Annotated in this window: 50 protein-coding genes (2 of these 50 running past the window's edge); 35 read left to right on the top strand and 15 right to left on the bottom strand. The window is 67.3% G+C overall.

Translation table 11 applies throughout. The features are described from left to right. A protein-coding gene (locus OOZ63_RS15660) for a GH36-type glycosyl hydrolase domain-containing protein (RefSeq protein WP_266006481.1) crosses the window boundary here: on the top strand, positions 1–3533 show its 3' portion. The gene continues 4918 nt to the left of window position 1, outside the view; 3533 of the gene's 8451 nt are visible here — the last part of the coding sequence; the start codon falls outside the window, past its left edge; the stop codon is at positions 3531–3533. Here OOZ63_RS15660 and OOZ63_RS15665 read toward each other — a convergent pair. After that, complete coding sequence (locus OOZ63_RS15665; protein ID WP_266006482.1) at positions 3520–4419, bottom strand: OmpA family protein; 900 nt, start codon at positions 4417–4419, stop codon at positions 3520–3522. The genes OOZ63_RS15660 and OOZ63_RS15665 overlap by 14 nt on opposite strands. Further along, complete coding sequence (locus OOZ63_RS15670; protein ID WP_266006483.1) at positions 4416–4826, bottom strand: DUF4398 domain-containing protein; 411 nt, start codon at positions 4824–4826, stop codon at positions 4416–4418. The genes OOZ63_RS15665 and OOZ63_RS15670 overlap by 4 nt, the downstream gene beginning before the upstream one ends. A 265-nt stretch (positions 4827–5091) precedes the next feature. Here OOZ63_RS15670 and OOZ63_RS15675 point away from each other — a divergent pair, with 265 nt between their 5' ends. Continuing rightward, positions 5092–6027: an aldo/keto reductase gene (locus OOZ63_RS15675; RefSeq protein WP_323055755.1), complete on the top strand. Its 936-nt coding sequence runs from the start codon at positions 5092–5094 to the stop codon at positions 6025–6027. A gap of 2 nt (positions 6028–6029) precedes the next feature. Beyond that, positions 6030–6674 (top strand): DUF6064 family protein, encoded by a 645-nt coding sequence (locus tag OOZ63_RS15680; protein ID WP_266006484.1) that lies wholly within the window; start codon positions 6030–6032, stop codon positions 6672–6674. Here OOZ63_RS15680 and OOZ63_RS15685 read toward each other — a convergent pair. The 6 genes from OOZ63_RS15685 to OOZ63_RS15715 form a co-directional block, all read right to left on the bottom strand. Further along, entirely contained in the window at positions 6671–8119 is a 1449-nt protein-coding gene (locus OOZ63_RS15685) for a PLP-dependent aminotransferase family protein (RefSeq protein ID WP_266006485.1), read from the bottom strand. The genes OOZ63_RS15680 and OOZ63_RS15685 overlap by 4 nt on opposite strands. 10 nt (positions 8120–8129) lie before the next feature. Further along, positions 8130–8720 carry a LysE family translocator gene (locus OOZ63_RS15690; RefSeq protein ID WP_266006486.1) on the bottom strand — a complete coding sequence of 197 codons (591 nt, stop codon included), beginning with the start codon at positions 8718–8720 and terminating at the stop codon, positions 8130–8132. Positions 8721–8865: 145 nt separating this feature from the next. Continuing rightward, positions 8866–11025, bottom strand: coding sequence for an autotransporter-associated beta strand repeat-containing protein (locus OOZ63_RS29105; RefSeq protein ID WP_323055756.1), 2160 nt, complete (start codon positions 11023–11025; stop codon positions 8866–8868). A 182-nt stretch (positions 11026–11207) separates the two neighbouring features. Beyond that, on the bottom strand, positions 11208–11453 hold the full coding sequence (locus OOZ63_RS15705; protein ID WP_266006487.1) for a hypothetical protein: 246 nt from the start codon (positions 11451–11453) through the stop codon (positions 11208–11210). A gap of 5 nt (positions 11454–11458) precedes the next feature. Next, on the bottom strand, positions 11459–11581 hold the full coding sequence (locus tag OOZ63_RS15710; RefSeq protein ID WP_266006488.1) for a hypothetical protein: 123 nt from the start codon (positions 11579–11581) through the stop codon (positions 11459–11461). A gap of 307 nt (positions 11582–11888) precedes the next feature. Then, positions 11889–12599: a TetR/AcrR family transcriptional regulator gene (locus tag OOZ63_RS15715; protein WP_266006489.1), complete on the bottom strand. Its 711-nt coding sequence runs from the start codon at positions 12597–12599 to the stop codon at positions 11889–11891. Between the two features lie 131 nt (positions 12600–12730). Between OOZ63_RS15715 and OOZ63_RS15720 the strand changes: the two genes are divergently transcribed. The 5 genes from OOZ63_RS15720 (at position 12731) to OOZ63_RS15740 (ending at position 19669) form a co-directional block, all read left to right on the top strand. Then, entirely contained in the window at positions 12731–14065 is a 1335-nt protein-coding gene (locus OOZ63_RS15720; RefSeq protein ID WP_266006490.1) for an NAD(P)-dependent oxidoreductase, read from the top strand. Between the two features lie 3 nt (positions 14066–14068). Continuing rightward, positions 14069–15373, top strand: coding sequence for an NAD-dependent dihydropyrimidine dehydrogenase subunit PreA (gene preA / locus OOZ63_RS15725; protein WP_266006491.1), 1305 nt, complete (start codon positions 14069–14071; stop codon positions 15371–15373). 110 nt (positions 15374–15483) lie between these two features. Further along, positions 15484–16932 (top strand): NCS1 family nucleobase:cation symporter-1, encoded by a 1449-nt coding sequence (locus tag OOZ63_RS15730; RefSeq protein ID WP_266006492.1) that lies wholly within the window; start codon positions 15484–15486, stop codon positions 16930–16932. A 10-nt stretch (positions 16933–16942) separates the two neighbouring features. After that, entirely contained in the window at positions 16943–18391 is a 1449-nt protein-coding gene (gene hydA, locus OOZ63_RS15735; RefSeq protein ID WP_266006493.1) for a dihydropyrimidinase, read from the top strand. 18 nt (positions 18392–18409) lie between these two features. Continuing rightward, positions 18410–19669, top strand: a complete 1260-nt coding sequence (locus OOZ63_RS15740; RefSeq protein WP_266006494.1) for a Zn-dependent hydrolase — start codon at positions 18410–18412, stop codon at positions 19667–19669. A gap of 18 nt (positions 19670–19687) precedes the next feature. On the opposite strand, the gene OOZ63_RS15745 is transcribed toward OOZ63_RS15740, so the two are convergent. Further along, on the bottom strand, positions 19688–20131 hold the full coding sequence (locus tag OOZ63_RS15745) for a hypothetical protein (protein ID WP_266006495.1): 444 nt from the start codon (positions 20129–20131) through the stop codon (positions 19688–19690). Positions 20132–20333: 202 nt separating this feature from the next. On the opposite strand from OOZ63_RS15745, the gene acnA reads away from it, so the two are divergent. From acnA to OOZ63_RS15855, 22 genes are all read left to right on the top strand, one after another. Then, entirely contained in the window at positions 20334–23072 is a 2739-nt protein-coding gene (gene acnA / locus OOZ63_RS15750; RefSeq protein ID WP_266006496.1) for an aconitate hydratase AcnA, read from the top strand. Positions 23073–23259: 187 nt separating this feature from the next. Further along, the gene (locus OOZ63_RS15755) at positions 23260–23967 is read left to right on the top strand and encodes a sensor histidine kinase (protein ID WP_266006498.1); all 708 of its coding nucleotides are present in this window, start codon (positions 23260–23262) and stop codon (positions 23965–23967) included. After that, entirely contained in the window at positions 23964–24629 is a 666-nt protein-coding gene (locus OOZ63_RS15760; protein WP_266006499.1) for a response regulator transcription factor, read from the top strand. Before OOZ63_RS15755 ends, OOZ63_RS15760 begins: the two co-directional genes overlap by 4 nt. Before the next feature lie 199 nt (positions 24630–24828). Then, on the top strand, positions 24829–25410 hold the full coding sequence (locus tag OOZ63_RS15765; protein WP_266006500.1) for a DUF4255 domain-containing protein: 582 nt from the start codon (positions 24829–24831) through the stop codon (positions 25408–25410). Continuing rightward, positions 25407–26108 (top strand): hypothetical protein, encoded by a 702-nt coding sequence (locus OOZ63_RS15770; protein ID WP_266006501.1) that lies wholly within the window; start codon positions 25407–25409, stop codon positions 26106–26108. The genes OOZ63_RS15765 and OOZ63_RS15770 overlap by 4 nt, the downstream gene beginning before the upstream one ends. Before the next feature lie 18 nt (positions 26109–26126). Next, positions 26127–27686, top strand: a complete 1560-nt coding sequence (locus OOZ63_RS15775; RefSeq protein WP_266006502.1) for a phage tail sheath family protein — start codon at positions 26127–26129, stop codon at positions 27684–27686. Between the two features lie 32 nt (positions 27687–27718). Continuing rightward, positions 27719–28177, top strand: coding sequence for a phage tail protein (locus OOZ63_RS15780; protein ID WP_137942037.1), 459 nt, complete (start codon positions 27719–27721; stop codon positions 28175–28177). A 5-nt stretch (positions 28178–28182) separates the two neighbouring features. Continuing rightward, on the top strand, positions 28183–28779 hold the full coding sequence (locus OOZ63_RS15785; RefSeq protein WP_266006503.1) for a phage tail protein: 597 nt from the start codon (positions 28183–28185) through the stop codon (positions 28777–28779). A gap of 30 nt (positions 28780–28809) precedes the next feature. Further along, on the top strand, positions 28810–28983 hold the full coding sequence (locus tag OOZ63_RS15790; protein ID WP_266006504.1) for a DUF5908 family protein: 174 nt from the start codon (positions 28810–28812) through the stop codon (positions 28981–28983). Positions 28984–28985: 2 nt separating this feature from the next. Beyond that, on the top strand, positions 28986–29675 hold the full coding sequence (locus OOZ63_RS15795) for a CIS tube protein (RefSeq protein ID WP_266006505.1): 690 nt from the start codon (positions 28986–28988) through the stop codon (positions 29673–29675). A gap of 12 nt (positions 29676–29687) precedes the next feature. Further along, positions 29688–31478 carry a type VI secretion system tip protein VgrG gene (gene vgrG / locus OOZ63_RS15800; protein ID WP_266006506.1) on the top strand — a complete coding sequence of 597 codons (1791 nt, stop codon included), beginning with the start codon at positions 29688–29690 and terminating at the stop codon, positions 31476–31478. Between the two features lie 21 nt (positions 31479–31499). Continuing rightward, a complete protein-coding gene (locus OOZ63_RS15805; protein WP_266006507.1) occupies positions 31500–31799 on the top strand; it encodes a PAAR domain-containing protein in 300 nt (99 codons plus the stop codon). A 2-nt stretch (positions 31800–31801) separates the two neighbouring features. Continuing rightward, positions 31802–32212, top strand: coding sequence for a GPW/gp25 family protein (locus tag OOZ63_RS15810; RefSeq protein ID WP_266006508.1), 411 nt, complete (start codon positions 31802–31804; stop codon positions 32210–32212). A 4-nt stretch (positions 32213–32216) separates the two neighbouring features. Next, entirely contained in the window at positions 32217–36101 is a 3885-nt protein-coding gene (locus OOZ63_RS15815) for a hypothetical protein (protein WP_266006509.1), read from the top strand. Then, positions 36098–36931 carry a hypothetical protein gene (locus OOZ63_RS15820; protein WP_266006510.1) on the top strand — a complete coding sequence of 278 codons (834 nt, stop codon included), beginning with the start codon at positions 36098–36100 and terminating at the stop codon, positions 36929–36931. Before OOZ63_RS15815 ends, OOZ63_RS15820 begins: the two co-directional genes overlap by 4 nt. Next, positions 36928–39372 (top strand): hypothetical protein, encoded by a 2445-nt coding sequence (locus OOZ63_RS15825; RefSeq protein ID WP_266006511.1) that lies wholly within the window; start codon positions 36928–36930, stop codon positions 39370–39372. The genes OOZ63_RS15820 and OOZ63_RS15825 overlap by 4 nt, the downstream gene beginning before the upstream one ends. Continuing rightward, positions 39369–41849 (top strand): contractile injection system tape measure protein, encoded by a 2481-nt coding sequence (locus tag OOZ63_RS15830; protein WP_266006512.1) that lies wholly within the window; start codon positions 39369–39371, stop codon positions 41847–41849. Before OOZ63_RS15825 ends, OOZ63_RS15830 begins: the two co-directional genes overlap by 4 nt. Beyond that, positions 41833–43182 (top strand): ATP-binding protein, encoded by a 1350-nt coding sequence (locus OOZ63_RS15835; protein WP_266006513.1) that lies wholly within the window; start codon positions 41833–41835, stop codon positions 43180–43182. Before OOZ63_RS15830 ends, OOZ63_RS15835 begins: the two co-directional genes overlap by 17 nt. Next, a complete protein-coding gene (locus OOZ63_RS15840; protein ID WP_266006514.1) occupies positions 43179–45560 on the top strand; it encodes a putative Ig domain-containing protein in 2382 nt (793 codons plus the stop codon). Before OOZ63_RS15835 ends, OOZ63_RS15840 begins: the two co-directional genes overlap by 4 nt. After that, on the top strand, positions 45557–45907 hold the full coding sequence (locus OOZ63_RS15845; RefSeq protein WP_266006515.1) for a hypothetical protein: 351 nt from the start codon (positions 45557–45559) through the stop codon (positions 45905–45907). The genes OOZ63_RS15840 and OOZ63_RS15845 overlap by 4 nt, the downstream gene beginning before the upstream one ends. Before the next feature lie 14 nt (positions 45908–45921). After that, a complete protein-coding gene (locus OOZ63_RS15850) occupies positions 45922–47646 on the top strand; it encodes an eCIS core domain-containing protein (RefSeq protein ID WP_266006516.1) in 1725 nt (574 codons plus the stop codon). A 70-nt stretch (positions 47647–47716) separates the two neighbouring features. Beyond that, positions 47717–48949, top strand: a complete 1233-nt coding sequence (locus OOZ63_RS15855) for a hypothetical protein (protein WP_266006517.1) — start codon at positions 47717–47719, stop codon at positions 48947–48949. A gap of 28 nt (positions 48950–48977) precedes the next feature. On the opposite strand, the gene OOZ63_RS15860 is transcribed toward OOZ63_RS15855, so the two are convergent. Both OOZ63_RS15860 and OOZ63_RS15865 read right to left on the bottom strand, forming a co-directional pair. After that, positions 48978–49679, bottom strand: coding sequence for a riboflavin synthase subunit alpha (locus OOZ63_RS15860; protein ID WP_266006518.1), 702 nt, complete (start codon positions 49677–49679; stop codon positions 48978–48980). A gap of 15 nt (positions 49680–49694) precedes the next feature. Further along, the gene (locus tag OOZ63_RS15865) at positions 49695–50042 is read right to left on the bottom strand and encodes an ArsC family reductase (protein ID WP_266006519.1); all 348 of its coding nucleotides are present in this window, start codon (positions 50040–50042) and stop codon (positions 49695–49697) included. 24 nt (positions 50043–50066) lie between these two features. Between OOZ63_RS15865 and aat the strand changes: the two genes are divergently transcribed. Together aat and OOZ63_RS15875 are read left to right on the top strand one after the other, a co-directional pair. Next, positions 50067–50840: a leucyl/phenylalanyl-tRNA--protein transferase gene (aat, locus tag OOZ63_RS15870; RefSeq protein ID WP_266006520.1), complete on the top strand. Its 774-nt coding sequence runs from the start codon at positions 50067–50069 to the stop codon at positions 50838–50840. Beyond that, positions 50837–51580 (top strand): arginyltransferase, encoded by a 744-nt coding sequence (locus tag OOZ63_RS15875; protein ID WP_266006521.1) that lies wholly within the window; start codon positions 50837–50839, stop codon positions 51578–51580. Before aat ends, OOZ63_RS15875 begins: the two co-directional genes overlap by 4 nt. A 175-nt stretch (positions 51581–51755) precedes the next feature. Here the strand turns inward: OOZ63_RS15875 and OOZ63_RS15880 are convergent, their stop codons facing one another. The 3 genes from OOZ63_RS15880 to OOZ63_RS15890 are packed head-to-tail and all read right to left on the bottom strand — an operon-like array spanning position 51756 to position 55300. After that, on the bottom strand, positions 51756–52892 hold the full coding sequence (locus tag OOZ63_RS15880) for an NAD(P)/FAD-dependent oxidoreductase (RefSeq protein WP_266006522.1): 1137 nt from the start codon (positions 52890–52892) through the stop codon (positions 51756–51758). Between the two features lie 4 nt (positions 52893–52896). Then, positions 52897–53646: an NUDIX hydrolase gene (locus OOZ63_RS15885; protein WP_266006523.1), complete on the bottom strand. Its 750-nt coding sequence runs from the start codon at positions 53644–53646 to the stop codon at positions 52897–52899. Continuing rightward, positions 53639–55300 (bottom strand): Na/Pi cotransporter family protein, encoded by a 1662-nt coding sequence (locus tag OOZ63_RS15890; protein WP_266006524.1) that lies wholly within the window; start codon positions 55298–55300, stop codon positions 53639–53641. The genes OOZ63_RS15885 and OOZ63_RS15890 overlap by 8 nt, the downstream gene beginning before the upstream one ends. A gap of 196 nt (positions 55301–55496) precedes the next feature. Between OOZ63_RS15890 and OOZ63_RS15895 the strand changes: the two genes are divergently transcribed. The 3 genes from OOZ63_RS15895 to fur are packed head-to-tail and all read left to right on the top strand — an operon-like array spanning position 55497 to position 57357. Then, the gene (locus tag OOZ63_RS15895) at positions 55497–56420 is read left to right on the top strand and encodes a ZIP family metal transporter (RefSeq protein WP_266006525.1); all 924 of its coding nucleotides are present in this window, start codon (positions 55497–55499) and stop codon (positions 56418–56420) included. Between the two features lie 18 nt (positions 56421–56438). Further along, complete coding sequence (locus OOZ63_RS15900) at positions 56439–56894, top strand: hypothetical protein (RefSeq protein ID WP_266006526.1); 456 nt, start codon at positions 56439–56441, stop codon at positions 56892–56894. A gap of 13 nt (positions 56895–56907) precedes the next feature. Then, on the top strand, positions 56908–57357 hold the full coding sequence (gene fur / locus OOZ63_RS15905; protein ID WP_266006527.1) for a ferric iron uptake transcriptional regulator: 450 nt from the start codon (positions 56908–56910) through the stop codon (positions 57355–57357). A gap of 238 nt (positions 57358–57595) precedes the next feature. Here fur and OOZ63_RS15910 read toward each other — a convergent pair whose 3' ends face one another. Next, positions 57596–57671, bottom strand: the 3' portion of a protein-coding gene (locus tag OOZ63_RS15910) for a type IV toxin-antitoxin system AbiEi family antitoxin domain-containing protein (RefSeq protein WP_266006575.1). Its footprint extends 74 nt past the window's final position; the window shows 76 of its 150 coding nt (coding positions 75–150); its start codon lies off the right edge, out of view; it ends in the stop codon at positions 57596–57598.

The following is a 57671-nucleotide window of genomic DNA, read 5'->3' on the forward strand; positions in this document are numbered from 1 at the left end:
GCGACAAGGTGCTGGAGATCGAGCTGATCTCTGGCTTCGAACCGAGCCTGGCCGAGGCGCGCGCCGACGAGGCGCATCCGGCTTTCGGTAATCTGTTTGTGCGCGCCGAATGGCGGCCGGCGCAGCAAGCGCTGTGCTTTGAGCGCAAACCGCGCCTAGCCACCGAGCGCGGCCTTCATGCCGCGCATTTCTTGACCCATACCGAGCATGCGCTGCTGGGCATCAGTGGACAAACGGACCGAGCGCTGTGGCTGGGCCGCAACCGCGCGGTCAACCGGCCGCTAGCCCAGCTGCGGCCGCTGCCGGCCAGCGGCGATACGCTGGCGTTGGAGACGGGACTGGACCCGGTCTGCGTTTTGGGCGTGAGCCTGCGCATCGCGCCTCATGCCAAGGCGGTGCTGACCTTCGCGACTGCCGCCAGCGACGACGCAGGTGTCCTGCATGCGGTGATCGACAAATACCACCAGCAAAGCCATGTGCAACGCGCCTCGCTGATGTCGGCCACCTTGGCCGGAATACGGCTGCGGGCGCTGCGCATCAGCCCCGAGCATTTCGCTGCGGTGCAAAGCCTGAGCACCGCGCTGCTGCTGAGCCTTACCCGGCCGCTGGCCCTACCCGGTGTGTGTGATCGCCGCCTTTTGTGGCGCTTCGGCATCTCGGGCGACCGGCCGCTGATCCTGGTGACGGCAGGCGTGATGGCCGGCGTGGGCCTGCTGCGCACCCTGGCCCAGGCGCTGCGGCTGTGGGCCTGGGGCGGCCTGGCCTGTGATTTGGTAGTCGTCAATGCCGAGCCGGTGTCCTACCAGATGGCTTTACAGCGTGAAATCGCCGCGCTGCGCGAACGCCATGGCAGCGAGGGCAGCCATGCCCATGTGAGCACCAGCGCCAGCACCGGCTTTCATCAGCTGCGCGCCGAAGAGCTCTCCGCCGACGAGCTCAGCACCCTGCAGCAGCTGGCCCGCGTGCGCCTGCACGCCGATGGGCGGCCGCTGCTTCACCATCTACAGGCCTGGAGCGCCCAGCATGAGCAGGCGCTGGCGGCCCGCCAGGAGACCTCGGGCTCGGCCCTGGAAGTAGCCAGCGGCGGCCCTGCGCAACCAGCGCGAGGCAGCTTCGCCAACGGCGGCGAAGAGTTCCGCTTCGAGGTCGATGCCGCAGTGCGCGCACCGCGGCCCTGGATCAATGTGCTGGCCAACCCCGAGTTCGGTTACCAGCTCTCCGAGGGCGGAGGCGGCCACAGCTGGGCGCGCAACAGCCGCATGAACCAGCTCACCGCCTGGTCCAACGATCCGCTGGCCGACCCACCGTCCGAGTGGTTCTTGTTGCAGGACCTGCGCAGCCTGGAGGTCTGGAGCACAGCACCCGGCGCCTGGGGCGACCAGGGCGTGGCCTACCGCGTCGCCCATGGCCAGGGATACACCCGCATCAGCCACCGGCGCGGCGATCTGGAGGTGCGAGCGGTCTGGTGTGTCGATCCTAAGCTGGCCGTCAAACAGCTGCACCTGAGCATCACCAACCGCGGCGCCCAGCGCCAGCAGCTGCGCCTGATCGGCATCGCCGAATGGATGATGGGCGCACAACGCAGCGACCGAGGCACTGTGCACACCGCACTGCACAGCCAGCGCCTGCCCGACGGCCCGGACGGCGCCTGCAAGCTCAGCGCGCTGCTGGCCACCCAGCCCGAGCGCTCCGGCGGCCTGGGCGAGGGCACGGCCTTTCTGGCCATCGCCGGCCCGGCCGATACACGACTCGATTGGAGCTGCGACCGGCGCGAGTGCTTCGATGCGCGCGGCCGGCTGGTCCTGCCCGATCACTTCGGCCAGCGAAGCGGCGCCGGCCTCGACCCCTGCGCGGCACTGGCCGTCACACTGAACCTTCCGGCCGGCCAGACTGAGGAGCGGACCTGGCTGCTAGGCTGGGCCGAGAATCCGGACGCCGCACGCCAGCTGGCGGCTGTGGCGGCGGCTGTGCCGCCCCAACAGCGCCTGGACACGCAGCGGCGCGACTGGGACGCGCTGCTGAGCGCCAGCAGCGTGAAGACCCCAGATCCGCTGTTCGATGCCCTGGTCAATCGCTGGCTGCTCTACCAGGCCGTCTCTTGCCGGCTGTGGGCCAAAGCGGGCTTCTACCAGGCGGGCGGCGCCACCGGATTTCGCGACCAGTTGCAGGACTCGATGGCGCTGGCCTGGGCCGCACCGCACCTGCTGCGCGAGCAGATACTGGCCTGCGCAGCGCGCCAGTATCCCGAGGGCGATGTGCAGCACTGGTGGCATGCCCCCGGCGGCGCCGGCGTTCGCACGCATTTCTCCGATGACCTGTTGTGGCTGCCACATGCGTGCGTCCACTATCTGCGCACCAGCGGCGATGCCGCCCTGCTGGAGCAGCGCCTGCCCTTCCTGGAGGGGGCGGCCATCCCCGAGGGCGCCGAGGACGCCTACTACACCCCGACCATCAGCAGCCACAAGAGCTCGGTCTACGAGCATGCGGCCCTGACGCTGGATCGTAGCCTGCGGGTAGGCGTGCACGGCCTGCCGCTGATGGGCACGGGTGACTGGAACGACGGCATGAACCGGGTCGGCCATCAGGGGCGCGGCGAATCGGTCTGGCTGGCCTGGTTTGCCTGCCGCATCGTCAGCGACTTCGCGCCGCTGGCGCGCGAGCGCGGCGACAACGAGCGCGCCGAGCGCTGGGAGCGCGCCGCCGCCGGCTGGCGCGCCGCGCTGGCAGGCCCGGCGTGGGACGGCCAGTGGTACAAGCGCGCCTTCTTCGACGACGGCCAGCCGCTCGGCTCGGCAGCCAACAGCGAGGCCCGCATCGATCTGATCGCCCAGGCCTGGGCCGTGCTGTCCGGCGTCGAGGGCGGGCCGGGCCGCGCGCAGCAAGCCATGGCCTCGGCCCACAGCCTGCTGGTCGACGCCCAGGCCGGGCTGATCCGGCTGCTGGACCCGCCGCTAATCCATGCTGAGCCCAGCGCCGGCTATATTCAGGCCTATCCGCCCGGCGTGCGCGAGAACGGCGGCCAGTACTCGCACGCAGGTATTTGGGCGCTGATGGCCCAGGCCCGGCTGAACCGGCCCTCCGACCTGCCCTACCAGTACTTCTGCCACTTGAGCCCGGCCCACCGGGCCGCCCATCCGCTGCAGGGCCCAGTCTACGGCCTGGAGCCCTATGTGATGGCAGGCGACATCTACACACAGCCGCCTTACATCGGGCGCGGTGGCTGGAGCTGGTACACCGGGGCAGCGGCCTGGCTGCACCGCGCGGCGCTGGAAGCTATCTTCGGGCTGAAGCAGGAGGCCGAAAGCCTGAGCTTCGCGCCCTGCCTGCCGGCGCACTGGCCCGAGGCGGAGTTGACGTTGCGCCGCAATGGACAGCAGATGCGCTTCATCCTGATGCGCGCCACGCCGCAGCAGGCGCGGGCTGCAGCGGCCTCGGCAGGTGCCACCCTCATTGAAGAGGGCCAGGTCTTGCGTTGGCAAGACCTGGCCCTCGAAACCTGCTTCGTCCTGCCGCTGACGACTACCGAGGCTTGATCGCGCCCGCCTCGTCCGACAGCAGGATCTCGACGCGGCGGTTCAGCTGGCGGCCGTCGGCGCTGTCATTGCTGGCAACCGGATAAGCCTCTCCATAGCCCTGCGATCGGATGCGCTCGCGGCCAACGCCCTGATCGACCAAGGCCATGCGCACCGCGTCGGCGCGTCGCCCGGATAGGCCCTGGTTGGCGCTGTCGCTGCCGACGCTGTCTGTATAGCCCTCCACCATCGCGGTGCGCTGCGGATACTGCTTCAGGAAGCCGACCAGCTTCTCGACATTGCGCATGCCGCCGGGCTTGAGCTCGGCGCGGTTGGTGTCGAACAGCACGTCGCCTATCGTGATGACCAGGCCGCGCTCGGTCTGCAGCGCGTTCATCTCTTTGAGCTGGGCCTCCAGCTGCGCATTGACGGCGCGGGCATCCCTGGTCTGCTGCTGGGCCATCGCTGCCTGGCGCTGGGCGGCATCGGCCTGCTGCATCGCCGCGTTGGCGTTGCGCTGGGCGCTGTCGGCCTCGCTGGTGCGCGCGGCCAGACGGGAGCGGTCGCGCTCGGCCGTAGCCAGGCCCAAGGCCTGCTCGGCCACCTTCTGACTGGCGGTCTCCTGCGCGATCGCGATACGCTGCTTGGCCAGGTAGGACCAATGATCCACCTCGCTGGGCTTGTCCTTGCGGGTCCATGCGTCGCTTGCCTTGTGCAGTGCGTCGCTGGCCTGGCGCATCTCGACGCCGGCCAGCTCGTTGATCTGCGGGGCCTGCTGCGCCGCACGGTAGTCTCGGCGCGCTTCCTCAAGTCGGGCATTGTCGGCCGGCAGACTGCTGCAGCCCATCAGCACGCTCAGGGCCGCGAGGCTAAGCAGGGACAGGGTGTGATGGCGGGGAGTTTTCATGACGGGGTCCTCGGGGTCGTTGGTGCAGGCAGCACGGCAGGTGTCTTGCGGCCCATTTCTTCGCGCAACACCCGGTTGCTTTCCAGCAGCTCATCAGCGGTCTTGCGGGCCTTGGCGGCGCGACTCTTGGCCTCGGCAAGGCGGGCGTCAAGCTCGGACTGCTGGGCCATCTGAAGCGCCTGCTCGTGATCTTTGGCGGCCAGCGCGGCCTGGGCGCGCTCCAGCTTGGCGCGTGCCATGCGCAACTCCGCCGGGGCCAGCTCGGCAGCCCCGGCACCGTCGGCGCGGGTCAGTGCGGCGCCAGACAGCGCCAGTTCGGCGCTGGGAGCAGGCGTGCTGGCGCAGGCCGCCAGTGCCAATAGCGCCAGCGCGCCGGGTACGGCCCTGAGGCCAAGTGAGCGTTTCATCGCAATTCCTTTCGGTGAAGGCGGCGCGCCGGCAGCGGGGCCGGGCGTCTGTGAACGATCAGGCTGGGCGCTTTCGCAAGCAGGGTCCGTGCGTTGACGCACATAGCGCGCAGTCGCGGTGCTGTCCTACAGCAGCCCGGCCTCCCGGCCTGGTTGGCGACGGCGAAAAGCCGTCAATCGGGGACCCCGGCGTAGCGGCCATGGCTTAGAGTGCAAGCGCGGCACTGCGGTGCCGCCGATCAGTAGCGATCTACCGGAGGCGATCATGACGATGAAGCCCGTCCATCCCGCCCGGCGCCAGCTCTTGCGCCGGCTGGCCCTGTTCGCGCCCTCGCTGGCCCTGCCTTCGCTCCCCCAGGCCAGCACGGCACCGACGCTCAAACCCATCCCATCCACTGGCGAGACCGTCCCGGTGCTGGGCCTGGGCAGCTGGATCACATTCAACGTCGGTGATGATGCGCAGGCACGTGCCGGCTGCACGGCGGTAATGCGCGCCTTTTTCGCGGCCGGCGGGCGGCTGATCGATTCCTCTCCGATGTACGGCTCCTCGCAGCCGGTGATCGGCCAGGGGTTGGTGGCGCTGGGCCCGGCCGCCGCCTCGGTGTTTGCAGCCGACAAGGTCTGGATCGGCGCCGGCGCGCGCGGGCCGGCCCAGATCGAGGCCTCGCGCCGGCATTGGGGCGTGCCCCGCTTCGACCTGCTGCAGGTGCACAACCTGCTGGCCTGGGAAGCCCATTTGCCTCAGTTGCAGACCCTGAAGGCGAGCGGGCTGCTGCGCTATGTGGGCATCAGCACCTCAGAGGGCCGGCGCCATGCCGAGCTGGAGCGCATCATGCGCAGCCAGCCACTGGATTTCATTCAACTCAGCTACAACCCGCTGGACCGCGAGGCCGAGGCGCGGCTGCTGCCACTGGCCCAGGAGCGTGGCATCGCGGTGATCGCCAACCGGCCGTTCCGCCAGGGCGAGCTGCTGCAGGCCCTGGCGGCTGAACGCCTGCCCGCTTGGGCCGGCGCCGAGCTGGGCTGCAGCAGCTGGGCCGCGCTGGTGCTCAAGTTCATCGTCTCGCATCCGGCCATCACCTGCGCGATTCCGGCCACCAGCCAGGTCGAGCACCTGCGCCAGAACATGGCCGCCGCCAACGGACCTATGCCCGATGCGGCTCAGCGCCGGCGCATCGCCGAGTTGATCGCGGCGCTCTGAGCATGGCCGAGTGGTGGGCCGTATGGTCGAGCTATCAGCTGTCGGATTTGCTGATGTTCTCCCCGGCCGCCTATGCCCGTCTGTTCGAGCGCTATAACGCCGACGTTTGGCCCTGGCAGCTGCCGATGCTGGCTGCCGGGCTTGCCTTGATGTGGAACCCGCCCGCCAGGCCGGCACCTTGGCCCTGGCTCGTGTTGGCTGCCGCCTGGGCCTGGGTAGCCTTGGCCTTGCACTGGCAGCGCTATGCCCAGATCAACTGGGCAGCGAGCTGGTTTGCCGCCGCTTTTGCGCTGCAGGCCCTGCTGCTGGTGCTCGCCGCACAGCGGTCCACCGCGCCATCGTCACGGGCCTGGCCGGGCCTGACACTGCTGGCCTGGGCCCTGTTCGGTCACCCGCTGCTGGCGCTGGCCTGCGGACGCAGTTGGCGGGGCATCGAGCTGTTCGGCATCGCTGCAGACCCCACGGTGCTGGCCAGCTTGGGCCTGCTGCTCTTACGCCCCGGCGTCTGGTGGCTGTGGCCGATCCCGCTGCTGTGGTGCGCGATCAGCGGCGCAACGCTATGGACCTTGAAAGCACCCGAGGCTCTGGTGCTGCCGGCTGCGGCGCTACTGAGCCTTGCCTTACGGCTGAGGCTCGGCCGGGTCTAGGCGCCGAGCGTCCCGCTGACCCGCCCAAGCGTCGCCCGCGCGCCGGCCAGCGCCTGAAGCCGCTCGCGCAGATAGTCGGCCAGCCGCACATGCTGGGCCAGCACCACGTTGAAGCGCAGATGCGGGTCGGGCACGGCGTCGGCGCGGAAGGTGGCGCCGCGCGCCAGCAGGATCTTGTTGCGGTAGGCGTCCTGCACCAGCAGATCGACGTCCACGCCCTCCGGCACCCGACCCCACAGGAACAGCCCGCCCTCGCCGGGCTGGGGGTCGAAGGCGATGCCAGCGGCCACGAGTTGGCGCGACGTGCTGTTGCGCGCCGCAATCAACTGGCGCTGCAGGCGCTCCAAATGCTTGCGCCAGCGCCCGGCCGCCAGCAGCTCCAGCAGCACATATTCGTTGAGCGCAGGCGTCGTCAGCACCGTGTAGATCTTCTCGCGCAGCAAGGCCTTCAGCAGCGCCGGTTCGGCCGCCAGATAGCCTAGACGCAGAGCCGGGCTCAGCGCCTTGCAAAAGCTCGAGTAGTAGATCACCCGGTCCAGCCCCGACAGTGCCGCCAGCCGGGTCGGGTTGCCGGGGTGGAAGTGGCCCTGCACATCGTCTTCGGCGATCAACAGGCCGTGGGCTTCGGCCAGCATCAGCACCTTGTGCAGATTGGCCGGGCTGCTGCCCCAGCCGGTCGGGTTGTGCAACACGGCCTGAATGAATAGCATGCGCGGCCGATGCGTGCGGCAGGCGGTCTCCAGCTCGTCCAGATCAAGCCCGTCGGGAAGGCGCGTGATCGGCACGACATGCAGCCCGGCCTCGCGCAACCGGCCAAACATCAGAAAGTAGCCGGGGTTCTCGACCAGCACCGTATCGCCCGGCTGCAGGAAGGCCCGACAGATCAGATCGATGGCCTGGGTACCGCCATAGGTGGTCATCACGCGCCCGGCATCGACCGCCAGCCCCTGGCCGCGCAGCAGCATCGCGATGCGCTCGCGCAGCTCGGGCAGGCCTTGCGGCGGGCAGCGGGTGGCCATGCCGGCGGTACTGCGCGCCAGCGCCCGCTGCACCGTCACCGCCGGCACGGCATCCGCCAGCCAGGAGGCCGGCAGTGCCCCGCTGCTGGCCAGCAACACGCCGGCGCGCTGGTCGCCGGCCTGCTGGGCCAGCCAGACCGGCTCCTGCTCCTCGCCGGCCTCCAGCGCGGCCGGGTCGGGCAGCTGCCCTCGCGGCTCGCAGACGAAAAAGCCAGCCGTGCCGCGCGAGTCGATGCTGGCCGATGCGACCAGCCGGTCATAGGCGCTGATCACGGTCTGCGGGCTGACGGCCAGCTGCTGGGCCAGTTGGCGGATCGACGGCAGGCGCGCACCGGAAGGCAGCTGGCCGGCTGCAATCAGCGCTCGCAGCCGCGCCTCGACCTGGTCGGCCAGGGGCATTGTGGAGTTGCGGTCGATCGAGAACATACCGGCCAGTTTAGGGGCTGCGCAGCAGGGACAGGGCCAGCAGCAAGAGGGTCGCTGCCATCAGCAGATTGAAGGCGCGGCGCTGGCGCGGCTCGGCCAGAAAGCGCCGGATCGCAACGCCGAACAGCGCCCACATCGAGTTACAGGGGAAGCCGATGGCCCAGCCGATCAGCCCCACCAGCAGCGCGCCCTGCACCGCTCCCAGGCCCACCGGCATGAAGACCGAGGCCAGCGTGATGGCCTTGATCCAGCTCTTCGGGTTCAGCGCCTGGAACAGCACCGCCTGAGCGAAGCTCAGCGGTTCGGCCGGCCGACCCTGGGCCGCCGAGACGCCGCTGAGCTGCCAGGCCAGATAGACCAGGTAGAGCACGCCGGTGACGCGCAGTACGGCGTGAGCCTGCGGGTAGGCCATGAACAGACTGCCCAGCCCGAGGCAGCACAGCAAGGTCTGGACGAACACGCCGACATTGATGCCCAGGATGGGTGCCAGGCTGCGGCGATAGCCGAAGTTCGCACCCAGCGCGGTCAGCATTACATTGTTGGGGCCTGGTGTGCTGGACATCACCAGGCAGTAAGTCATCAGGGGCAGCAGATCGGTCATGGCCAAACACTCCAAAGCGGGTGCTTGATCCTAGGAGCGACACCCCGGGCCACCTAGACACAGCCGCACCGTACGACCCTGATGCTGTACCGCTCTGCCGAGCGGTACAGGCGAGGTCAGAGCAGGTGAAGGCGGTGTGAACCGATCAGCTGGCCAGCGTGATGGTCACACTGGCAGCGCCGTAGCTCACCTCGGACTTGGCAAAGCCGTCCACGGCCACAGTGTCGAACTTGTTGTGGACGCCCTTGGCCGTGATCACCACAATCTTGTCGCCGGCCTTGGGCGTGTAGCCCTTGGTGAACGTCACCTTTAGTGCCCCAGCCAGGGCCGCATGGTCGGTGACGACCAGGGTACCGGCAGTGCTGCTGGACAAGGCGAGGGTCAGCGTGCCCGATCTTTGCGTGTAGGTGCCGCCCACGTTGACTTGGGTGCCGTGGGTGGCCAAAGTGCCGCCGTCAACGTAGACCGCGCCCGTGCCCATTGCGGTCGCAGAGTCCGCGCGCAAGGTGCCAGCCGCCACGATGGTGCCACCGCTGTAGGTGTTGGCGCCCGTCAAGGCCAGCGTGCCGCTGCCCCGCTTGGTCAGCTTGCCAGCGCCGCCGATGTCGTTGCGCCAGCGATCGAAGGAACAAAAGCCCGAGACGCAGAAGCCCTCGCTGCTGTCGTTCATCGTGACGGTGACGTCGGCCTCCAGCTTGCCGTAACCGCTGGCCGCATCGAACAGGTTCAGGCGGCCAAAGCCCTCTTCGTCGTCGAGCACGGGATAGCCGGAATCGATGGCCGTGGTCTTGAGCACGGCGCGGCGCTGGTCGGCGCTCAGATAGGGGAACCGGGTTTCCAGCAGCGTTTCCATGCCCTTGGGCACGACCGCAGGCTTGCCGGCCTTGCTGCTGTCCTTGGCAAAGCCGTAGGTCAGACGACGCAGATAGTCCGCCTTGGCGGCCGCAAAGTCCGAGAAGCGGTCATCACTGACACTGGCCGAGTGCGCGGCATCCCACAGCTGCACGCCCGTTGCCACGCCCAGCTTGGTGCGCAGCTGTTGCTGCGCCTGCTGGAACACCGCCAGGCGCTGAGCTTCGGTGTAGGTCAGCGCGCGATCACCCGCGCCCTTCAGGAAGGGCATCCAGACCGACGAGCCAAGCATGCGTCCGCCCATCACGCCCAGTGCCGAGTGCATGCCGGCGCGGATGCGGTTTTCACCGGCCTCCAGCCCACGCGCCAGTGCTTCATGGAAGCGCTGGGGCGCCACATAGGCGATGGCCATCGAGTAGCGCACGAATTCTGCCGAGTGACCGCTGGGGAAGTCGGAGTCCTGCTGCGCGCTGGTCTGTGCGGCTGTAGCCGTGTTGCCGGCTGCGCGGCGCACCAGCAGCTCAGGCAGCACCCTGACTTCAGGCAGGCTGCTGTCTGCAGCTGACCATCGGTAGGGCCGCGCAAACTTGTAAAAGGCCTTGGGGCCATTGTCCGAAGCGATGTTGCCCACCGTGGCGTTGTCGACGAACTGGAGCACCGCGCCGAAGGCGGGGTTCGTCGAGGCGTTCGTGTCGCCCCATCCAGTGGTGGGGTTCTTGGCCAGATCGTCCCAAGCCTGACCCAGCGGGCCTAGAGCGCCGCCCTTGATCATGCGTGTGACCTTGTGGCCGGTGTCATCCAGCCTGATGTCTTGCTTCTGAGCTTCCGTATAGGTGGTTTGCGTCGTCAACTTGGACGAGTACTCCATGTTCTGACGGAACAACGCGCTGTTCTTGACCGTGCCTATCGTGCCTGCGGTGGGGGCCTGTCCAGGCGTACCGTTGGTATTGTTGGCCGTGAGCACATGCCAGACACCGTTCCAGGTGGTCAGGGCAAACGCATCGCAGCCTTCCTTGCCGGCCGTATTCGTATCCGGCGTGGTCGAGCCCGCCGTAAAGATGCCCGCGTAGTCCGAGGCCTTGAAGCCGTTCATCTTCCGCTCAGAAGGCTCCCAGATATCAAGATAGCCCGACAGCAGCCGGATGGTGCTGTTGGTCGTGTGATCGGCATAGCAGGCGTTGTTGCCAGCGGCCGTTGCGTCGTGTCTGCCGGAGTTGTAGGCGGTGGCATCTTCGCGGTACTTGGGCACATCCGTTCGCGACGCTGGCATGCCCGTGGCTGCTCGTGCCGTGACGTCGATGACTTCCGTGCCCAGCCCGGCAGGGGGGGCCGGAATGGCGTAGCTTGTATCGTCGCCACCGCCGCAGCCAGCCAGGGTCAGCAACGCTGCCAGGGAGACCGCTCGCAGGGCGAATGCTGGCTTGTGTGTGCGAAAGTCATCGAGAGTTTGCATGCGCGAGCTGGTTTCAAAGATTGAATAAACGCGAATTATTTGCAAGAGACGATGAAACTATGATGACTGGCTACGCTGGCGAATCAAGGTCCTAAAGCGCTCGGCCAGTGCACGCGCCGAACAGCAAGTCATCAGGGGCAGCAGCTCGTTGAGCATGGGTCGAGGCCACAGGAATGGAGAGCCTAAGCTCGAGGATGCTGGGCCGGCGGGCCCAGGCCTTCGCGGCACCACCCCAGAAAACCCAGCAGATTGGCCTGCGCAATATGGCGCAGCTTGTCCGGCGCCAGCCCGGCGGCGAAATGCTCGAAACGCGCCCTTACCTCGGCCAGACCGTACTCAGACCAGCCGCAGCCTATGCAGATGCGGCGGTCGAAATGCTTGAAAGGGAAGCTCAGATCGGCGTCGACCGAGCTCCCGGGGAAATTCATCAGGGTCAGCGACAGATCGAGCACTGGCTGCGGGTGCGTCGCACCAGCTCGGCATAGCGCCACAGCTCCACATCACCACCATGCACCAGCGCCACCCTGGTGGTGGGCGCCTCGCGCAGCAGCGCCATGAGGGAGGCCAGCCGCCTAGGCCGCCAACTGGCCGCGCCCGGCACCGAGCAGCAGCTAGGCCGCAGGCATGATCGCTCTGCTGCGTCTGCCGTTCGGGGTCGAACTTCTCGGTCCAAGTCTTGGCTCGGTGCCTGGGCACCGGTCGCACAAACGCGCATGCCTACCTTTTTGTCATCGAGCATCCGGACGTGAGCGTGCGCCGGCCATCTATCGCCAGGGTCGAAGGGTAGACAGCGGCCGGACTTCGCGTCAAATCAGGGGCGGCATGCCGACACATCACCGCTTCCGAGGACATTGCCCTGCGTCTCAGGGCTTGACCATCAGCCCGCCGAGTACCAACTGAAGGATCAGCCGCTCGGCCGCGACGTAGTCCCTCTCCTCCAGCACCGGCTTGCCCAAGAGGATCGCAAACTGCGGGCCGAGGTCGGCATAGGCTTGCGTGCTGGACCAGATCGTGAACATCAGGTGGCGGAAGTCCAGCTTGGCAACCAGGCCCTGGCGGGCCCAGCGCTCGAAGGTCTTGACGTCGGCGTTCAGCGCCGGCAACACCTGGGCCTCGATCGCGTCGCGAAAGCGCGGTGCGCCGGCCATCACTTCGCGGGCGAAGACCTGGGAGCCGGCCGGGCGCTCGCGCGAGTAGCGCAGCTTGGCGGCGATGTACTCGCGCATCGCGGCTTCCGGATCGGTGCCCGAAACGATGCCGGCCATGCGCGCCAGCCACTCGGCCAGCACCTCGTCGAGCACCTTGCGGTACAGCTGCTCCTTGCTCGGGTAGTAGTACAGCAGGCTGTGGCGGCTGATGCCGACGGCGGCGGCGATGTTTTCCAGCGACGCCCCCTCGAAACCATATTGCGCGAACTGGCGTTCCGCTTCGGCACAGATGGCCGCCTCCTTGCGCAGCCGCGCTGCACGCGGCTGGGGCGCAAGCTCCTCGCTCGCTGACAAGCTTGGTGCATCAGGGGATTGCTGACTTGTATTGCGCGCCGTGCTGGTGCGCCGCGCCTTGGATTCGGTCATTGCTGGCATGACGGGATTGTCGATGCGACTATCTCAACACATGACGGCGGCGGCGACCCGAGGGAATTTACCGACTGGTGATTTTTTACGGGTTAGTAAATTATTCACACACCCAGCACCCGGAGCCCGAGATGGACACCAACACGCCAGGCATTGCCGCCGGCCGACTCAGCGAGGCCGACTACGCGCGCAACTTCAGCGACTCTCACCCGCCGTTGAACCGCACGCAAGCGCTGATCGAAGCCGAGCGCTGCTACTACTGCTATGACGCGCCCTGTATCACGGCCTGTCCCACCGGCATCGACATCCCCAGCTTCATCCAGCGCATCGCGCAGGAGAATAACCGCGGCGCGGCCCAGGCCATCCTGCAGGCCAATCCGCTGGGCGGCATGTGCGCCCGGGTCTGCCCCACCGAGATGCTGTGCGAGCAGGCATGTGTGCGCAACACGAATGAGAGCAAGCCGGTGGAGATCGGCCTATTGCAACGCTTCGCCACCGACACCTTCTTCGCCAAGCCAGATGCGAAGCCGCTGTTCACGCGGGCGCCCGCCACCGGCAAGAAGGTCGCTGTGGTCGGTGCTGGCCCGGCAGGACTGGCGGCGGCGCATGGGCTGGCGCGACGCGGGCATGAGGTGCTGCTGTTCGAGGCCAGGCCCAAGCTGGGCGGCTTGAACGAGTACGGTCTCGCTACCTACAAGACGACAGATGGCTTCGCGCAACAGGAGGTCGACTGGCTTTTGTCCATCGGTGGCATCACGGTCAAGACCGGCCAGCAAATGGGCCGCGACATCACGCTAAATCAGTTGGCGGCCGAGTTCGATGCGGTCTTCCTGGGCCTGGGGCTGGCCGGCGTCAACGCGTTGGGCATCACCGAGCCACAGTGCGAGGGGGTGCGCCCTGCGGTGGACTTCATCGCCGAGCTGCGCCAATCGAAACCGTCCGAGGTCAAGGTCGGCCAAAAGGTGCTCGTGATCGGCGGCGGCATGACGGCGGTGGATGCCTCGGTGCAGAGCAAGAAGCTTGGCGCGCGCGAGGTGACCATGGTCTATCGCCGCGGGGTCGAGAGCCTGAGCGCATCCGGCTATGAGCAAGAGTGGGCCCAGAAAAACGGCGTCCTGCTGCGGACCTGGGCCGCGCCCAAGCAGATCCTGTCCGAGAACGGCCAAGTGAGCGGCGTGCAGTTCGCGGTGACCGCGCTGCGCGACGGCCAGCTGGTGGAAACCGGCGAGCTGTTCACGATTGCCGCAGACATGGTGCTGAAGGCCATCGGCCAGAGCTTTGTGCCGGCCGGCGTGGAACTGGCACTGAAGAGCGGCCGCATCGCCACGGATGTGGCTGGCAAGACCAGTCACGCCAAAGTCTGGGCCGGCGGCGACTGTCGCTTTGGCGGGCGCGACCTCACGGTCGAGGCCGTCGAACACGGCAAGCAAGCCGCGATCTCCATCGACTCTTTTCTGCGGAGCTGAACCATGGCCGACATCAGCAGCAACTTCCTGGGCATCAAGAGCCCGAATCCCTTCTGGCTGGCCTCGGCACCGCCGACAGACAAGGAGATCAACGTCACCCGCGCCTTCGAGGCCGGCTGGGGTGGCGTGGTCTGGAAGACCCTGGGCGAGGACCCGCCGGTGGTCAATGTGTCCGGCCCGCGCTACAGCACCTTGATGAGCCAGGACCGTCGCGTGATAGGCCTGAACAACATCGAGCTCATCACCGACCGGCCGCTGCGCACCAATCTAGAGGAGATCCGACGCGTCAAACGCGCCTGGCCGGACCGGGCAATGATCGTCTCGCTGATGGTGCCCTGCACCGAAGAGAGCTGGAAGCGCATTCTGCCCATGGTCGAGGACACTGGAGCCGACGGCATCGAGCTGAACTTTGGCTGCCCGCACGGCATGAGCGAGCGCGGCATGGGCTCGGCCGTGGGCCAGGTGCCCGAGTACATCCAGATGGTGACGGCCTGGTGCAAGCAGTACTCAAAACTGCCGGTGATCGTGAAGCTGACGCCGAACATCACCGATGTGCGTCAGCCGGCACGCGCGGCCAAGGCGGGCGGCGCTGATGCGGTAAGCCTGATCAACACCATCAACTCAGTGATGGGCGTGGATCTGGACCGCATGGTGATGCATCCCAGCACCGACGGCTGGGGCTCGCACGGCGGGTACTGCGGCCCGGCGGTCAAGCCAATTGCGCAGAACATGGTGGCCGAGATCGCCCGCGATCCGCTGACCGCTGGGCTACCGATCTCGGGCATCGGCGGCATCACCACCTGGCGCGATGCGGCAGAGTACATCGCGCTGGGCTGCGGTACCGTGCAGGTCTGCACTGCAGCGATGGTCTACGGTTTCAAGATCGTGCAAGAGATGTGCTCCGGCCTCTCGAACTATATGGACGAGAAGGGCTACGCGACGATCGACGCGATGATGGGGCTGGCCGTGCCGACCGTGAAGAACTGGAACCAGCTGAATCTGAATTACGTGGAAAAGGCGGTCATCAATCAGGACAGCTGCATCCAGTGCGGCCGCTGCCATGTTGTCTGCGAGGACACCTCGCACCAGGCCATCTTCGCGAGCAAGGACGGCAAGCGCCACTTCGAGATCAACGAGGCCGAGTGCGTGGGTTGCAATCTCTGCGTGTCGATCTGCCCAGTGCCGGACACGATCACGATGCGCCGTGTGATGCCCGGCGAGATCGATCAGCGCACCGGCCAGCCTGTCAGCGGCGAGTATGCGAACTGGACAACCCATGCGAACAATCCGATGCGTGTGGGCGTGTGATCAGCGGCCGAACCCAGCGGGTTTTCCGCATGGCGTGAGCCGCCTGTTGGCACAAACATAGGCACAAAGATTGCTCCCTTCACAAGACCGAATCCCAGAGGAGAGAACGCATGAGCACCAGTACCAGCGCCATCAAGGGCGCGCCCACCTCGGCCGGCAATTCGCTGGCCAATGACGATCTGCTGCCGACGCCGGCCGCCCACCGCACTTGGGCCTGGAAGGACTATGCGGCGTTGTGGGTGGGCATGGTGGTCTGCGTGCCGACGTACACGATGGCCAGCTCGATGCTGGATCAGGGATTTTCCTGGCAGATGGCGGTGTGGCTGGTCTTTGTCGCCAATCTGATCGTGCTGATCCCGATGGTGTTGATCGGCCGGGTCGGCCCCAAGCATGGCATTCCCTTCCCGGTGTTGGCCCGTGCCTCATTTGGTGTCAAGGGTGCGAACCTGCCGGCCGTGCTGCGCGGCTTGGTGGCCTGTGGCTGGTTCTCGATCAACTGCTACTTCGGCGCGCTGGCCCTGCATGGCTTTCTGAATGTGCTGGGCATGGGCCTGGCCGGCCCGGCCGCCGGCGAGACCATCAGCAACTCGCAGTTCATCTGCTTCCTCGCCTTCTGGGCCTTGCACATCTGGTTCATCTGGAAAGGCCCAGAGTCGATCCGCAAGCTGGAGGTGATTGCCGCGCCGCTGATGATTGCGGCCTCGGTGCTGCTGGTGGTCGTGCTCTTGACGAAGGTGCCGGCCGGCCAGCTATTCGCACTGCCGGCCAAGGTGGTCGAGGGCGGGCCCAAGACCTGGGCCGCGCTGACCGGCCTGGTCGGTTTCTGGGCCACCCTGGCACTGAACATCCCCGACTTCACCCGTTTCGCCAAGAGCCAAAAGGACCAGGTTCTGGGTCAGGCCATTGGCCTGCCCATCCCGATGGCTCTGTTCTCGATGGTGGGCGTGATCGGCTTCTCGGCCTCGGCGATTCTCTATGGCAAGGCACAGCTCTTCCCCGATGGCCTGCTGACACAAATGGGTCCGGTGGCCGCCGGCGTCGGCCTGCTGGTGATCCTTCTGGCCAATCTGACCACCAATGTGGCAGCCAATCTGGTCTCGCCGTCCTATGACTTCAGCCAGGTCGCGCCGAGCAAGATCAGCTTCCGCATGGGCGGCATCATTGCGGCGCTGATTGGCCTGCTCTTCATGCCCTGGAAGCTGCTGGCCACCTCGGGCGGCTACCTCTTCACCTGGCTGGGCGGCTACGGCACCTTGCTGGGCGCCATCGCCGGCATCTTGCTGGTGGACTATTACCTGATCCGCAAGACGGAGCTGAAGATCGGCGATCTCTATGCCCGCGGCGGCGCGTACGAGTACAGCGGCGGCTGGAATACCCAGGCCTTGATCGCATTTGCGCTGGGCGTGCTGCCCTGTCTACCGGGCTATCTGGCGGTGTCCGGCGTGATTGCGAAAGACAGCCTGCCGCCCTTATTGCTGAGCCTGTTCGATTTCGGCTGGTTCTTCAGCCTGGCCGTGGCCGGTGCCTACTACTATCTGACAGCGCCCAAGCAGCGCTAGGAGACAAGACATGAGCAGCCTGTTGATCAGGGGCGGCACGGTGGTCAACGCCGACCGCGAGTTCGCCGCCGATGTGCTCTGCATCGATGGCCAGATAGCCGCTGTCGGCCCGCGAGCGCAGGAGCTGGCACCTGCGGGCTGCGAGCGCCTGGATGCCACAGGCCAGTACATCCTGCCCGGTGGTATCGACCCGCACACCCATATGCAGCTGCCCTTCATGGGCACGGTGACGATGGATGACTTCTTCACTGGCACGGCCGCTGGCTTGGCCGGGGGCACAACATCGATCATCGATTTCGTGATCCCGAATCCGCAGCAGCCGCTGATGGAGGCGTACCAGCAGTGGCGAGGCTGGGCCGAGAAGTCGGCGGCTGACTACGGTTTCCATGTAGCGATCACCTGGTGGAGCGATTCGGTCCATGCCGAGATGGGCCGGCTCGTCAAGGACGAGGGCATCAACAGCTTCAAGCACTTCATGGCCTACAAGAACGCCATCATGTGCGACGACGAGACCTTGGTGAACAGCTTCAAGCGCTCACTCGAACTGGGCGCGATGCCGACGGTGCATGCCGAGAACGGCGAACTGGTCTTCCTGCTGCAGCAGGAGGTGGCCAAGATGGGCATCACCGGCCCCGAGGGCCACCCACTGTCGCGCCCGCCCATGGTCGAAGGCGAAGCCGCGAACCGCGCGATTGCGATTGCCGATGTGCTGGGCGTGCCCATCTATATCGTGCATGTCTCCTGCATCGAGTCGGCCGAGGCCATCGCGCGAGCCCGCGCGCGCGGACAGCGGGTCTATGGCGAAGTGCTGGCCGGCCATCTGCTGATCGACGACAGCGTCTACCGCCACCCCGATTTCGCCACCGCCGCGGCTCATGTGATGAGCCCGCCATTTCGCCCCAAGATCCACCAGGACTTTCTGTGGCGGGGCCTTCAGAGCGGGCAGCTGCACACGACGGCCACCGACCACTGCACCTTCTGCGCTGAGCAGAAGGCTGCCGGCCTGGAGAATTTCGCGAAGATCCCGAACGGCTGCGGCGGCATCGAGGAGCGCATGGCGGTGATCTGGGATGCCGGTGTCAACACCGGCCGGCTGACACCCAGCGAGTTCGTCGCGATCACTTCGGCCAACACCGCCAAGCTCTTCAACCTCTATCCGCAAAAAGGCTCGGTCAGCGAAGGTGCCGATGCCGACCTGCTGCTGTGGGATCCGCAGGGCAGCAAGACCATTTCGGCCAAGACTCAGCTGAGCAAGGGCGACTTCAATATCTTCGAAGGTCGTACGGTGCGCGGCATACCGAGTCACACGATCAGCCAGGGCAAGCTGGTCTACGCGAACGGCGAGTTGCGCGCCACGCCGGGCGCCGGCCGCTATCTGAAGCGACCCGCCTTCGGCCCCAATTTCCAGGCGGTCAAGGCGCGGGCCCAAGACCTGGCCCCGAGCGCCGTCGCGCGTTAGTCAAGGAGTAGTACCGATATGGACATGAAGACCAAACCCGCCATCTCCGCTGTGCGAGTCAACGGCGAACGCCTGTGGGCCTCGCTGATGGAGCTGGCCCAGATCGGCGCCACCGAAAAGGGCGGCGTCTGCCGTCTGGCGCTCACGGAGCTGGACAAACAGGGCCGTGATCTCGTCATCGGCTGGGCCAAGCAGGCCGGCATGACGGTGACGGTCGACAAGATCGGCAACGCATTCATGCGCCGAGCCGGCCGCAACAACGCTTTGGCACCGGTGATGACAGGCAGCCATATCGACACCCAACCGACCGGCGGCAAGTTCGACGGCAACTACGGCGTGCTGGCCGGCATCGAGGTGGTACGAACGCTCAATGACCACGGCATCGAAACCGAGGCGCCGATTGAGGTGGCCTTCTGGACCAATGAGGAAGGTTCGCGCTTCGTGCCGGTGATGATGGGCTCGGGCGTGTTCGCCAAGGCCTTCACCCTGGAGCATGCCTATGCGGCCACCGATACCGAGGGCAAGAGCGTCAAGGAGGAGTTGGCGCGCATCGGCTATATCGGCCCCGAGGAGCCCGGCGACCATGCGATCGGCAGCTATTTCGAGACCCATATCGAGCAAGGTCCTGTGCTGGAAGACCACGACAAGACCATAGGCGTAGTCACCGGCGTGCTGGGCATCAAATGGTACGACTGCACCGTCACCGGCATGGAGGCCCATGCCGGGCCGACGCCGATGGCCTTGCGCAAGGACGCGCTACAGGTTGCGACGGTGCTCATGCAGGAGGTGGTTGCCACCGCGCTGCGCTACGGACCGCATGGGCGAGGCACGGTGGGCATGGTGCAGGTGCACCCTAACAGCCGCAATGTGATTCCCGGCCGCGTCAAGTTCAGCATCGACATGCGCAACAGCACGGATGCGCTGGTCGACGCGATGGATGCCGATATCCGCAAGTTCGCTGCCGACCTGAGCGCCAAGACCGGGCTGCCGATTCAGATCGAGCTGGTATCGCACTACCCGGCCGCGCCCTTCCACGCCGACTGCGTGGCGGCCGTGGCCAAGGCGGCCGAGGCGCTGGGCTATTCGAATATGCCAGCCGTCTCGGGCGCCGGCCATGACGCCGTCTATATGGCGCGGCTGGCGCCGGCCGGGATGATCTTTATTCCCTGCAAGGACGGCATCAGCCACAACGAGATTGAGGACGCCAAGCCCGAACACATCACCGCGGGCTGCAACGTGCTGTTGCATGCGATGCTGGAGCGGGCCATGGCTCCCTGAGGTAGCGTCAAACCCGACTCAGTCGCGGCCGCCCTTGCCATGCCCATGGCCGCGGCCCGGGTGGTCGTCACGACGGCCATCATGGCGGTCGTCGCCGCGACCATGGTCGCGGTCGCGACGGTCGTGGTCCCGGCGGTAGCGCGGGGCGTAGTCGTTCTGGTACCAATCGTCGCGTACGAAGTAGACCGGCCGGCCGCAGGCGTCGTAGCGGCCGCAATGCTTGCGCCAGTTCTTCTGGTGGCCGGGAGGCACCCGCAGATAAACCGGCTCGTACACCATCCGGGGTGCCCGGTGTATCACCACCGGCTCGGCATAGATGACGCGTGGCCGAGGATAGTTGCCTATGTCGATCTGGCCATAAAAGCCGGGCTGTCCCAGGCTGATGGAGACGCCGACATCGGTGGCCTGGGCGCTGCCAATGGTGGCAAACGCCAGACCGGCGGCGAAGATCAGATGTTTCATCGCGGGACTCCTTGTTGTAGGTATGCGCGACTAGTCAACGCCCAGGGCGGTTGGCGGATGACAGCAGAAACCTTCGGAAACATCGCTTACGAAGGCCGCCCCTGTGCCAGTGGGATGCTGCGCAGGCCGTGCCGAAGACAGGACTTGCCGCCACAATGCAGCTTAGCCAAAAATCCACGCCCCAACCGCCAGGAGATTGTTCATGCCCAAAGCCCCCGTCGCCAGCGCCCCACACGCATTTGCCCACACGCTGAGCGAGTTCACGACGCCCTCGGGGCGCAACGGCCGCTACTACTCCCTGCCCAAGCTGGCCAAGAAGTTCCCCAATATCAAGCGCTTGCCGATCTCGCTGCGCATCGTGCTGGAGTCGGTGCTGCGCAATTGTGACGGCAAGAAGGTCGCACCAGAGCACGTAGCCCAGCTGGCCAACTGGCAACCGGTGGCCGAGCGTAGCGACGAGATTCCCTTTGTCGTTGCCCGCGTCGTGCTGCAGGATTTCACCGGCGTGCCTTTGCTGGCCGATCTCGCCGCAATGCGCAATGTCGCTGCTGCTGCCGGCCTGGACCCCAAGCGCATCGAGCCGCTGGTGCCAGTGGACCTGGTTGTCGACCACTCGGTCATGATCGACCATTACGGCACCAAGAAGGCCTTGGACCTGAACATGAAGCTGGAATTCGAGCGCAACCGCGAGCGCTACGAGTTCATGAAGTGGGGCATGCAGGCCTTCGACACCTTTGGCGTCGTGCCTCCAGGCTTCGGTATCGTGCACCAGGTGAATCTGGAATATCTGGCGCGCGGCGTTCACAAGAGTGGCGCCAAGGGTGAAAAGGTCTACTACCCCGACAGCCTGGTCGGCACCGACAGCCACACGACGATGATCAACGGCATCGGCGTGGTTGGCTGGGGCGTCGGCGGCATCGAGGCCGAGGCGGGCATGCTGGGCCAGCCGGTTTACTTCCTGACCCCGGACGTGGTCGGCTTCGAGCTCACGGGCCGGCTGCGCGAAGGCGTCACGGCGACCGATCTGGTGCTGACCGTCACCGAGATCTTGCGCAAGGAAAAAGTGGTCGGCAAGTTCGTCGAGTTCTTCGGCGAGGGCACCGAGAGTCTGGCCGTGCCGGACCGCGCGACGATAGCGAACATGGCGCCTGAGTATGGCGCAACGATGGGCTTCTTCCCGGTCGACGACAAGACTCTGGACTATTTCCGCGGCACCGGCCGAAGCAAGGCCGAGATTGAGGCTTTCGAAGCCTATTTCAAGGCCCAGGACATGTTCGGCGTGGCCCGCGCCGGCGACATCGACTACTCGCAGGTCGTCAGACTGGATCTGGGCGCCGTCGTGCCCTCGTTGGCCGGCCCGAAGCGCCCACAGGACCGCATCGAAATCACCGATCTGGCAGCCAAATTCAGTGAGCTGTACAGCCAGCCCACGGCGGCCAATGGATTCAACCAGCCGGCCGAGAAGCTGGGCCAAGTCTTCAAGACCGCCAGCGGCCTGGATGTGAAGAACGGCGATGTGCTGATCGCTGCGATCACCTCCTGCACCAACACCTCCAACCCCAGCGTGCTACTGGCGGCCGGCCTGCTGGCCAAAAAGGCGGTCGAAGCCGGCTTGAAAGTGCAGCCACATATCAAGACCTCGCTGGCCCCGGGCTCGCGCATCGTTACCGAGTACCTGGAGAAGGCGGGGCTCTTGCCCTATTTGGAAAAACTAGGTTTCAACCTGGCTGCCTACGGCTGTACCACCTGCATCGGCAATGCCGGCGACCTGACCCCCGAGCTCAACGAGGCCATCACCAGCAATGATCTGATCTGCGCGGCCGTGCTGTCAGGCAACCGCAATTTCGAAGCCCGCATCCACCCGAACCTGAAGGCCAACTTCCTGGCCTCGCCGCCGCTCGTCGTCGCCTATGCAATTGCCGGCAATGTGACGGTGGACCTGATGACCCAGCCACTCGGAAAAGGCAAAAAGGGACGGGACGTCTTCCTCGGCGACATCTGGCCAACCAGCGACGAAATCTATGCGCTGATGAAGTACGCGATGAATCCCAAAGCCTTCCGCGAGAACTACGAGCAGGTGGATAAGAAACCCGGCAAGCTGTGGCAGCAGATCGACGGGGTCGCGGGTCAGGTCTACACCTGGCCCAAGAGCGGCTATATCGCCCAGCCGCCCTTCTTCGAGGGTTTCACCCAGACACCGGTGTTCACCGCGGCAGGTGTTTCCGGCGCCCGCATCATGGCCTTGTTCGGCGACTCGATCACGACAGACCACATCTCCCCAGCCGGCGCGATCAAGGACAGCTCACCGGCCGGCCTGTACCTGCAAGGCCTGGGTGTGCACAAGGCCGACTTCAACAGCTACGGCTCGCGCCGCGGCAACCATGAGGTGATGATGCGCGGCACCTTCGCGAACGTGCGCATCAAGAACCTGATGATCCCGGCCAAGGCCGACGGCAGCCGCATTGAAGGCGGTCTCACGCTGCTGCAACCGTCGGGCGAGCAGGCCTATATCTACGACGCCGCGATGCAATACATGGCCGCCGGCACGCCCACCGTGATATTCGGCGGCGAGGAATACGGCACCGGCTCCAGCCGCGACTGGGCCGCCAAGGGCACCCAGCTTTTGGGCATCAAGGCGGTGATCGCACGCAGCTTCGAGCGCATCCACCGCTCCAATCTGGTCGGCATGGGCGTTCTGCCGCTGCAGTTCAAGCCGGGCGTGAGCTGGGAGACGCTGGGCCTGAAAGGCGACGAGCTGATTGACATCCAGATCCCCGGCGAACTGGCGCCTCAGCGCGACGCGACGCTGGTGATCACCCGCGCCGATGGCAGCCGGCAGGAAGTGCTGCTGACGCTACGAATCGACACGCCGATCGAGGTCGACTACTACCGTCATGGCGGCATCCTTCCGTTTGTCTTGCGTCAACTGCTGGCGGCCTGAAACGCAAGAGGCACAAGAGGCCATCAATCACTGCAACGTTTTTTTGGGGCGGGAAACGCCATCGGCGCGCTGACAGCTTTTACAGATTGACGTCGCGGAGCGGCGACTCCTACCATGCCGGATCTGGTTGCGGTCAGTCGTGATCGCCAGCCGAGGTCCGGTCCGGCATGTGAGAGGAGTCCTGCTCATGCCCAGCGCGCTGATGCCCTTAGTCGACACCATGCCTGCGCCCGCCACCGAGGTGGCGGACGTCGTGGTCGATGCGCGCTGGCAGGCACGGCAGCTGGCACAGGCCCTGCACGACGAGCTGGCCCAGCTGCTGAGCTTGGCACTGATGCAGCTCGACGCGGCGCGCGAGCCAGACTTGCCGCGTGCCCTGCTTGCCCAGCAGCGTGCCTACGAGCTGGTCAAGCAGGCCTTGCAGGCCAGCCGTGACGCCGTGACCTTGCTGCAGCCCGAGCCGGTCGATGATCTGCCGGCCGCGCTGCAGACTCTGGTGGAGCAGCTGCGCGCGCGCACCGGTCTGAATATCCAATTCAGCTGTGCGCTGTCTCTGCCCGGGCTGCCCGAGCCTATCAACGCCGGCTTGCTGGCCGCGGGGCGCGAGTTGCTGGCCAATGCCTGCAAGCATGCCGGTGGTGTCGCCATCCATATCGCGCTGGCCCGTCACGCTGACGGCGCAGGCGTGACCCTTGTCGTGCGGGACCAAGGCCTGGGCTTCGATCCCCAGCTGGCCCAGGCCGCCGCGATCGCGGCCGGCCATGGCTATGGACTGCCTCGTCTGCATGCCCGCCTGCGGCTACTGGGCATGGGGCTGCGCCTGCGCAGCGCGCCGGGCCTGGGCGTGCACGCCCAGGTTTCATGGCCACGCCAACCCGAAGAGGACGAGTCATGAGTATCCGCGTCATCGTCGCCGACGACCACCGCATCGTACGCGAGGGTCTGGTGGCCCTGCTGCAGCGCGAGGACGATATTGAGGTGATCGCCGAGGCGCGCGACGGCATGGAATTGGTGCGCCAGGCCCGAGAGCTGCAGCCCGATGTCGTGCTGGTCGATCTGTCGATGCCTCGCATGAACGGGGTCGAGGCGATCCGCCGCATCCGCGCCGAGCCATTGCGCTGCAAGCTGCTGTGTCTGTCGGTGCATGAACAGCCACAGCAAGTGCTGGCTGCGCTGGAGGCCGGCGCCTCAGGCTATGTGCTCAAGGAGAACTCCTTCGACGAGCTGGCGCGCGGCGTGCGCCGGGTGATGGCCGACCAGATCTATCTGAGCGGCGAGCTGGTCGGTATGGTGCTGCAGGGCAGCCGTCGGCCGCACCAGGCCGAGGTCGGCGAGCTGGCCCGACTGACGCCACGTGAGCGGGAAATGGTGCAACTGTTCTCCGAGGGCTATACGGCTCAGCAGATCGCCCAGCAACTGCATCTGAGCGCCAAGACAGTGGCAACGCACCGCGAGCATGTGTTCGCCAAGCTGCAGATCCAGGGCATTGCCGAGTTGACCCGTTTCGCACTGCGCGAGGGCCTGAGCTCGCTGGATGCCCAGCCGCCGCGCGGCTAAACGTCTTCCAGCGCCGGCGATCTCAGCATTTTTCCTAGCGGCAAACCCGCAGCCACTGTGGCCTTTCCCCGGCTACAGCCATGGCCCTCATGGTTTGCCCCATCAGCCCAAGGCTGATACAGATTCAGCCAGCAGACTATGGTGCGGTGCCGGGTCTTGACCTACCTTCTCTCTCAGGGACAGCAAGGACACAACCACCATGATCGACGCCGCCCTGGGCCAATTGGCCGGGCAACTCAACGAGCATCTGCGCCGGCGCTTCCAGGTCAGCGAAGATCTGGCCGTGCTGTCGAATCTGCATGAGCAAAACGGCGCGCTAGTACCCATGGTGGCAAACAAGCTCGTACTGTTTCTAGCCGGCATCGAGCGGGATAGCGTCGCCCACCGCAGCGGCAATGGCCAGAACCTGGGCCTGGCGCCGGGACAGCTACAGATGCCGGCACCGGTCTATCTGAACCTGCTGGTGATGTGCGCGGCCAACTTCAGCGGCGCCAGCTACCCAGAAGCGCTCAAGTTCCTGTCCGGCGCGATCAGCTTCTTCCAGACCCGGCCGGTGCTGGACCAGCACAACACGCCGGGACTGGACAAGCGCCTGGACCGGCTGGTGCTGAATATCGAGAACCTTAGCAGCTCCGAGATGCACAGCCTCTGGGGCATCCACAGCGGCCGCTACCTGCCCTCGGTGCTGTACCGGGTGCGCATGATCAGCGTCGACGGACAACACATCGACACGCGCGAGCCGCTGGTGCGCGAGCTCGATGCACGGGGGCTGCCCTCATGACACCGTCGCGCTATGTGCTGCTGGCCAGCGCGCGGGTGCGTCACGGCTATTTTGCTGACGGCCTGGCGCGGCGGCTGCGCTTCACGCCCGATACCGACACGCAGGAGGCGATGCGCGCCCACCAGTTGCTGATGCGCAGCAATGGCCATGCCCTGGCCCTGCATGCACCGGAATCGGCGCTGGCGCTGTTGTGGGGTGCGCGCGCCCCGCAGTCCCTTCGCTTCACGCTGAGCTGCGAGGACCCTGGCTACGAGCTCTACACCGACCCGGGCACACTGCCACTGCTGGCGCTGCCTCTGTTCACCGACGTTGCCCGCGACGAAACCCTCTGGCGCGCCGGGCTCGGCGGCGAGGTCGAGCTGCAGTTGCAGGCCCGTCGCACGGTCTGGAAATACCTGCTGCTGGGCGACTGGCAGGAGCACAGCCTGCAGCTGGTCGATGCCGCCGCCGAGGTGCAGTTCGATGCTCCCGGCGCCGAAGCCCTGCCCGATGGCCGCGCAGCCATCGTGATCCGCTCGCGCTCGGCGCTGGCGCTGGCCGAGCGTTCGCCCTATCGATTTCAGTTGCGTGACACGGCCAGCCAGCCGCCCAAGCTGCTGATGCCGCGCCTGCCAGTAGCGGCCCCGCGCGGCCTGCAGCGCGAGCTCGGCCCCCAGGGCGGCAGCACCGCCATCACCGAAATTTTTGTCAGTCGCTGACCCAACCAGGAGAACCAGATGGGTGTGATGAAAACTCCAGGCGTTTACATCGTCGAGAAAAACGCCTTTCCGAACTCCGTGGTCGAGGTGGCCACCGCCGTGCCGGCCTTCATCGGACACACGCAGATCGCCGACAACCGCAACAAGCCGCTGGCGATGAAGCCCTGGCGCATCAGCTCCATGGCCGAGTATCACCAGTACTACGGCTTCGGGCCGGTGCCGCGCTTCAACATCGTCGAAAACACGGACCCCTCGGCACTGGACGACTTCAAGGCCGGCGGCAAGGGCTATGTGCTGCAGCAGCCGGCCGGCAAGGATGGCGGCAGCTACTTTCTCTACAGCGCGCTGCGCCACTTCTTCCAAAATGGCGGCGGCCCCTGCTACATCGTCTCGGTCGGCACTTATGAGCAAGACCTGGATCTCGACAAGTTCAAGGCGGGCATCGACGAGCTGCTCAAGGAGCAGGAGCCGACCATGCTGGTGATTCCCGAGGCGGTACGACTCAAGGAGGAATCGGCCTGCATCGACCTGCAGCAAGCCATGCTGGCGCACTGCGGCGACAAGATGCGCAACCGTGTGGCCATCCTCGACATCTGGGGCGGCGACAAGCCGCGCAGCGATCCCGGCGGCGATCCGGTGGCGCGCTTTCGCAATGACCTGGGCATCAACTTCCTGGACTTCGCCGCCGCCTACTACCCCTGGCTCAACACCACGGTGGTCGGCGACAAGGATCTCAGCTACGAGAACATACTCAGCATCGATGTGCTGAAGACCTTACTGCGACAAGACCTGGGCCTGCCCGACGCGCTGCCCGACAACGCGCCGGCCAAGCTCAAGGAGCATGCGCAGGCGGTCGACGACATCAGCAAGGACTGGACGGCCGACCCACGCCAGCTCAGCGATGACGCGATCCTGACCCACAAGACCCTGCTCAACAAGACCCTGGCCGCCACCAGTGCACTGTTCAACACCATCATCGGCGAGGCCCGCAGCAAGCTCAATTTGCTGCCGCCCAGCGCCGCTATGGCCGGCGTCTACACCATGGTGGACAACACCCGCGGCGTCTGGAAGGCGCCCGCCAATGTCAGCCTGGCCGGCGTGATCTCGCCCACCGTCAGCGTCTCGGCGGTCGACCAGGAGGAGCTCAACGTCACAACCCAGGGCAAGAGCATCAACGCGATCCGCGCCTTCATCGGCGAGGGCGTACTGGTCTGGGGTGCCCGCACGCTGGACGGCAACAGCCTGGACTGGCGCTATATCAATGTACGCCGCACGATGATCATGCTCGAGGAGAGCTGCCGGCTGGCCGCCAAGGCCCTGGTATTCGAGCCCAATGTGGCCAATACCTGGGTCACGATCAAATCGATGATCCAGAACTTCCTGACCAGCATCTGGAAGCGCGGTGGCCTGGCCGGTTCCTCGCCCGAAGACGCCTTCAGCGTCCATGTGGGCCTGGGCGAGACGATGACGCCCGACGACATCCTGGAGGGCATTCTGCGCGTGACCGTGCTGGTGGCCATGGTGCGGCCGGCCGAGTTCATCGAGATCACCTTCCAACAGCAGATGCAGAAGTCCTGAGCTGCGCCCCACACTAAATCGCGGAGATCAATATGGCTGATGACGGCTCCAAACAATCGACCAATGTCTGGCCCCTGCCCAAGTTCTACTTCCAGGTGAAGTGGGATGCGAACGTGATGTCCTTCGAGGAGGTCTCGGGACTGGACATCGAAGCCCAACCAATCGAGTACCGCCACGGCGACAGCCCGGTGTTCTCGTCACTGAAGATGCCGGGACTGAAGAAGCACGGCAATGTCACGATGAAGAAGGGCGTATTCAAGGCAGACAACAAGTTCTGGGATTGGTTCAACCAGATCAAGATGAACACCATCAAGCGCGTGCCGGTCACGATCAGCCTGCTCGACGAGGAAGGCAAGCCGACCATGGTCTGGACCCTGTCGAACGCCTGGCCCACCAAGATCACCGGTACCGATCTGAAGGCCGAGGGCAACGAGGTCGCGGTCGAGACCATAGAGATCGCGCATGAAGGCCTGACCATTGCCAACGCCTGAGCGTCGTGAGCGATCCGGTCATCCCCAAACCGCCGCCGCTGCCACCACCGCCGCAGCAGCGGCCCCGGCTGCAGTTGCCGCCGCGGCTGGATCTGGGCCTGTCCGCGACCGGCACCGCAAGGGCCGCGGTCACAACGGTCTGGGACCCACCGGCCAGCAAGGCCAGCTACCCGCCGGTGGCCTTCTATTTCTCGGTGCAGATCGATGGCCGCAGCAGCGACTGCTCGTTCCAGGAGGTCTCGGGAATGGGCCTGGCGATGGAGATCGAGCCGCTGGTGGAAGGCGGCGAAAACCGCTTCATCCACCAGCTGCCCAAGGGCATCAAGCAGGGCTCGCTGCGTCTGCAGCGCGGGCTGGCGATGAAGGATACCGAGCTGGTCGGCTGGTGCCGCCAGGTACTCGAAGGAGATCTGGGCCGCCGCATCGAACTCAAGCCGGTGCAGGTCAGCCTGCTCGACGAGATGGGTCAGCCGCTGTGCGTCTGGTCCTTCGAGAACTGCTATCCGGTCGGCTGGGACATTGAGGCATTCAATGCCGACAAAAACGAAGTCGCCATCGAGCAGATCGAGCTGGCTTACCAGACCTGTGTGCGCATGAAGTGATGAACCCCAGAAAAGCCAAGGAGCGACTCAATGACGATAGAGGTCAGGCAGATGGTGATCAAGTCCAGCGTCGGGCCGGACGAGGCGCACCCGCAGGAACAGGCCTCGCTTGACCCCGAGACCCTGGCGGAGCTGAAGCAGGAAATCCTCAACGAGTGCCGGGCCTGGCTGCAGGAGCAACTGCAGCAGCAACGCGAGCGCTAGCCATGATCCCCGCCTCCGGCCAACGGCAAGCCTTGACCCTGACCCGCTGCACGCTCAGCCAGTCCGGCTCCATCATGGTGGATCGCGGCGTCAACTACGCCTTGCAGATCAATCCGTCCGAGTTCAGCCACCACCGCAATATCCGCTACAACAACAAACGCGTAATCGGCCAGATCGGCTCGCCGATGCGCTTCTCCGGCATCGACCCGGACGACATCAGCTTCACCGCCACCTTCGACGGCACCGGCGTTGTTCCGATAGGTCCGGGTCAGCCCATCGAGGTGGCCGACCAGATCGAGGCGCTGAACCGCGTGATCTACACCTACCGCGGCGAGGCCCATGAGCCCAACCATGTGCAGATCCTCTGGGGCACCATGGTGTTCTACGGCCGGCTCTGCTGCATCGGCCTGCAGTACACGCTGTTCAAGCCCAGCGGCGCGCCGCTGCGCGCCAGTGCCGAGATGGATTTCGTCGGCTTTCTCAGCGCGCCCGAGGCCGAGCGCCGCGCCAACCGCTCCAGCCCGGACCTGAGCCACTCGGTCGAAGTGCGCGAGGGCGACACCTTGCCGCTGCTGTGCCATCGCATCTATGGCGACAGCCGCTACTACCCCGAGGTCGCGCGCTTCAACGGCCTTCGCGAGTTCCGCCGCCTGCAGCCGGGCCTACGCCTGCACTTTCCGCCGCTGGCCTGAGAGACGATCACGATGCCCGCCTCCCCCAGTGCCAGTGCCGAAGGTCCGGTCCGCCTGGTCGTACAAAGCGAGGGCACCGAGGTGCAGGAGCAGCTGCGCATCATCTCGCTGACGGTGCGCCACGCGCTCAACAGTCTGCCCTGGGCGCGCCTGGTGATCGACGACGGCGACATGCCCGGCAACAAGTACCCGGTCAGCGACGGCGCCCTGTTCACGCCCGGCAGCGCCATCGTGCTGCGCGCCGGCTATGGTGACAGCGATGCGCAGATCTTCAGCGGCATCGTCGTGCGCCACAGCCTGAAGATCAGCGGCGACAACCACAGCCGCCTGATCGTCGAATGCCGCGACAAGGCCTGCAAGATGGCGATAGGCCGCGTCAACGCCAAGTACCAGGACCAGACCGACAGCGACATCATCTCCGGTCTGATCGCCGCCGCAGGCCTGCAGGCCGATGTACAGAGCACCGAGGTCCAGCAGGCCGAGCTGCTGCAGTACGACTGCAGCGACTGGGACTTCATGCTGGCGCGTGCCGACGCGATGGGGCTGCTGGTCGCAGTCGAGGACGGCAAGATCACGGTCAAGCCCCCCGATGCCTCGATCGAGCCGGCGCTGTCCGTCACCTGGGGCGTCGACTTGGTCGCGCTGCAGGCCGATATCGATGCGCGCAGCCAGCTCAAAGCCGCCCAGGCCCATGCCTGGGATCCGGCCCAACAGGCCGTGGTCGAGAGCAGCGCGGCCGCGCCGCTGGCGCTGAACGCGCAGGGCAATCTGAGCGGCGCCACCTTGGCCCAGGTCGTCAGCCCGGACAGCTACCGACTGCAAAGCAGCGCCGCCCTGCCCCAGGCAGCGCTGGAGCAATGGGCCAAGGCCGCCCAGATGAAGGCGGCGCTGGCGCGGGTGCGTGGCCGCATGAGCTTCCAGGGCAGCGCGCTGGCCAAGCCGGCAACGCTGATCGCGCTGGCCGGTGTCGGCGCGCGGGTCAACGGGCCGGTGTTCGTCAGCGCGGTCCAGCATGAGATCCACGACGGCGAGTGGCTCAGCGAGGCCGAGTTCGGCCTCGACCCCGACTGGCATATGCAAAGACCCGATGTGATGGCGCCGCCGGCCGGCGGCCTGCTGCCAGGCATCCACGATCTGCAGATCGGCGTCGTGATGAAGCTCGACGCCGACCCCGGCGGCGAGCAGCGCATCCAGGTCAAGCTGCCGGTGCTGCAGACCGCCACTGAAGGCATCTGGGCCCGGCTGCTGCAGCTGCATGCATCCAGCGGCTTCGGCGCCTTCTTCCTGCCCGAGGTCGGCGACGAGGTCATCGTCGGCTTTTTGAGCGGCGACCCCAGCCATCCGGTCGTGCTCGGCAGCCTCTACAGCAGCAGCCGCAATCCGCCCTACGAGCTGGCCGCCGAGAACGACACCAAGGCCCTGGTGACCCGCTGCAAGCACCGGCTGGTGTTCGACGAGAAGGACAAGATCATCACGCTGACGACCCCGGCCAATAACCAGATCGTGCTGGACGACAAGAACAAGAGCATCCTGATCAAGGACCAGAACGGCAACAGCATCAAGCTCAGCAGCGAGGGCATCGCGCTGGACAGCCCCAAAGACATCAAGCTGACGGCCAAGGGCGGCATCACGCTGGACGCCGTCAACGCGATCGAGCTGACGTCCAAGGCCGACATCAAGGCCGCCGGCCTGAACATCAGCTGCGAGGCCCAGGTCGGCATCACCGCCAAAGGTGCGGCCACCGCCGAGCTTTCGGCCTCGGGCCAGACCACGGTCAAGGGCGCGATGGTGATGATCAACTGAAACCACCAGGACAGCCACCCCATGCCACCCGCCGCCCGCCTCACCGATATGCATGCCTGCCCAATGGTCACACCGGGGCTGCCGCCCATCCCCCATGTCGGCGGCCCCATCGTCGGCCCCGGCGTGCCCACTGTGCTGATCGGCAAGATCCCGGCTGCCGTGGTCGGAGACAACGCGATCTGCGTCGGTCCGCCCGATGTGATCGTCAAGGGCTCGGCTACAGTGCTGATCGGCGGCAAACCCGCCGCCCGCATCGGCGACAGCACGGCCCACGGTGGCAGCATCGTCCTGGGTCTACCCACTGTGCTGATCGGGGGCTAACGATGAGCTTTCTGGGCCGGGGCTGGAGTTTCCCACCGCGCTTCTCAGCGCGCAGCCGGGGTGTCGAGATGGTCGAGGGCGAGGCCGATATCGCCGAGAGCCTGCGCATCCTGATGTCCACCCATATCGGCGAGCGATTGATGCAGCCGGCCTACGGCTGCCGGCTGCGCGAGCTGGTCTTCGAGGCCGCCAACGAGCAGACCCTGACCGAGCTGCGCGACATGCTGAGCAAGGCCATCCTGTTCTTTGAGCCACGCATCACGCTGGAGTTCGTCGATGCCCGAATCTCCGATTTCGAACCGGCCTGCCTGGAGCTGAGCCTGCACTACAGCGTGCGCAGCACCAACACGCGCCACAACCTCGTCTACCCGCTGTATCTGCAGCAGGCCACCAGCCCGATGCGGGCCGACTGACGCCATGACCCGCAGCGGTACTCAGGCAGGCACCGAGCAAGGCGAGCGCCAGGCGCCGGCCTTGCGCGCCGGCTATCTGCTACCAGACGAGCTGAGCCTGGCACAGCGCCTGCGCCTGTCGCTGGCACAAGCGCGCGGGCTGCGCTTTGTCGAGCCCTTTGGCTCGCCGGCTGGCAACTGGGGCGAGCTGCTGGGCCAAGACCTGAGCCTGCTGCTGGCCGATATCGCCGCCTACCCGGCCGAGGTTCATGAGGCCCGTGCGCTGGAACATCTGCCCTGGCTTGATCTGGACGCGCGTTGGCAGCGCTGTTGGGCCCTGGTCGGGCAGCTCGATCGCTGGTGCCACGGGCTAGACACCCATCAATTCAGCGCCCCGCTGGCAGCCAGCCTGCAGACCCTGATCGAGCAAGAGCTGGCACCGCTGCTGCGCCAGGGCCTGCAGCGTTTCGAGGTCCAGCGCCTGGCATGGGCGCGCCTGCATCCGGCCTGGACGGGCAGGCCCGAGGGCGAGTCGGAGCCCGACACCTCGCTGCTGCTGCGCCAGCTCTGGGTGGGCCTGTGTCGCGCGGTGCGGCGCCTGCGCAAGCTAGCCCAGGAACAACTGGCCGAGAGCCTGCGCACCCAGACCCATGAGCCGGCCGTCGGCCTGCTGCTGACGCTGCTGCAACTGCTGCAGCAAAGCCGCGTGCCGCTCAACGACTTCCCCGAACGCTTCAAGCACTTCTACCATCGCGAGCTGCTGGGCCTGGGCACCCGGCCGGCCCTGCCCGAGCGGGCCCATCTGCTGCTGGAGCGCGCACCGGGCCACACCACGCTGAGCCACGGCGTGCTGCGCGTGCCGGCCGGCACGCGCTTTGGCGCAGGCAAGAATGCCCAGGGCCAGCTGATCGAGTTCGCGTCCAGCCATGAACTGTGGCTGGGCGATGCCCGTGTCGAGACCCTGCTGAGCCTGCGCCTGGAGCACGACGCGCTGATCTCGCCGGAGCGCGAGTTCGGCTACGCCAGCCGCAGCAAGGCCCAGCGCCTGCCGGTGTTGATGGACGGCCCGGCCAGCTGGCCGATGCTGGGCGTGCAGACCCGGCCGCAAGCGGCCGATATCGACAGCGGCGCCGATGCCGAGCTGGGCCTGGCCATCGCCTCGGGTCTGCTGGCGCTACGCGAGGGCGAGCGCGAGATTCGCGTGCGCCTGCATTCCAGCACCGACGCCCAGGACCCTGCGCCGCCGGACCTCGAGGGCCTGGCGCAGGCCTACCGCCGCCTGGCCCAGATCGAGGCACAGCAGCATCCACCGCGCGAGCGCGCGGGGCTGCAGCACGCACCTCCGGACGACGAGCGGGCGATGGCCGCCGCGACGCTGGCCCGTGGCGCGACGGCCGGCAGCTCGCTGGCGCTATGCTTTCTGATCGCCCGCTGTCTAGCCACCGGGCAGCCGGCGCTGCTGGCCCAGCGCCTGGGCCGGCTGTTCGCAGTCTGGCTCTGCAGCGCCGCCGAGCTGCGCGAGGCCGATTTGGCGGCGCTGCGCGCCCATTCGCGCCGGGTCCTGCAGGCCAGCGAGGCCAGCGAAGCAGCGGTCGACGACCCGCTGTCGCTGATCTACGGCCGCCGCCCGCTGGAGCGCTCGCTGGTATTCGACCGCGTGTTCCGCGGCCTGTGGCGGGCCCGGCTCAGCACCGAGCAGGGCTGGCTGGCGGTCGACGAGGTGTTCGCCGAGCGCGGCCCGGGCGGCGCAGTCGAGTTGAGCTTGCGAGTGCGGCCCGAGCAGCCGGCCATCGTGGCCTGCCAGACCGCCCTGCATGGCCCCGACTGGCCGGCCCTGCCGGTGCTGCAGCTGCGCCTGCAGCCGCAGACCCGGCTGCATGCCTACAGCCTGCTGCAGCAGTTACCCCTGCACAGCATCGCGGTAGCGGTGAAGGTGCGCGGCCTTCGCCAGCTCTGGCTGCACAACCAGCTCGGCCGGCTCGACCCCAGCAAGCCTTTCGCGCCCTTCGGCCCGCTGCCCGACGCCGCCTCCTATCTGATGCTGGGCAGCCCCGAGCTGGCGGCCAAGCCGCTCCAAGGCCTGCGCCTGCATCTGCTGTGGGCCGCGCTGCCCTGCTGCGGCGGCGGTTTTGCCGAGCACTACCGCGGCTATCCGGGCGACTGGAGCAACCAGGTGTTTCGCGCCCGTTGGTCGCTGCTGGCCAATGCCCGCTGGCAGGTGGCCCAGGGCGAGGCCACCGCGCTGTTTGACAGCCTGAGCGGGCAGCGTCGCATCGCCGCGCGGCGCACGCTGGAGCTCGACGCCACCGAGCTCAAGCGCTGGCATCGTGCCGAGCCGCCCGGCCAGCCGGGGCAAGGCGGCGAGTTCAGCCTAGCCAGCCGCCAGGGCTTTTTTCGGCTGGGCCTGGCCGAGCCGCCGGCGGCCTTCGGCCATGCACTCTACCCGCAGCTGCTGACCGACGTGCTGAGCCGCAACAGCCGGCTCAAGCGCGCTCGCGAGCCCGAGCCGCTGCCCCGGCCGCCTTACACCCCACAGCTGGAACAGCTCAGCGTCGACTACGAAGCCAGCGAGCTCATCGGTCTGCAGACGGCCGAAGCCGATCAGCCCGGTGCCAGCCAGCTCTTCCAGCAGGGTCCGTTTGGCCGGGAGCGGCTGCTTCCCGGGCAACGCGGCTACCACTGGCTGCCGCGCCTGCAGGCCGACGGCCAGCTCTTCATCGGCCTGCGCGCCAGCGAGCTGCAGGGGCCGCTGTCCCTGCTGTTCCGGCTGCGCGCCGAACAGGCCGCCGATGCGCCACAGCGCCCGCGGCTGCGCTGGGCCGCCTGGTGCGGCGATGCCTGGCGCTGGCTGGAAGCGCAGCGCCTGCTGCACGACAGCACCCAGGGCCTGCTGCGCAGCGGCCTGATCGTGCTGGACTTGCCTGCCGATCTAAGCCGCGGCTGCCCGGCCCTGCCCGGGGCCGAGCTGTTCTGGCTCCGGCTGAGCGCTGATTGGGGCTTCGAGCTGCTGGCCGGCTTCCAAGGCGTGCAGGCCCAGGGCCTGGAAGTGCTGCGGCTGGGCGCAGCGACGCCGGGCGAGCCGGCTCTGCCCGCGGGCCGCATCAAGAACAGCCTGCAACCCATCGCCGGGCTGGGCAGCGTGCGCCAGGTCGACGGCGCCTTCGGTGCGCGCGCGGCCGAGGACGATGCCGCGCTGCACGTGCGCGCGGCCGAGCGCCTGCATCACAAGGGCCGGGCCGCGACGGTCTGGGACGTTGAGCGCCTGGTGCTGGACGCCTTCCCTGAGGTCGTCAAGGTGCGCTGCCTGGGTAGCCGCGGCGCACTGCGAGTGGTGGTGGTCGCGGCGCCGCCGCCCGACGCGCCAGCCGATGTCGCGCCGCGGCTGGACGCGGCGACGCTGGCCCGCATCCAGGTCTTCTTGAGCGATCGGAGCAGCCCGCACCTGAGCCTGACGGTTCGCAACTGCGCCTATGCCCGGGTGCAGGTCCGCTGCGCGTTGAGCCTGGTAGCCGGCGTGCCGGCCGGCAGCACGCTGCGCCGCCTGAATCTGGATCTGCTTGACTATCTGTCGCCGTGGCGGCCCGGCGGGCGCGGCATTGCCTTTGACTGGCGGCTGCATGCCGAGGAGCTGGAGGCTTTTGCCCGCGCTCGGCCCGAAATCGCGTCCATCGGCGCGATCTCGCTGCTGCATATCACGCAGGACGATGCCGGCTGCTACCGGCTCGGCGACAGCGCCAGGGTGGGCAGCCGCGAGATCACGGCCAGGCGCGGCTGGACCCTGCTGCTGCCGATGCGCCGCCATCTGCTGGAGTTGCAGACCGCCCCCGGCGAGCGCCGCGCCCGCGTGACCGGCCTGGCGCGACTGGCGCTGGGCAGCAGCTTCATCATCGGCGGAGGTGTCAAACCATGACACGCCGCAATCGCGAGACGCTGAAGAACTATTTCCGCGAGGGCCAGCTGCCCAACGAGGACCATTTCGCCGACCTGATCGACTCGATGCTCAATATGAGCGACGAGGGTTTTCGCAAGACGGTCGAGCGCGGCGAGGAGATCTATGCGCCGGTGGGCCATGACGCGCTCTTGAGCTTTCTGCGCGACCAGAACCCCGACAGCGTGCTGTGGCGCGTGGCGCTGAGCCGTGCACGCGATCAGCTGCTGCTGCAGCGCGGTGGCTCGGACGGCGACGGCGCAGGCGCGCCGCTGCTGTGCCTGGACGCCGACCAGGACGGTGGCCAGCGAGTCGGGATCGGCACCGCCGAGCCCAGGGACATGCTAGATGTGCAAGGTACGGTGCGCAGCAGCGGCCGGCGCGGCAGCGACCCTCGAAGCGCGCCCGAGCCACTGCTAGCCAATGGCCAGTGGCAGGATCTGACCGACGATCTGCAAGGCTGCCAGGGCTTCGAGGTGATGGCCGGCGTCGGTCAGAAGGGCTCGGGCCGTTTCGCGCTGCTGCAGGCGGTGGCGCTGAACACCTACAACCCCAGCTGGGGCTGGCTGGATTTCCTCAATCGCAAGCGCGGCATCCGCAGCACCCAGGCCTTCTGGGGTCGGCGCTGCGACCGCCTGCAGCTGCGCTGGCACGGCGGTGACGACAAGGACACCAAGAGCGTCAAGAGCGGCCGCGACGCCAGCTACCGGTTGCAGATCCGCACCGGCTGCGATTTCGGTGACAAATGCCTGATCAACGCCCAGCTGACCCAACTCTGGTTCGACCCGCATATGGAGGAATGTCAGCGATGAGCGCCGCGCCGCAGACCATTGCGCGCAAGCCACCGCCGCAGCAGTCGCCCGGCGGCCCGGCGCTGGACTTCGAGGCCCTGCGCAGCGCCGGCATCGCGCTGGCCCAGGCCGCCAGCGGGCAGCTGTGGACCGACTACAACCTGCACGACCCCGGCGTCACCCTGCTGGAGGCGCTGTGCTACGCGCTGACCGAGGATGTCTACGGCGCCCAGCAAAGCGTGCCCGATCTGCTGGGCTGGCCCGAGGGCCAGGTCTTGCCCGAGCGCCATGGCCTGCACCGGCCCGAGCGCATCCTGCCCTGCCGGCCCATCACCGCGGCCGATTACCGCCGTGCGCTGCTGGCCCGCTGCCCCGGCGCCCTGCAGCTGCGGCTGCAGCCCTGCGAGCAGGGACTGCCCGGGCTGTGGCGCCTGGCCATGCTGGCCCCGGACGGCCAGATCGACGCGGCCCAGCGCGCGTTCTGGTCGCTGCGCAATCTGGGCGAAGACCTGGACGGCGCCGTGCGGCGGCTGCAGCCCCGGCCACACCGCCTGGTGTTCGAGATCGATGTCCAGGGCCCGCGCGAGCTGGCCGAGCTGCTTGGCGAGATCGCGCAGCGCGCGGCCGACTTCATCGCCGCGCGGCCGCGTTGGAGGCCAGCCGACACGGCGCTGGATCCGGCGCTGCGCTTCGACGGACCGGCCCTGCCCCACGGCTGGATCAGCGACGCCGAGCTGCAGCGCGGCGAGCAGACGCTGCTGTACTTCAGCGACCTGGTGCTGGCCCTGCAAGGCATCGAGGGTCTGACCTCAGTGCGGCGCCTACAGCTGCTGGGTGATGCCTATGGGGTGGCCGAGCCAGACGCCGACGCCGTGCCCTGGGGCGATGAGGCGGGCGCGCTGTGCCTGCAGTGGCCGCGCCGCGCCGAAGACTTGATGGACTGGGTGGTCTGGCGCGGTGCGGCGCGCGAGACCCTGCCAGAGCAGAATCTGCTGCGCCGCCTGGCCCAGCTGCAGGTCGCCCACGAGCACCCGCTGCCCGGCCTGAGCCAGGCGACGCTCGGCACTGCGGTGGCTGACGTGGCACCGCCCGAGCACCCGCCCTACTATCCGGCCCTGCTGCAGCTGCCGGCGATCTATGCCCATCCCGAGAGCCTGGGCGAGCCCCGCCACCGCAGCCACAGCCGCGCCGGCCAGCGCGCCCAATGGCTGGCTTACACGGCCCTGCTGGAGCAGTGGCTGGCCCATGGCCAGGCGCAGCGCCTGCAGCTCGGTGCGCTCTACAGCCTGGCGGTTGAATCGGCCCCCAGCTACTGGTGGCAAGCGCTCGGCGAGACCCATCTGCCGGGCCTGGCCGCGCTGCAAGCGCAGACACCGGCCGAGCAGCAGGCCGCGCTGCAGGCCGAGGACGACGCGATCGAGCGGCGCGGCCGCGTGCTTGACCAGCTGCTGGCCCTGCACGGCGAGGCCCTGCCGCAGAGCGGGCTGCGCGGCCTGCCCTGCTACTTCAGCCCCGGCGGCTTCGAGCAGCATCTGCTGCGGCTCAAGCAGACGTTGGCGGCCGGCATCGAGCGCTTCACCCGCGAGCGCCATGCCGGCTTCGACTACAGCCGGCCGAGCTTCGGCCTGATCGGCAACACCGCGCCGCTGCAGGAACGCCTGAGCCTGCAGCTGGGTTTCGCCGAGCACCACAGCCGCTCGCTGATGGCGCCGCTGCGCGAGTGGGGGCTGAGCCTAAGCGAAGACGCCGAGCCGCCCAAGGTCTTGCGGCAGCCCGGCCAGGGCCTGAGGCCCATGCAGCTGTTCGCCGATGCGCCACGGCGCGAGGACCTCGCCGACAAGCCGTTATGGAAACCCGGGGACCGCCTGGATCCCGCGCTGCTGCGCTGCGCCGTCCATGCCAGCCGCTACCAATGGCAAGAGCAAAGCAAGCTGCTGTGGCTGGGCCCCGACGAGCAGCAGCGCTGGTGGCCGCTGGGCCGGCAGACCGATGCGGTGGCCGCGCAAGACCTGGCCCTGGCCTTGCACGGCTTTGCCTGCGGCCTGCAGCTGCGCTGCGAGGGCCTGCATCTGGTCGAGCATCTGCTGTTGCGGCCCGAGGCCGGCGCCGACCTGTCGAACGATGTGCCCGACGACTTCTATGCGCAGCAGCTCAGTGTGGTGCTGCCGGCCTGGACCGCACGAGGCGCCGACCCGCGCTTTCGGACCCTGGCAGCGCAGACCGTGGCCGAGCTGGCGCCGGCCCATCTGCAGGCGCACTGCCTGTGGCTGCAAGCCGAGGACCTACAAGCCTTCGAGCTGGCGCTGCAGGGCTGGCTGCTGGCCAAGCGAGCGCTGTGTGAGGGCCTGGCTGGCAACGACAGCGGTGTGCAGGACCCGGCCGCGCAACGCCGGCTAGCCTCGCGTGCCGCCGTGCTGCGCCGGCTGCTGTGGCGGCAGATCTCGGACGAGGCCGCACGATGAGGACCGTGATCGACAGCCTGGTCTGGGACGCCCGCTTCGCCAGCGAAAGCCTGGCCTGGCAGCAGCAGGAGCGGCTGCGCCGCTTCCTGCGAGGCCCCGGCCTGCGCACGCTGCAGACGCGCCTGCAGGCGCAGGCGCCAGCCGACGGCCGGGTGCTGCACATCGACAGGCTGGAGCTGGACCTGGGTAGCTTCACACCCGATGCGCCGCTGCGGCAATGGGTCGAGCGCCTGGACGGCGCGCTGCTGCAGGCCCTGCAGCGTCTGCCCTGCACCAGCCGCTCGCGCGACGCCCACGAGCTGGCGCAGTTCAGCCACTATCTGCAGCAGGGCGCGCTGCCCTGGTCGGCCCGCTCCTCGCAAGACCTGGCCGGCTGGCTGGCGCGGCTGGTGCGCCGCCACGGCCCGGGCCTGTGGGAGGCCTTGCAGCGCCTGACACCCGGCGAGCTGGTGCAGCAAAGGCTGGCGCTGATCACGCCGCACGGCGGGCTGCAAGCCTTGATCGCCGTGCGCGCGCCCGAGCTGGCCGCAGCACTTGAGCTGCTCGATGCGCAGTGGCTGAACCCGCTGCAGGCCCGGGGTCGCCTCAGCCTCTACCAGCGCCAGCGCCTGCAACAGGCGCTGCGGGTGGCCGGGCTGCGCGCGCTGTGGGGCGGCGCGACGCTGGCCGGGCCGCAGCTGCAGGGGCTGATACAGGCCCTGATCCAAGCCCATGCCCAGTTGCTGGGCCCGGGCTGGCACGCGCTGGCTGCCGGCCTGCCCCGGCCAACACGGCCCCGCTCGGCGCTGACCCGGCAGCTGCTGCAGGCGCTGTGGCCCGACAGCGTCGATGGCCCCTCTCCCACCGTCACGCCGCGGCAGCGCCGACGCAGCCCGCTGCTGGCCGCCGCGCTGGCGCAGCTGGACGAGGCCTTGAACAGCGGCCGAGCCCAGGACGGCGAGCGGCTGCAGCGCCTGCTGCTGGGCCTGGCTCAGCAGCTGCCGCTGGAGCTGCCGCTGCTGCTGCGCGCCTGGGCCCGCGAGGGCTGGCGCCGGCGCGGCTGGGCCGCCAGCCTGGCGCCGGCCAGCCTCGGGCTGGTGATGCATCTGATGCAGGCCTCCGAGCCCGCCAGCGCCGCCGCGACCTTGAGGGTGCCGTCCAGCGCGCCGAGCTGGATGGAGTCGCTGCGCCAGTTCGCGCTGCGCATGCTGGCGCGACCGGGCAGCCCGCCGCTGACCCTCAGCGCTCTGCAGCAGCATCTGCTGGACCACAGCCTGCAGGCCCTGGCCGAGACCGGCCGCCTGCCGCAGACCCATGCCGGCTGGCAGACGCTGTGGCAGCAGGGCTGGCAGCGCCTGCAGCAGGACGGCGCCGGACCGGCCGCAGCCGCAACCGAGCCCGCGCCGGACTGGGGAAGCCAGCTCGACGCCTTGCTGGCCGCCGCGCCGCAGCGCTGGAGCGCGGCCCAGCGTCTGCAGTTCAGCCGACTGCTGGAGCGCGAGTCCGATGCCGAACGCTGGCTGGCCCGCTACCGTCCGGCCCAGCGCTGGGTCTTGCTGAACCAGGCGGCCGGTGGCGAGGCGGCGACCTTGCAGGGCTGCAGCAGCCTGCTGCAGCGGGCCTTGCAGGTGCTGCAGCCGCAGGCCAAGGCGGCCGAGACCGAGCGCCAGCACTGGCGCTGGCTGCTGCGACCGCTGTTGCTCGAGGGCCAGGCGGCACGGCCCGAGACCCTGGTGCGCCGCTGGGCGATGCAGCTGCACCGCGCGCTGCCGCAGGGCTCGCTGGCACGCTGTTTCGCGCGGCTGGACCGGGTACTGGCGGGCCTGAGCGCCTGGGCCGACCCGGTGCTGGCGCGGCTGCGCCAGGGCCTGCGGCGAGCGCCCAGCCGGGCCGAACACTATGAGCTGGGTTTGCGGGCGGATCGGCCCGCAGCCGTGCCGCCGGCCAGACCCGACCCCGTCGATGCCGGCAGCCCGATCTACATCGCCGATGCCGGCCTGGTGATGCTGGCCGCCTATGCCGAGCGCCTGTTCGGCCGGCTGGCGCTGCTGGAGGCCGGGCGCTTCAAGAGCCCGGCCGCACAAAGCCTGGCGGTCGCCGCGCTGGGCTATCTGGCCGCCGGCCATGAAATCGGCAATGGAGTCGGCAGCGAGGCCCAGCAAGTGCTGGCCAAGCTCTTGTGCGGCGTGCCGCCGGCCCAGGTGCTGCCGGCGCCCGAGCCGCTGGGCGAGGAACGGCGCGCGCTGCTGGATGCCTTGCTGAGCGCGGTGATTGCGCACTGGAGGGCGGTGGGCAACACCTCGGTCGAGGGCCTGCGCCAGAGCTTTCTGCGCCGCGGCGGGCGCCTCACGCGCAAGCCCGGCGATGCGGACGAGCAGGCCTGGCGGCTGCTGGTCGAACCCAAGCCCTTCGACCTCCTGCTGGACCGTCTGCCCTGGTCCTTCGCGACCCTCAAGCTGCCCTGGATGCAAGGAGTGCTGCATGTCGACTGGCGATAGCACCGCATTGCAGGCCCGGGCCTTGGCGCAGGAGCTGGACTGGCTGGGCCAGGTTCTGAGCCTGCGGCTGGAGCAGCATTTCCAGCAGAGCGAGGCCGGTTTTGAGGTTGCGGCGGCACCGCCCGGTCTGCCGCCGGGCAGCGAGCTGGCACGCCTGATCGAGAGCTTGCAGCTGGGGCCGGCCGAGCGGGCGGTGCTGGCCCTGGCCCTGCTGCCGCATCTGCGCCCGGCCGCGCTGGATCTGCTGTTCATGCGCAACAGCAATCTGGAGCGCGGCTTCACCGAGTTCGGCGGCGTCAAGGGCCAGGCCCATGGCGGCTTTCTGCCGACCGGCGAGACCGCCGCCTTTCTGATCGCCGGCGAGGATTTGCAGCGCCGCATCGCGCTGCTGGCGCTGTTCGATGCCGAGCACGCGTTCGCGCGCCAGGGTCTGCTGAAGCTGGACCATCCGGCCGGCGGCGAGCCCCAGCTCAGCGGCGCGCTGCAGCTCAGCGCCGAGGCGCTGCAGCGTCTGAGCACCGGGGTCTGGCACAAGCCCGACTACAACGCGCAGTTCCCGGCCAAGCTGATCACCAGTCCGCTGGGCTGGGACGATCTGGTGCTGGCGCCCGAGGTGATGGACGAGGTGAACCAGGTCTGCACCTGGATGCGCGAGGGCCAGCGTCTGATGCAGGACTGGGGCCTGGCGCGTGCGCTCAAGCCCGGCTACCGGGCGCTGTTCTACGGACCGCCCGGCACCGGCAAGACCCTGACCGCGACGCTGATCGGCCAGGCCGCGCAGGTGGACGTCTACCGCATCGATCTGTCAATGGTGGTGTCCAAATACATCGGCGAGACAGAGAAGAATCTGGCCCGGGTGTTCGACCAGGCGCAGAGCCGGCGCTGGGTACTGTTCTTCGACGAGGCCGATGCCTTGTTCGGCAAGCGCAACAGCAACAACCAGAGCGCCAACGACCAGCATGCGAACCAGGAGATCGCCTACCTGCTGCAGCGGGTCGAGGACTTCCCGGGCACCGTGATCCTGGCCTCGAATCTGCGCAGCAATATCGACGAGGCGTTCGCGCGGCGCTTCCAGTCGATGATCTATTTCCCGCTGCCCGACGCCGAGCAGCGGCTGCGGCTGTGGCGCGGCATGCTGGCGCCGCAACGGCTGGCCGTCGATGTCAAGCTGGACGAGATCGCCGAGCGCTACGAGCTCTCGGGCGGTGCGATCGCCAATGTGCTGCGCTATGCGGCCCTGCTGGCGCTGCGGCGGCACAGCGAGCAGATCGGCGCCGCCGAGCTGCGCCAGGGTCTGGTCAAGGAGTTGCGCAAGGAAGGGAGGACCTTGTGAAGCGCCTCTACCTGCTTTGCGCCCTACTGGCGGCCCTGATGGCGGCATCAGGGGCCGAGGCGCCGGTCATCCCCCCGACCAGCGCTCCCACCACCACACCCATCAGCGCGCCGGCCCCGGCCGCTTCGCGCGCGCTGAGCCAGTTGCCTCAGCCGCTGCAGCTGGACAGCGCCGCGTTCCGCCTGCCTGCGGCCCTGCTGGAGCAACCCTATCGCCGCCCGCTGCATGCCCAGGGCGGCCGCCCGCCCTACCGTTTCGAGCTGGCCGGCGGAGAACTTCCCGAGGGCATCATGCTGTCGCCGCTGGGGGTGCTGCAGGGCACGTCCGACCGGCCGGGCAGCCATCGCTTCACGGTGCGCCTGATCGACGCGCTGGGCGAGCAGGCGCAGCAGCGCTATCTGCTGGCGGTCGTGCAAGCCCGACCCAAGGCAGCGGCTGCGGGCGCCAGCGCGGCAAGCGGCCCCAAGCCGTTGACGACACTCTCGGCAGAGGATGCGCTTGCATTGCCGCCGGCACGGCCGCTGGCCCAGGCCTACCGGCTGATGCCGGCGGTGCTGGACATCCTGCTGCCGGCCGAGAGCGCCGAGGATGGCAGCCTGCCCGCGCCGCTGGCCGAGCCGGCGGCCAGCGCGAGCCAGCCGGCCAGTGCTGGCGGGAGTGCGGGAGGCAGCGCTGCGGCCCTGCCCCCACTGCCGGTCAGCCTGGGCGCGGAGCAGGCCGAGCAGCTGAAACTGCTGCTCAAGCCGCTGACCGCGCTGGAGTACCCGACGCGCGAGACCTTCGAGGCCGCACTCGATGCCCGGCTCTGCGCCTACAGCCGCATGCTGAGTCTGCAGTCAGCCGCCAAGCAAGGCCTGACCCCGCCCAGCGAGGCCCAGTTCGCCGCTGCCTGCCCGCCCGACTGGGCGGCCGTGGCCAAGGCCAAGCCCGTCAGCGGTCCGCCCAGCTGGCAGCAGTTGCCGCAGACCATCATGCCGGCAGCGCTGCGCCAATGGCTGGTCGAGGCGGCCCGGCACGCGCATGAACTCAAGCTCGACCCGCCCATCGTCTGGGACGGTGGGGGCTGCGGCTGCGTGCGCGAGGACCTATCGGGCCAGGTCTATGGCTTCTATCCGCTATGGTGGGCCGAAGGAAAAGCGCAGCAAATCGATTTCAGCCTGCTCAGCCGCATCAGCGTGATGGGCCTGCCCTTCGGGGACGACCTCGCACCGGATGCGCACGAGCGCTGGACCCTGGCCCAGACCAATTTCATTCGCACCGCGCAGCGCCACGGCACGGCGCTGGACTTGGTGATCTATCGCAATGACTGGCGCTTTCTGCAGGCGCAGCCGCCAGCCGCTCGCGAGGCTCAGATCGAACAGTCGCTGCTGCAGTTGCCGCAGCAGGCGCGCCGCCTGATTGATGCGCCGCTGCCCGACTGGCTGTCGCGCGCCAAGGCCTGGCTGCCCGGCTTCGGCCAGGCCCAGCATCTGGGCGACGGCATCACAATCTTCTTCGACGAGCTGCCGCCCGCCAGCACGCAGCCGCTCTGGCGCCAGGCCTTCAAAGACTTCCATCGCCGCTTCGTGCTGGCGGTGATCGAGCAATTGCGAGCCAATACCAAGCGCCGGTACACGCTGAACCTGGTGGTAGGCGACCGCCAGCTCGGCGAGCCAGGCGCCGTGGCCGGCTTGTTCGAGCTGCTGAAGGCGGCAGAGGACCCGCATCTGATCAATGGTCGCATCGAGGAGAGCACCGCCGTCTACAGCAGCGCCACCAACGTTACGCTGCGCGTCATCGTGCTGCTCAGCGAGCCCAGCTCGCTGAGCAAGAAGCAGCTGCGCGGCCGCGTCGAGGCCGAGCCGGCGCTGCAGGGCATAGACCGGCGCATCTTTCTGCGAAAGCTCATCCCGGTGATCTCGATCGGCATGCCCGAGGCCGAGAGCCAGCAGTTCGCCGACGACCTGGTGTACTTCGAGGACAACTTTGGCGGCGTTGGCTTCTGGCCACTACCGATGGCCGGCGAGACCGTCAGCGCCGGCATGAACGCCGCACTGCGCAGCGCCTTCAGCGGCGCCGCCGCCGACGCCGCCACGCGGCCGATCTGCGATTGGGCCTGCGAGAACCGCTGGCCGCTGCGCGCCCTCTTCCATCTACTGCTGCTGACCGGCGCTATCTGCCTCGCGCTGCTGCTGTGGAACTGCGCCTGGCGCGCGCGCTGGGGCCGCTATCTGCCGCTGGGCGGAATCCCGGTGGTGCTGGTCGGCGCGCTGCTCTTGAACTGCGACCCGCAACTGCGCGCCCTGCGCGACGGCACCGGCCTCATGTGGACCGTGATCGCGATCCTGTTTGTCGCGGCCCTGTGGGCCGTGCTGAAACCGAAGGTGGAGAAGCCATGAAAACCCTCGCCGCACCGAAAAGCCAGACCACACAACGCGCTGCTGCAGCCGCAGCCCATGCCGGCCCCACTGCAGCCTCGACCAGCCCGCGCCAGAGCGCCCAGGGCGCCCAGATCGCGCAGTTGCAGGCACTGGGCACCGGCGCGCCGGTGCAGCGGGTCGAAGGCGACCGCAGAACCAAGGGTTTCAACCGCGGCAAGTCGCACTCGACCACCACGCCAAGCGGCAAGGTCAAGTCACACAAGCCCGGCAAGGGCCGCGAGGAAGACCCACGCAAGAGCGCCGCCAAGAACCGCCGGCGCGACCGCATGCTTGCGGCGAATGTGGCGAATTCGCAGAACAAATAGGCGGGAAGCGAAGCATGAAAGCTCGCACGGACGGGACGGCCTTTGACAGGCCACCGCACGAACCCGCCAGTCGGCAGCAGACGCAGCTGGGCAAGGCCGCGAGCGGTCCTCGACAGCTGCAGCAAGGTCAGCAGATCGCCCAACTGATGCAGGCAACCCCGGCGCCCAACAAGACGGGCCTGCCCGACCATCTCCGGAGCGGCATCGAGGCGCTGTCTGGCATGGACATGTCCGCAGTGCGCGTGCATCGAAACTCAGACAAGCCGGCATCGCTGCAGGCCCATGCCTATGCGCAGGGCTCAGAGATTCATCTGGGGCCTGGGCAGGAGAAGCACTTGCCGCATGAAGCCTGGCATGTGGTGCAGCAGGCACAGGGGCGGGTGAGGCCGACGAAGCAGTACACGGGCGTCGCACTGAACGTCGATGAAGGACTGGAGAGAGAGGCGGATCGGATGGGTGCCAGGGCGAAAGGTGGGCCAGCAGGCGCCGCCCAGCTGGCCCCGCAGGCTGCTCCCGCTGACTCGACGGCCACCTCAGCTCTCGTGGGAACAAAGCCCTTCCGCTCCCCCCCACAACAGCCGGTCGCGCAGCTGAAACTGAAGAAATTCACGTCGGACAGTGCGCCTGAAAAAATAGATGCTCAGGATAAAGAGCTTTGGCTGGCCATGAGAAAGGCGCTGCAGGCCTACGAAGTCACGTCGGAACTGAACTTCAATGCGCTGGCCGCCGCCCTCGAACAAATATGGCTGGCTGCCAAGGCGATCGATAACCATTTCGATGACGAAGATTTCGACGCTCTGCCGGAGGAACGGACCGCTCTGTACGACTGGGCTGCAGCGGGACGCACGGAAACCACCCGGGAGATGAAGCAAATCATCGCGCATCTGCCGATCCTCAACCCTTCGACGCTCGGTCATTTCAAGGGGGGCAAGATCGCCGAGTTCATCGGCGAGCTCATGGAGGACGAACCCGAGATTCCCGGGACCGTCAGCGGTGAAATCAATGGCCAAATCCAAGACATAACAATCGCCTACGAGAATGCACAGGGACGCGCGTTTATGCCCGGACAGCCCCCCAAGGTTGAAGATGTGCGGCAGGGCCTGCTGGGCGATTGCTGGCTGTTGGCTCCCCTGATTTCCCTGGTCAATATGGCGCAGGGCCGAGAACGTATCCGGCAAATGATCCAGCCCAATGACGGGATAGCCGATGTATACACCGTCACCTTGTACCGACCCGACGGTGACGACGGTTTAGAGCCCTACCCGATCCAGGTTCCGGCGCGGTTTCCCGCCCGACAGGACGATGCCCAGGCCAGTCGGTTCATCTTTTCGTCCGCGGGGCGCCTGGTACCAAGCGGCGCAGAGACGCAAACCGCCCCCCTCTGGCCCGCTCTGGTAGAAAAGGCATTCGCCAAACACCTTGAGAAAGGATACGCCGGCCTGACCGGCAACACCGGCGGAGCCACGGCGACCTTCGAAACCATACTTGGCCACGCCGCGCCTACCGATCAACCTCGGGCAGGTCATTTGATGGACAAGGAAAACTTGATCCGGTGCGTGGCGCAGGGCAAGCTGGTGGTTGTCTCCACGGGAACCCATTACTGGAGCGTCCTGCAGGCTGACGCGAATACCTGCACGCTGCGCAACCCCCATGGTTTCACAGAGCAGGACACCTCGTGGGAATCGATGAAGAAATACAAGACCTTTGCAGTCCATGACCTGAACAAAGGTACGGACTGAATGCCAGGTTTCCGATGACAGCTGATCCACGAATACTGAGGCGCAACGCGAAGCGCATGGAAGCTCGCTGATGTCCAACCGCACCACGGCACAACGGGACGCCATCAAGACGAACCTGCCGGAACGACACGCCCATCGCGGCGCGGCAGCCGGACGATTCGACCAAAGCCCCCGTCAGCTGGACCAGCGCCAGCAGCTCGCGAGTTTGCAGCTGCGCGAAGACACGCCGGTTCAATGCGTCAGGGTGCAATGGGGTAATCGGGAGATCAATACGCGCGAACTCACACGTGAAGCCCTGCAATCATTGCTGTCCGAGGTTCAATGGCGTGAGCGAGGCACAGACGTCCAGCTGGCATTAGCCCAGGCGCTAGAGGATGCCGACTACAGCCTTCCGATCGATGACCGAGACCTTGGCCGAGGCGTCAACGATCAGATGGACTCGCTCAACCAAAGCGGCGATGTGGCCTCGGGCGTCTGGTACGAACATGCCTATCAGCAGCAGTTTCCGCACGCGTGGCGTCCCGAATTCGAAGGCGGCCATGCGCCCGGCGTTTTCGCGAGGACCGCGCCGATGGACTGGACGCTGCAAGCCGCCCACAGCGCTTCCGCCGCGCTGCAGGCCTGGCTCGCAGGCCTGACGATCGCCGAGTGCGCCTCGGCTTTGGTCGCCCTGCACCTGGACGCACTGCGCCGCCAACTCGGCGACGTACGCTTCGACGCCTGCTTCGGCTCGGCCGACGCCCAAGCCGTACCCGAATGCCAGCGCCTGCGCATCAACTGCAATCACGGCGACTGCATCCCTGCGGCACTGCTGAAGGGCGCCGGCACCACGCCGCAGGGCGCACCGGTGCTAGTGCTCGGTGCCAAGTACTACTTCAAGAACCACGACCACTACCAGCATCGCCACCCCGATGGCGCCTTCAGCGGCGAGAACGCCGTCTATCTGGGCAACGATCCCCAGAGAGGCGCAATGTGGACCGGCTTCGGCGTAGGCCATGTCAGCACCCTAGAGATGTTCCAGACTCTGCTGAGCAGCTACAACGCGGCTCGCACGGAGCGCGATTACCGCTCGATCCTTATCGGCTCGGGCATCGCCCGGCAGACGATCGAATCGGAGCACACAAAGGGTCACAGCTACTCCGCGCTCTACGCGGCCTGGCACGATGCAATCCATCCGGCCTTCATCAATGCCGAGGCACAGCTGGATCTGCAGCAGTTGATGGCCGGCGCTCAGGGCGCACGCGTGGACGGACAAGGCATCTTGCTCGATCTTCGGGCGGTCGAGCGGCTCAAGTATTCGTGAGACACCAAGCTCTCGCTCAAGCGCAGCCTCAGCGCTTTGCGTAACGTCCGATCGCGGCGAGCCCCTCGCGCTCGAGCAGTTTCTCGAGCCCCGGCAGCATCTCCCCGAGCCGATCCTCGACGACGGCGCGCACGGTATCGACAATCACCTGCGTCTGCCGCTCGATCTCAATGTTCAAACCTGACCCCACCTCTTTGTCGCCGAAGGTGGTCATGCGCAGCGTCTCCGGGATTAGCCAGACTTCAAACCAGCCGGCGCCGCCGGGTTCGCGGTGGGCTTCGGCGACGGTCAGGCTGGCGCCGTTGATCGCGATATAGCCCTTGGCGAAGATGTAGCGCATCCAGGGCGCTGGCACAGCAATGCGCAGCACATGGTTGTTCTCGGGCCGACGGATCTCGGCCACCGTGGCCATGAAGTCCACATGCCCGGACAGGGGATGGCCGCCGATCTCGGCGCCGTCTCGTGCGGCGCGCTCGACATTGATGCGGCTGCCCTGGCGCAGGCCGGCCAGCGTGGTCAGGTTCAGGCTTTGCTGCATCACATCGAAGTCGGCCCGGGTATCGCCCTGCAGCGCGGTGACGGTCAGGCAGACGCCGTCGCTGGCGACGCTGGCGCCGATCTCCAGGCCATGGCAGAAGCCAGGCGGGAAATCAAGCGAGAAGCTGCGCAGGCCGGGCTTGTCGGTGATGGCGGCGACTTCGGCGATGCCTTGAACAATGCCGGTGAACATATCAGTGCGTCGCTTTCAAAGATGGCGCGAGAAAGTCTCGGCCGAGAAGCCGACCGTCAGGCGGCCATCGTCCCATTCGATGATCGGGCGCTTGATGACGCTGGGCTGGGCCTGCAGCAGCGCGGCCGCGCCGGCGGCGTCCGCCGCAGCGGCCTTGGCCGCCTCGTCGAGCTTGCGCCAGGTGGTGCCAGCACGGTTGAGCACACGCTCCCAGCCCAGCTCCTTGAGCCAGCGCTGCAGCTGCTCGGGCGGCACGCCGGCGCGCTTGTAGTCGTGGAAGTGGTAGCTCAGCCCCTGATCGTCCAGCCAGGCGCGGGCGCGCTTCATCGTGTCGCAGTTGGGAATGCCGTAAACAGTAATCATGGGGCGGGAAGTTACCATGAAGCCATGATCGATTGGCTCGACGAGGCTTCTCTCGACTTTCCGCCCTCCTCCCGTGCGCTCGGCCACGACTCGGACGCACCGGGTCTGCTGGCCGCCGGCGGCGACCTGAGCCCGGCGCGGCTGACGGCGGCCTATGCGCGCGGCATCTTCCCCTGGTACGGGCCGGACCAGCCCATCCTGTGGTGGGCGCCGGACCCGCGCATGGTGTTGCAGACGCAGCACTTTCGCCTGACCCGTTCGCTGCGCAAGACGATCGCCCGCTTCATCCGCACGACGGGCTGCGAGATCCGCGTCGACAGCGCAACGCCGGCCGTGCTGCGCGCCTGCGCCGAGGCCCCCCGCGAGGGTCAGAACGGCACCTGGATACTGCCCGAGATGCAGGCCGCCTATGCGCGCTGGGCCGCGCAAGGCGCGGTGCACAGCATCGAGACCTGGATCGACGGCGAGCTGGTCGGCGGGCTCTACGGCGTCAACCTGGGCCGCATGTTCTTCGGCGAATCGATGTTCATGCGCGCCACCGATGCCTCCAAGATCGCGCTGGCGGCCCTGGTCTGCCTATGCCGTGAGCACGGCATCCCCTGGATCGACTGCCAGCAGAACACCCGGCACTTGGCCTCGATGGGGGCGGCCGAGGTGGCCCGGCCGGCGTTCGAAGCCCATCTGCGGCAGTTTGTTGGGCAGTCCTCCCCACAATCTTGGGCCTTCCGGCCTGCGCTATGGGACTGGCTGCAGGCAGAATCGGCCCCAGTCTCGACCACCCTCAAGCCCGCCACGTGACCCATCCCAAAGAGCTACCGCTGTCGCAGCTGCAGTTCTACGCCACAGCGCCCTACCCCTGCAGCTATCTGCCGGACCGCCAGGCGCGTTCCCAGGTGGCCACACCCAGTCATCTGATCCACGCCGACGCCTACTCCGGTCTGGTTGAGGCGGGCTTCCGGCGCAGCGGTCTGTTCACCTACCGGCCCTATTGCGACGGCTGCAAGTCCTGCGTGCCGATGCGAATCCCGGTGTCGGCCTTCCAGCCCTCGCGCAGCCAGCGGCGCGCCTGGAAGCAGCATGGCGATCTGAGCGTGCAAGTGATGCGCCTGGGCTTCAGCGAAGAGCACTACCAGCTCTATCTGCGCTACCAGGCCGGCCGCCATTCGGGTGGCGGCATGGACCACGACAGCATCGACCAGTACACCCAGTTCCTGCTGCAAAGCCGCATCAACTCGCGCCTGGTCGAGTTCCGTGCGCCGGCCGCACCAGGCGAGGAGGAAGGGGCGCTGAAGATGGTGTCCATCCTCGATGTGCTCAGCGATGGGCTGTCGGCCGTCTACACCTTCTACGAGCCGGATGAGGCCGCCAGCTACGGCAGTTACAACGTGCTGTGGCAGATCGCGCAGGCCCGTGAGCTGGGCCTGGCTCATCTCTACCTCGGCTACTGGATCGCCGAGAGCCAGAAGATGGCTTACAAGGCCCGCTTTCGTCCGCACGAGCTTCTTCGCGACGGCCAGTGGCAGATCGCCGAGGTCTGATGTCGGCCTCGCCATTTTGGCGAAATGCGCACAACTGGCTTCTTTTCGGTATTTCAGTTCGCCGAAAATTTCATACCAATTAAGGATTGACTACGATCTCTGCATTCGGCCGCCCGCGAATCTTGAGGTCAGCGACAAGGTCTGACATGACGCTTCCCGAAAGCACGCCAGCAGTCTAATGCCGCACCAGCCCGAGCCGCTGCAGCACCTCCTCGGCAATGGCCAGGCAGCTGGTCAGGCCGGGAGACTCGATGCCAAGCAGATTGACAAGGCCGGGCACGCCGTGGCGCTCTGGGCCGTCGATGCGGAAGTCCGGCGCCGGCTCGCCCGGGCCATGGATCTTGGGCCGCACGCCGCTATAGGCCGGGGCCAGCGCGCCGTCCGGCAGTCCAGGCCAGTAGCGCCGCACATCGGCATAGAAGGCCTCGGCCCGGACTGGGTCGACCTGGTAGTCGATCTGGCTTGGATCGCTGACGTCGTGCAGCCACTGGGCATCCGGTCCGAAGCGAGCCTGGCCACCCAGGTCCAGGCTCAGGTGCACACCCAGCCAAGCGTCCTGCGGCAGCGGGTAGACCAGGCGGGAAAACGGGGCCTTGCCCTGCAGCGAGAAATAGTTGCCTTTGCTGAAATGCGCGGTCGGCACATCGGCGGTATTCAGACCCGCGGTCTGCGCGGCAAGCCAGGGTGCCGACAGGCCCGCTGCGTTGACGACGATGGGCGACAGCAGCTCCATCGCGGCGCCATCGTCGGTGCCAACCGTCAAGACCTGACCCTGGGGTGTGATTCGCAGCGACTGCACCGCCGAGGCCAGGCCGACCGCGCCGCCGGCGCGCTCCAGATCGCCCTGCAGCGCCAGCATCAGGCCATGGCTGTCGATGATGCCGGTCGACGGCGATAGCAGGGCCGCCTCACAGTGCAGCGCCGGCTCCAGGGCCTGGGCCTCCTCGCGCGCTAACCAGCGCAGATCGTCAACGCCGTTGCGCGCACCCTTAGCGGCCAATGCCCGCAGCCCTGCCACCTGCTCGGGCCCGGTGGCCACGACCAGCTTCCCGCAGCGGCGGTGAGCAATGCCATGGCTGTCGCACAATGCATAGAGCTGCTGCTTGCCGGCCACGCAGAGCCTGGCCTTCAGCGAGCCCTCGGCATAGTAGAGCCCGGCGTGGATGACCTCGCTATTTCTGGAGCTGACCCCTGTGCCGATCGCCGTCTCGCGCTCCAGCACCAGGGTTTCGAGTCCACTCATGGCCAGCGCACGACCCACGGCCAAGCCAACGACACCGGCCCCGACCACCACCGCATCGACCTTGTCCATCTTGCTATTCCTTGTGATCGCCGCGTTCAATAGCGTAGGCGATGACGGCCGCCGCATCGGGCGTGAAGCCGCTGAGCGAACCGGGTTCTAGGTCCAGGAACTCGGCCACCTCGCCGTCCTGGTTGACCGGCCGGAACTCGGCCGGCATGCGCAGGTTAAAGACATGCAGGACCTCGTCGTGCAGACCCTGGGCGGTCAGCCGCACCGTGCGCAAGGCGCCGCCGGGCCGCAGAGCGGCGGACAACGCCGCATCGACACCGGCCTCCTCCCACAGCTCCCGTCGCGCGCAGGCCAGCGGCTCCTCGCCGGCAGCCAGGCCGCCTGCGGCCAGGTTGTCCAGCAGGCCCGGGTCGGTTGGCTTGTTGAGTGCGCGCCGGCCGCACAGCATACGGCCGTCGGGCCGCCAGCCGTTGATGTGCACGGCCCGGCTCATCAGGCCGAAGTAGCGGAAGGCCGCACGCTCCATGCGGAACAGCTCAATGCCGCGCGCGCTGCAGGGGTCGGCCAGCGGCGTCTCGCAGGCAAAGGCCTCGCCGCGCCAGCCTTGGATCGCGCCCTGGGCCCGCAAGGCTTCGGCGGCGGCCTGCATTGCGGCGGACAGGTCCGCAGCACCTCTCCAGCACAGCGCCTGGTCGATCAGCCGGGCACCTGGCAGCAGCGGCAGCGCTCGCGCTGCCCGCTCGGGGCTGAGCCAGCCCAGCAACTGTTCGCCCAGCCGAAAGCGCAGCCAATCAGGCGGAACCTGCTCAAACATCAAGCCGCACCTGACCACTGGGCTCGCGCAAGCGCGTCTGCGCCAGCACACCGGCCGAGTCGAGGATGGGGTAGGCGATCGAGCAGATATGGCTGTTGATGCGCTTCAAATCGGTGATCAGGTCCAGATGCAGCGAGCTGGTGCCTATGCTCTGCATGGTGTTGTCCTGCAGGCGCGCGATATGGGTGGCCGCGTACTCGAGCTCGAGATCGCGAAAACGCGCCTTCTCCTCCAACAGCTTCTGCGCGTCGCGCACATGACCGTCAAGGAAGACGCTCATGCCCAGGCGAAGATTGGCCAGCAGGCGCTCGTGCATATGGGCGATCTCGGCCATGCCGGCCTCGGAGAAGTTACGGCCCTTCCTGATCTTCTTGTCCTCGATGTCCTCGAGGATGCGCTCTATCGTGTCGCCGATCTGCTCCATATTGATCGTGAACGAGACGATGTCGGTCCAGCGCCGCGCCTCGCGCTCGGACAGCGCCTCGCGCGATATCTGGGTCAGGTAGAACTTAATGGCCGAGTAGAGCTCGTCGACCGTATCATCGAGCCGGCGCAGCTCGCCGGACAGCTGGGTGTCGTCGTTCTTAATCACTGGCAGGATGCCGCGCAGCATGGTTTCGACCACATCGGCCTGGTGCAGTGCCTCGCGGGCCGCGCAGCTGATCGCCAGCGCCGGCGTGGCCAGGGCCATGGGGTCCAGATGGCGTGGCCGGCTCGACGCGGCCGGCGGCGGCGTCACCATGAAGCGTTCGAGCAGCTTCGCCATCGGCGTCACGAAGGCGATGAAGAGTAGCGCCATCAGAATGTTGAAGCCCAGGTGCAGCGCGATCACCTGCTGGTGCACCGTCGGCAGCCATTGTTGCAGCTCGACGTGGATCATCGGCAGCAAGGGCACGACCACCGCACAGGTCGCCAGCTTGAAGATCAGATTGCCCAGCGGCAGGCGGCGCGTCGAGACATTGGCCTTGGCGGTGGACAGTACGGCCAGCACGCCGCTGCCGACATTGGCCCCCATCACCAGGCCCATCGCCAACGTCGCCGGCACCATGCCGGACTCAGCCAGCGTCGCGGTCAGCAGCACGACGGCAAGGCTGGAATAGGACATCACGGTCAGCAAGGCGCCGACCAGGATCTCGAGCATGATCTCGTTGGGCAACGCAACAAGCAGCGCGCGCACTGCCGGGCTCTGAGTCAGCGGACCGGTGCTCGCCACGATCAGCTTCAGCGCCAGCGTGATGATGCCCAAGCCGATGGCCACCCGGCCGATGCGCCCAACCGTGGTCTTCTCTTGCGAGATGAACAGCACCACGCCGGTGAAGATCAGCGCGGGCGACAGCCAAGACAGGTCGAATGAGAACACCACGGCCATCAGCGCCGTGCCCATGTCGGCGCCCAGCATCACGGCCAGTGCCGAGGCGGTAGACACCAAGCCCTGGCCGACGAAGGAGGCGACGATCAGACATGTGGCCGTGCTCGACTGCACCAGCGTTGTCACGCCCAGACCGGCACTCATCGCAAAGAAGCGGTTGCTGACGCTGCGCGCCAGCACCTCGCGCAAATTGGCCCCGAAGATGCGCAGGACACCGGTGCGCACGATGTAGGTGCCCCAAACCAGCAGCGCGATGGCCGCCAACAGATTCAACAGATGCAACATAGGCGATTGATTCTGCTTGAAGCCTCAGCCGCTTCCCGGCACATGCTGTTGCATTGCGCACAAACTTTCAGATTTGGCAGCGCAATTCCAGCTTTGTTGCAAATGAGAATAATTACTGTTTAAATAAGCACCATCGCCAGCCCTCCAGCCAGCCCTGCGCAGCGCCGTGCCCGTCACGGCAGGACATGGATGGCCAATGCTGGTTCCCCCCGCCCCCCACTTGCCCGGTATCGCAGCCGCCCAATCGCGCTGGCGCGGCAAACAGCTGCTGGGCCTGCTGATCGTCGGCGCCGGCCTGACGCTGGGCGTGTTGCAGCTCTGGCTGGACCTGGCGCCGACCCCGGCGATGCAGATTGCACTTCGTGCCGGCGGCATGGCGGCGCTGGCCACCGCGCTAGGCGTGCTGCCGATGCTGTGCGCCCGCGCCCCCGGCCGGCGCAGCCATGATGCACTGCTGGGCTTCGGCGCCGGCGTGATGCTGGCAGCCTGCTGCTTCTCCCTGCTGGTGCCGGCCCTGGCCGCCGCCGCCCGCCTGGGCCACGGTAGCTGGGCCAGCGCGGCCGGCATCGGCGCGGCCCTGTTGGCTGGCGCAGCACTGATCATGGGCGTCGAGCGCCTGCTGCCGCACCAGCACTTCTTGGGCGACGCCGGCACAGCCGGTCGGAGCGACCCGCGCCGCGAGCGCGGCCTGTGGCTGTTCGTCATCGCCATCGTGTTGCACAACATCCCCGAGGGCCTGGCCATCGGCGTCGCGGCGGCCGGCAGCGACGCGGCACGCGCCACCGCGCTGGCCACCGGCATCGCGATCCAGGACGTGCCCGAGGGTCTGGTGGTGGCCCTGGCGCTGCAAAGCCTGGGTGCCGGCCGCTGGCTGGCAGCCGGCATCGGTGCAGCCTCTGGGCTGGTCGAGCCGCTGGCCGCCGTGGCCGGCGCCGCGCTGCTGAGCCTCAGTACGGCACTGCTGCCTTGGGGCCTGGCCTTCGCAGCCGGCTCGATGCTCTTCGTCGTCAGCCACAACGTCATCCCCGAGTCGCACCGCCAGGGCCATGAGCGCCATGCCACGACCGGCCTGCTGATCGGCTTCGTGCTGATGATGGTGCTCGACACCGCCCTGGGATAAGTCAAACAAGCCTCAACAATGAACCCACCCACTCCCAACACCTGGACCCAGCTGACATTGCAGGGCAACGAGCTGTTCGAGCGCGGCGAGCATCTGCGCGCCATCCTGGCCTACGAGCAGGCGCGCAGCCTGGCGCTGGCCTGCTTCAACGATTGGCCGGACGGCGAGGACGCGGTGGCCGCCGTGGTTGTCAGCACTTTGAACCTGGCCGAGGCCCAGGCCCGCGCCGGCGCGCTGGACGAGGCCGCCGAGCTGCTGGCCAGCGTTCACGCCAGTCTGCTGCGGGCCAGCCGCAACAGCGGCCTGCACGTCTCGCTGCGTGACGCGGCGACGCGACACCTGCGCGAGACCCAGGCCGCGCTGCTGCGCTTCGAGGCCCAGCACGGCGCCCATGCCGAGCTGCGACGCTGCCTTTGCCCGGACTGCTACGCCGAGCTGCATGTCAGCCCCTACAACGCCCGCACCCTGCATTGAGCCCACCACCTGCATGAGCGCTTCCAACCATATCGCCGACATCCAATCGATGGGCCTGAAGGCAACCGTGCCGCGCATCAAGATCCTGCGCATTTTCCAGCGTACCGCCCAGCGCCATCTGAGCGCCGAGGACGTCTACAAGTCCTTGCTGGCCGAAGGTGCCGACATCGGCCTGGCCACCGTCTACCGCGTGCTGATGCAGTTCGCCCAGGCCGGCCTGCTGTCGCGCCATCATTTCGAGCCGGGCAAGGCGGTGTTCGAGCTCGACGAGGGCGCTCACCACGACCATCTGGTCTGTTTGAACTGCGGCCGGGTCGAGGAATTCGTCGACGAGGAGATCGAACAGCGCCAGCGCGAGATCGCGCTGCGCCACGGCTTCGAGCTGCAGGACCATGCGCTGGCCCTGTATGGCTATTGCTCTGCCCCTCAGTGCCAGGGCACGGGACGCCAGCGGCTGCCTTGAGGGCTTGCCACCCAAGACAAGAGCGCCCGCCTCAGGGAAAGCCGTTTGCATCTTCGTCATGATGTGTTCTGCGCCGACATCCAGCACAGAGATGCACATTCGCAGGACAGCCCCGAACTAGCAAGCCGCGCACAGACTCCGCCAAGCCCCTCTGGTGCCTGTGCAAGCAGGCGCGCAGCGTCGAGACGGGTCTGATTCATGCCTTGAGCCCCCACAGTCCATCGGCCGAACAGGACACTCAGGGCCGGCCGCTACCCGTCGAAAGCGTGGCCGGGTCGAGTTTGGCCACCGGGCGCGGCGATGCCTCACCGCCA

The sequence above is a fragment of the Paucibacter sp. PLA-PC-4 genome (assembly GCF_026241155.1).
In the GTDB taxonomy this organism is placed as follows: Bacteria; Pseudomonadota; Gammaproteobacteria; order Burkholderiales; family Burkholderiaceae_C; genus Roseateles_E.

Coding starts and splice junctions, on each gene's coding strand:
- OOZ63_RS15665 (WP_266006482.1), bottom strand. CDS start 4,419: ATGAAAACTCCCCGCCATCACACCCTGTCCCTGCTTAGCCTCGCGGCC.
- OOZ63_RS15670 (WP_266006483.1), bottom strand. CDS start 4,826: ATGAAACGCTCACTTGGCCTCAGGGCCGTACCCGGCGCGCTGGCGCTA.
- OOZ63_RS15675 (WP_323055755.1), top strand. CDS start 5,092: ATGACGATGAAGCCCGTCCATCCCGCCCGGCGCCAGCTCTTGCGCCGG.
- OOZ63_RS15680 (WP_266006484.1), top strand. CDS start 6,030: ATGGCCGAGTGGTGGGCCGTATGGTCGAGCTATCAGCTGTCGGATTTG.
- OOZ63_RS15685 (WP_266006485.1), bottom strand. CDS start 8,119: ATGTTCTCGATCGACCGCAACTCCACAATGCCCCTGGCCGACCAGGTC.
- OOZ63_RS15690 (WP_266006486.1), bottom strand. CDS start 8,720: ATGACCGATCTGCTGCCCCTGATGACTTACTGCCTGGTGATGTCCAGC.
- OOZ63_RS29105 (WP_323055756.1), bottom strand. CDS start 11,025: ATGCAAACTCTCGATGACTTTCGCACACACAAGCCAGCATTCGCCCTG.
- OOZ63_RS15705 (WP_266006487.1), bottom strand. CDS start 11,453: ATGAATTTCCCCGGGAGCTCGGTCGACGCCGATCTGAGCTTCCCTTTC.
- OOZ63_RS15710 (WP_266006488.1), bottom strand. CDS start 11,581: ATGGCGCTGCTGCGCGAGGCGCCCACCACCAGGGTGGCGCTGGTGCAT.
- OOZ63_RS15715 (WP_266006489.1), bottom strand. CDS start 12,599: ATGACCGAATCCAAGGCGCGGCGCACCAGCACGGCGCGCAATACAAGT.
- OOZ63_RS15720 (WP_266006490.1), top strand. CDS start 12,731: ATGGACACCAACACGCCAGGCATTGCCGCCGGCCGACTCAGCGAGGCC.
- preA (WP_266006491.1), top strand. CDS start 14,069: ATGGCCGACATCAGCAGCAACTTCCTGGGCATCAAGAGCCCGAATCCC.
- OOZ63_RS15730 (WP_266006492.1), top strand. CDS start 15,484: ATGAGCACCAGTACCAGCGCCATCAAGGGCGCGCCCACCTCGGCCGGC.
- hydA (WP_266006493.1), top strand. CDS start 16,943: ATGAGCAGCCTGTTGATCAGGGGCGGCACGGTGGTCAACGCCGACCGC.
- OOZ63_RS15740 (WP_266006494.1), top strand. CDS start 18,410: ATGGACATGAAGACCAAACCCGCCATCTCCGCTGTGCGAGTCAACGGC.
- OOZ63_RS15745 (WP_266006495.1), bottom strand. CDS start 20,131: ATGAAACATCTGATCTTCGCCGCCGGTCTGGCGTTTGCCACCATTGGC.
- acnA (WP_266006496.1), top strand. CDS start 20,334: ATGCCCAAAGCCCCCGTCGCCAGCGCCCCACACGCATTTGCCCACACG.
- OOZ63_RS15755 (WP_266006498.1), top strand. CDS start 23,260: ATGCCCAGCGCGCTGATGCCCTTAGTCGACACCATGCCTGCGCCCGCC.
- OOZ63_RS15760 (WP_266006499.1), top strand. CDS start 23,964: ATGAGTATCCGCGTCATCGTCGCCGACGACCACCGCATCGTACGCGAG.
- OOZ63_RS15765 (WP_266006500.1), top strand. CDS start 24,829: ATGATCGACGCCGCCCTGGGCCAATTGGCCGGGCAACTCAACGAGCAT.
- OOZ63_RS15770 (WP_266006501.1), top strand. CDS start 25,407: ATGACACCGTCGCGCTATGTGCTGCTGGCCAGCGCGCGGGTGCGTCAC.
- OOZ63_RS15775 (WP_266006502.1), top strand. CDS start 26,127: ATGGGTGTGATGAAAACTCCAGGCGTTTACATCGTCGAGAAAAACGCC.
- OOZ63_RS15780 (WP_137942037.1), top strand. CDS start 27,719: ATGGCTGATGACGGCTCCAAACAATCGACCAATGTCTGGCCCCTGCCC.
- OOZ63_RS15790 (WP_266006504.1), top strand. CDS start 28,810: ATGACGATAGAGGTCAGGCAGATGGTGATCAAGTCCAGCGTCGGGCCG.
- OOZ63_RS15795 (WP_266006505.1), top strand. CDS start 28,986: ATGATCCCCGCCTCCGGCCAACGGCAAGCCTTGACCCTGACCCGCTGC.
- vgrG (WP_266006506.1), top strand. CDS start 29,688: ATGCCCGCCTCCCCCAGTGCCAGTGCCGAAGGTCCGGTCCGCCTGGTC.
- OOZ63_RS15805 (WP_266006507.1), top strand. CDS start 31,500: ATGCCACCCGCCGCCCGCCTCACCGATATGCATGCCTGCCCAATGGTC.
- OOZ63_RS15810 (WP_266006508.1), top strand. CDS start 31,802: ATGAGCTTTCTGGGCCGGGGCTGGAGTTTCCCACCGCGCTTCTCAGCG.
- OOZ63_RS15815 (WP_266006509.1), top strand. CDS start 32,217: ATGACCCGCAGCGGTACTCAGGCAGGCACCGAGCAAGGCGAGCGCCAG.
- OOZ63_RS15820 (WP_266006510.1), top strand. CDS start 36,098: ATGACACGCCGCAATCGCGAGACGCTGAAGAACTATTTCCGCGAGGGC.
- OOZ63_RS15825 (WP_266006511.1), top strand. CDS start 36,928: ATGAGCGCCGCGCCGCAGACCATTGCGCGCAAGCCACCGCCGCAGCAG.
- OOZ63_RS15830 (WP_266006512.1), top strand. CDS start 39,369: ATGAGGACCGTGATCGACAGCCTGGTCTGGGACGCCCGCTTCGCCAGC.
- OOZ63_RS15835 (WP_266006513.1), top strand. CDS start 41,833: ATGTCGACTGGCGATAGCACCGCATTGCAGGCCCGGGCCTTGGCGCAG.
- OOZ63_RS15845 (WP_266006515.1), top strand. CDS start 45,557: ATGAAAACCCTCGCCGCACCGAAAAGCCAGACCACACAACGCGCTGCT.
- OOZ63_RS15850 (WP_266006516.1), top strand. CDS start 45,922: ATGAAAGCTCGCACGGACGGGACGGCCTTTGACAGGCCACCGCACGAA.
- OOZ63_RS15855 (WP_266006517.1), top strand. CDS start 47,717: ATGTCCAACCGCACCACGGCACAACGGGACGCCATCAAGACGAACCTG.
- OOZ63_RS15860 (WP_266006518.1), bottom strand. CDS start 49,679: ATGTTCACCGGCATTGTTCAAGGCATCGCCGAAGTCGCCGCCATCACC.
- OOZ63_RS15865 (WP_266006519.1), bottom strand. CDS start 50,042: ATGATTACTGTTTACGGCATTCCCAACTGCGACACGATGAAGCGCGCC.
- aat (WP_266006520.1), top strand. CDS start 50,067: ATGATCGATTGGCTCGACGAGGCTTCTCTCGACTTTCCGCCCTCCTCC.
- OOZ63_RS15880 (WP_266006522.1), bottom strand. CDS start 52,892: ATGGACAAGGTCGATGCGGTGGTGGTCGGGGCCGGTGTCGTTGGCTTG.
- OOZ63_RS15885 (WP_266006523.1), bottom strand. CDS start 53,646: ATGTTTGAGCAGGTTCCGCCTGATTGGCTGCGCTTTCGGCTGGGCGAA.
- OOZ63_RS15890 (WP_266006524.1), bottom strand. CDS start 55,300: ATGTTGCATCTGTTGAATCTGTTGGCGGCCATCGCGCTGCTGGTTTGG.
- OOZ63_RS15895 (WP_266006525.1), top strand. CDS start 55,497: ATGCTGGTTCCCCCCGCCCCCCACTTGCCCGGTATCGCAGCCGCCCAA.
- OOZ63_RS15900 (WP_266006526.1), top strand. CDS start 56,439: ATGAACCCACCCACTCCCAACACCTGGACCCAGCTGACATTGCAGGGC.
- fur (WP_266006527.1), top strand. CDS start 56,908: ATGAGCGCTTCCAACCATATCGCCGACATCCAATCGATGGGCCTGAAG.